At 43.2% G+C, this 57,671-nt stretch carries 50 protein-coding genes (2 of these 50 cut by a window edge); 23 read left to right on the plus strand and 27 right to left on the minus strand.

Annotation, left to right across the window (positions count from 1 at the left end; genetic code table 11):
- Window positions 1-130: the end of a uracil-xanthine permease family protein gene (locus JMX75_RS03195; RefSeq protein ID WP_011514233.1), read on the plus strand. Its footprint begins 1,277 nt before the window's first position; only the last 130 of its 1,407 coding nucleotides appear in the window; its start codon lies off the left edge, out of view; its stop codon occupies window positions 128-130.
- Between the two features lie 162 nt (window positions 131-292).
- Here the strand turns inward: JMX75_RS03195 and JMX75_RS03200 are convergent, their stop codons facing one another.
- Window positions 293-958, minus strand: coding sequence for a TetR/AcrR family transcriptional regulator (locus JMX75_RS03200; RefSeq protein WP_011514234.1), 666 nt, complete (start codon window positions 956-958; stop codon window positions 293-295).
- A 336-nt stretch (window positions 959-1,294) separates the two neighbouring features.
- On the opposite strand from JMX75_RS03200, the gene uraD reads away from it, so the two are divergent.
- The 11 genes from uraD to JMX75_RS03255 all read left to right on the plus strand — a co-directional run bounded on the left by uraD (window position 1,295) and on the right by JMX75_RS03255 (window position 12,155).
- Window positions 1,295-1,816, plus strand: coding sequence for a 2-oxo-4-hydroxy-4-carboxy-5-ureidoimidazoline decarboxylase (gene uraD / locus JMX75_RS03205; protein ID WP_265088672.1), 522 nt, complete (start codon window positions 1,295-1,297; stop codon window positions 1,814-1,816).
- Window positions 1,817-1,854: 38 nt separating this feature from the next.
- Complete coding sequence (gene uraH / locus JMX75_RS03210; protein WP_201530968.1) at window positions 1,855-2,223, plus strand: hydroxyisourate hydrolase; 369 nt, start codon at window positions 1,855-1,857, stop codon at window positions 2,221-2,223.
- A gap of 208 nt (window positions 2,224-2,431) precedes the next feature.
- Window positions 2,432-3,781: a urate hydroxylase PuuD gene (locus JMX75_RS03215; RefSeq protein ID WP_201530970.1), complete on the plus strand. Its 1,350-nt coding sequence runs from the start codon at window positions 2,432-2,434 to the stop codon at window positions 3,779-3,781.
- Between the two features lie 146 nt (window positions 3,782-3,927).
- Window positions 3,928-5,439 (plus strand): NCS1 family nucleobase:cation symporter-1, encoded by a 1,512-nt coding sequence (locus JMX75_RS03220; protein WP_201530972.1) that lies wholly within the window; start codon window positions 3,928-3,930, stop codon window positions 5,437-5,439.
- Between the two features lie 100 nt (window positions 5,440-5,539).
- Complete coding sequence (puuE, locus tag JMX75_RS03225) at window positions 5,540-6,520, plus strand: allantoinase PuuE (RefSeq protein WP_201530974.1); 981 nt, start codon at window positions 5,540-5,542, stop codon at window positions 6,518-6,520.
- Window positions 6,521-6,744: 224 nt separating this feature from the next.
- Window positions 6,745-7,287 carry an ureidoglycolate lyase gene (locus JMX75_RS03230; RefSeq protein ID WP_201530976.1) on the plus strand — a complete coding sequence of 181 codons (543 nt, stop codon included), beginning with the start codon at window positions 6,745-6,747 and terminating at the stop codon, window positions 7,285-7,287.
- Window positions 7,288-7,401: 114 nt separating this feature from the next.
- Window positions 7,402-8,238 carry a bifunctional allantoicase/(S)-ureidoglycine aminohydrolase gene (locus JMX75_RS03235; protein WP_149409246.1) on the plus strand — a complete coding sequence of 279 codons (837 nt, stop codon included), beginning with the start codon at window positions 7,402-7,404 and terminating at the stop codon, window positions 8,236-8,238.
- A 256-nt stretch (window positions 8,239-8,494) separates the two neighbouring features.
- Window positions 8,495-8,770 carry a Trp family transcriptional regulator gene (locus JMX75_RS03240; RefSeq protein ID WP_011514242.1) on the plus strand — a complete coding sequence of 92 codons (276 nt, stop codon included), beginning with the start codon at window positions 8,495-8,497 and terminating at the stop codon, window positions 8,768-8,770.
- A gap of 61 nt (window positions 8,771-8,831) precedes the next feature.
- Window positions 8,832-10,250: an anthranilate synthase component I family protein gene (locus JMX75_RS03245; RefSeq protein ID WP_201530978.1), complete on the plus strand. Its 1,419-nt coding sequence runs from the start codon at window positions 8,832-8,834 to the stop codon at window positions 10,248-10,250.
- Window positions 10,251-10,282: 32 nt separating this feature from the next.
- Window positions 10,283-10,930, plus strand: a complete 648-nt coding sequence (locus JMX75_RS03250) for an anthranilate synthase component II (RefSeq protein WP_201530980.1) — start codon at window positions 10,283-10,285, stop codon at window positions 10,928-10,930.
- 271 nt (window positions 10,931-11,201) lie between these two features.
- A complete protein-coding gene (locus tag JMX75_RS03255) occupies window positions 11,202-12,155 on the plus strand; it encodes a DMT family transporter (RefSeq protein WP_201530981.1) in 954 nt (317 codons plus the stop codon).
- A 103-nt stretch (window positions 12,156-12,258) separates the two neighbouring features.
- Here JMX75_RS03255 and JMX75_RS03260 read toward each other — a convergent pair whose 3' ends face one another.
- The 4 genes from JMX75_RS03260 to JMX75_RS03275 all read right to left on the minus strand — a co-directional run bounded on the left by JMX75_RS03260 (window position 12,259) and on the right by JMX75_RS03275 (window position 15,728).
- Entirely contained in the window at window positions 12,259-13,002 is a 744-nt protein-coding gene (locus JMX75_RS03260) for an amino acid ABC transporter ATP-binding protein (RefSeq protein ID WP_011514246.1), read from the minus strand.
- Window positions 13,003-13,075: 73 nt separating this feature from the next.
- On the minus strand, window positions 13,076-13,759 hold the full coding sequence (locus JMX75_RS03265; protein ID WP_181209871.1) for an amino acid ABC transporter permease: 684 nt from the start codon (window positions 13,757-13,759) through the stop codon (window positions 13,076-13,078).
- A 53-nt stretch (window positions 13,760-13,812) separates the two neighbouring features.
- Window positions 13,813-14,649 carry a transporter substrate-binding domain-containing protein gene (locus JMX75_RS03270; protein ID WP_201530983.1) on the minus strand — a complete coding sequence of 279 codons (837 nt, stop codon included), beginning with the start codon at window positions 14,647-14,649 and terminating at the stop codon, window positions 13,813-13,815.
- 314 nt (window positions 14,650-14,963) lie between these two features.
- Window positions 14,964-15,728, minus strand: a complete 765-nt coding sequence (locus tag JMX75_RS03275) for a UTRA domain-containing protein (RefSeq protein ID WP_201530985.1) — start codon at window positions 15,726-15,728, stop codon at window positions 14,964-14,966.
- Window positions 15,729-15,997: 269 nt separating this feature from the next.
- Between JMX75_RS03275 and hutU the strand changes: the two genes are divergently transcribed.
- The 5 genes from hutU to hutI all read left to right on the plus strand — a co-directional run bounded on the left by hutU (window position 15,998) and on the right by hutI (window position 23,316).
- Window positions 15,998-17,716, plus strand: a complete 1,719-nt coding sequence (gene hutU / locus JMX75_RS03280) for a urocanate hydratase (RefSeq protein ID WP_020444102.1) — start codon at window positions 15,998-16,000, stop codon at window positions 17,714-17,716.
- 46 nt (window positions 17,717-17,762) lie between these two features.
- A complete protein-coding gene (locus JMX75_RS03285) occupies window positions 17,763-19,145 on the plus strand; it encodes a YjiH family protein (RefSeq protein ID WP_201530987.1) in 1,383 nt (460 codons plus the stop codon).
- Between the two features lie 90 nt (window positions 19,146-19,235).
- Entirely contained in the window at window positions 19,236-20,798 is a 1,563-nt protein-coding gene (hutH, locus tag JMX75_RS03290; protein WP_201530989.1) for a histidine ammonia-lyase, read from the plus strand.
- A 23-nt stretch (window positions 20,799-20,821) separates the two neighbouring features.
- On the plus strand, window positions 20,822-21,901 hold the full coding sequence (gene hutG / locus JMX75_RS03295) for a formimidoylglutamase (protein WP_201530991.1): 1,080 nt from the start codon (window positions 20,822-20,824) through the stop codon (window positions 21,899-21,901).
- 77 nt (window positions 21,902-21,978) lie between these two features.
- Window positions 21,979-23,316: an imidazolonepropionase gene (gene hutI / locus JMX75_RS03300; protein WP_413786619.1), complete on the plus strand. Its 1,338-nt coding sequence runs from the start codon at window positions 21,979-21,981 to the stop codon at window positions 23,314-23,316.
- 275 nt (window positions 23,317-23,591) lie between these two features.
- Here hutI and gdhA read toward each other — a convergent pair whose 3' ends face one another.
- Window positions 23,592-24,938 (minus strand): NADP-specific glutamate dehydrogenase, encoded by a 1,347-nt coding sequence (gene gdhA, locus JMX75_RS03305; RefSeq protein ID WP_201530993.1) that lies wholly within the window; start codon window positions 24,936-24,938, stop codon window positions 23,592-23,594.
- Between the two features lie 724 nt (window positions 24,939-25,662).
- Window positions 25,663-26,226, minus strand: coding sequence for a GNAT family N-acetyltransferase (locus JMX75_RS03310; protein WP_201530995.1), 564 nt, complete (start codon window positions 26,224-26,226; stop codon window positions 25,663-25,665).
- Window positions 26,227-26,555: 329 nt separating this feature from the next.
- Here JMX75_RS03310 and JMX75_RS03315 point away from each other — a divergent pair, with 329 nt between their 5' ends.
- Complete coding sequence (locus tag JMX75_RS03315) at window positions 26,556-27,224, plus strand: DsbA family protein (RefSeq protein ID WP_201530997.1); 669 nt, start codon at window positions 26,556-26,558, stop codon at window positions 27,222-27,224.
- Between the two features lie 28 nt (window positions 27,225-27,252).
- Window positions 27,253-27,501 carry a DUF2164 domain-containing protein gene (locus JMX75_RS03320; RefSeq protein ID WP_201530999.1) on the plus strand — a complete coding sequence of 83 codons (249 nt, stop codon included), beginning with the start codon at window positions 27,253-27,255 and terminating at the stop codon, window positions 27,499-27,501.
- Window positions 27,502-27,590: 89 nt separating this feature from the next.
- Here JMX75_RS03320 and JMX75_RS03325 read toward each other — a convergent pair whose 3' ends face one another.
- A complete protein-coding gene (locus tag JMX75_RS03325; protein ID WP_227672988.1) occupies window positions 27,591-28,715 on the minus strand; it encodes an S-(hydroxymethyl)glutathione dehydrogenase/class III alcohol dehydrogenase in 1,125 nt (374 codons plus the stop codon).
- Between the two features lie 113 nt (window positions 28,716-28,828).
- Between JMX75_RS03325 and JMX75_RS03330 the strand changes: the two genes are divergently transcribed.
- Together JMX75_RS03330 and JMX75_RS03335 are read left to right on the plus strand one after the other, a co-directional pair.
- Entirely contained in the window at window positions 28,829-29,695 is an 867-nt protein-coding gene (locus tag JMX75_RS03330; RefSeq protein ID WP_201531001.1) for a LysR family transcriptional regulator, read from the plus strand.
- Window positions 29,696-29,833: 138 nt separating this feature from the next.
- On the plus strand, window positions 29,834-30,352 hold the full coding sequence (locus JMX75_RS03335) for a DUF302 domain-containing protein (protein ID WP_201531003.1): 519 nt from the start codon (window positions 29,834-29,836) through the stop codon (window positions 30,350-30,352).
- Window positions 30,353-30,440: 88 nt separating this feature from the next.
- On the opposite strand, the gene JMX75_RS03340 is transcribed toward JMX75_RS03335, so the two are convergent.
- The 8 genes from JMX75_RS03340 to epmB form a co-directional block, all read right to left on the minus strand.
- Window positions 30,441-30,728 carry a DUF4031 domain-containing protein gene (locus tag JMX75_RS03340; RefSeq protein ID WP_201531005.1) on the minus strand — a complete coding sequence of 96 codons (288 nt, stop codon included), beginning with the start codon at window positions 30,726-30,728 and terminating at the stop codon, window positions 30,441-30,443.
- Between the two features lie 72 nt (window positions 30,729-30,800).
- Window positions 30,801-33,104 (minus strand): transglutaminaseTgpA domain-containing protein, encoded by a 2,304-nt coding sequence (locus JMX75_RS03345; RefSeq protein ID WP_201531007.1) that lies wholly within the window; start codon window positions 33,102-33,104, stop codon window positions 30,801-30,803.
- On the minus strand, window positions 33,101-34,162 hold the full coding sequence (locus tag JMX75_RS03350) for a hypothetical protein (protein WP_201531009.1): 1,062 nt from the start codon (window positions 34,160-34,162) through the stop codon (window positions 33,101-33,103). The genes JMX75_RS03345 and JMX75_RS03350 overlap by 4 nt, the downstream gene beginning before the upstream one ends.
- A gap of 142 nt (window positions 34,163-34,304) precedes the next feature.
- Window positions 34,305-35,312, minus strand: coding sequence for an AAA family ATPase (locus tag JMX75_RS03355; RefSeq protein WP_201531011.1), 1,008 nt, complete (start codon window positions 35,310-35,312; stop codon window positions 34,305-34,307).
- Between the two features lie 65 nt (window positions 35,313-35,377).
- The gene (locus JMX75_RS03360; RefSeq protein ID WP_181209752.1) at window positions 35,378-35,833 is read right to left on the minus strand and encodes a c-type cytochrome; all 456 of its coding nucleotides are present in this window, start codon (window positions 35,831-35,833) and stop codon (window positions 35,378-35,380) included.
- A 143-nt stretch (window positions 35,834-35,976) separates the two neighbouring features.
- Entirely contained in the window at window positions 35,977-38,070 is a 2,094-nt protein-coding gene (locus tag JMX75_RS03365) for an EAL domain-containing protein (protein WP_201531013.1), read from the minus strand.
- Between the two features lie 238 nt (window positions 38,071-38,308).
- The gene (locus JMX75_RS03370; RefSeq protein WP_201531015.1) at window positions 38,309-40,015 is read right to left on the minus strand and encodes a hypothetical protein; all 1,707 of its coding nucleotides are present in this window, start codon (window positions 40,013-40,015) and stop codon (window positions 38,309-38,311) included.
- A 175-nt stretch (window positions 40,016-40,190) separates the two neighbouring features.
- On the minus strand, window positions 40,191-41,198 hold the full coding sequence (gene epmB / locus JMX75_RS03375) for an EF-P beta-lysylation protein EpmB (RefSeq protein WP_201531017.1): 1,008 nt from the start codon (window positions 41,196-41,198) through the stop codon (window positions 40,191-40,193).
- A 193-nt stretch (window positions 41,199-41,391) separates the two neighbouring features.
- Between epmB and efp the strand changes: the two genes are divergently transcribed.
- A complete protein-coding gene (efp, locus tag JMX75_RS03380) occupies window positions 41,392-41,964 on the plus strand; it encodes an elongation factor P (RefSeq protein WP_011514270.1) in 573 nt (190 codons plus the stop codon).
- Between the two features lie 126 nt (window positions 41,965-42,090).
- Here the strand turns inward: efp and JMX75_RS03385 are convergent, their stop codons facing one another.
- The 10 genes from JMX75_RS03385 to JMX75_RS03430 form a co-directional block, all read right to left on the minus strand.
- Entirely contained in the window at window positions 42,091-43,890 is a 1,800-nt protein-coding gene (locus JMX75_RS03385) for a GAF domain-containing hybrid sensor histidine kinase/response regulator (protein WP_227672987.1), read from the minus strand.
- Between the two features lie 21 nt (window positions 43,891-43,911).
- A complete protein-coding gene (locus JMX75_RS03390) occupies window positions 43,912-44,802 on the minus strand; it encodes a ThiF family adenylyltransferase (protein WP_227673131.1) in 891 nt (296 codons plus the stop codon).
- A gap of 72 nt (window positions 44,803-44,874) precedes the next feature.
- Window positions 44,875-45,885 (minus strand): TatD family hydrolase, encoded by a 1,011-nt coding sequence (locus JMX75_RS03395; RefSeq protein ID WP_201531021.1) that lies wholly within the window; start codon window positions 45,883-45,885, stop codon window positions 44,875-44,877.
- 71 nt (window positions 45,886-45,956) lie between these two features.
- Window positions 45,957-46,112: a hypothetical protein gene (locus JMX75_RS03400; protein ID WP_201531023.1), complete on the minus strand. Its 156-nt coding sequence runs from the start codon at window positions 46,110-46,112 to the stop codon at window positions 45,957-45,959.
- Window positions 46,113-46,443: 331 nt separating this feature from the next.
- Complete coding sequence (gene gspD / locus JMX75_RS03405; protein ID WP_201531025.1) at window positions 46,444-48,699, minus strand: type II secretion system secretin GspD; 2,256 nt, start codon at window positions 48,697-48,699, stop codon at window positions 46,444-46,446.
- 212 nt (window positions 48,700-48,911) lie between these two features.
- Entirely contained in the window at window positions 48,912-49,814 is a 903-nt protein-coding gene (locus JMX75_RS03410) for a type II secretion system protein N (RefSeq protein ID WP_201531027.1), read from the minus strand.
- Window positions 49,815-50,645 carry a type II secretion system protein N gene (gene gspN / locus JMX75_RS03415; protein ID WP_201531029.1) on the minus strand — a complete coding sequence of 277 codons (831 nt, stop codon included), beginning with the start codon at window positions 50,643-50,645 and terminating at the stop codon, window positions 49,815-49,817.
- Between the two features lie 216 nt (window positions 50,646-50,861).
- Window positions 50,862-51,185 carry an H-NS family nucleoid-associated regulatory protein gene (locus JMX75_RS03420; protein ID WP_201531030.1) on the minus strand — a complete coding sequence of 108 codons (324 nt, stop codon included), beginning with the start codon at window positions 51,183-51,185 and terminating at the stop codon, window positions 50,862-50,864.
- 372 nt (window positions 51,186-51,557) lie between these two features.
- Entirely contained in the window at window positions 51,558-52,217 is a 660-nt protein-coding gene (gene ssb / locus JMX75_RS03425; protein WP_020444130.1) for a single-stranded DNA-binding protein, read from the minus strand.
- Between the two features lie 108 nt (window positions 52,218-52,325).
- Entirely contained in the window at window positions 52,326-53,690 is a 1,365-nt protein-coding gene (locus JMX75_RS03430) for an MFS transporter (protein ID WP_201531032.1), read from the minus strand.
- Between the two features lie 585 nt (window positions 53,691-54,275).
- Here JMX75_RS03430 and uvrA point away from each other — a divergent pair.
- A complete protein-coding gene (gene uvrA, locus JMX75_RS03435) occupies window positions 54,276-57,182 on the plus strand; it encodes an excinuclease ABC subunit UvrA (protein ID WP_201531034.1) in 2,907 nt (968 codons plus the stop codon).
- A 101-nt stretch (window positions 57,183-57,283) separates the two neighbouring features.
- On the opposite strand, the gene JMX75_RS03440 is transcribed toward uvrA, so the two are convergent.
- Window positions 57,284-57,671, minus strand: partial view of a hypothetical protein gene (locus JMX75_RS03440; RefSeq protein WP_201531036.1) — the final stretch only. 545 nt of this gene lie beyond the right edge of the window; 388 of the gene's 933 nt are visible here — the last part of the coding sequence; its start codon lies beyond the right edge, outside the window — the gene reads right to left on this strand; the stop codon is at window positions 57,284-57,286.

The raw sequence follows: 57,671 nt of genomic DNA on the forward strand, positions 1-57,671 counted from the left end.
AGCAGTGACCGTATCGGGTATTATCGCGATTACGCTTGATATGATTTTACCAAAAAGTTTTGGTGCGGAGTTTGATACGGCTGACCAGCATGCTGAGGATGACGTGAAGCCTGCTCGTGAAGCCGCTTAAAAGTGAAGGATTAGATGATTTTTTAAGACAATGTAAAAGACTTTGCTGAGTGACAAAAGAAAAGGATTGCCTTAATGATAAAGCGCTAATTAGCGGCGATATCGTTAAAGCAATCCTTTATGCGTCAAGCCATTCATTAATAGTAGTTGTTCCAATCTACCCCTACTCGAGTCCGCAACCTCGTAGTATAAAAGGTATTAAGAAGTCAGCAGCGCGTGCCTCGTCTGTCTCATCATACGCGCTCTTTTGCATTAAGCCGACGATTTCTGTTTCAAACTCTGCATAGCGCTGCGTGGTTGCCCAAATCAAAATCAATAGCTGTAAAGGGTCAGCAATGGCGATTTTGCCTTGCTCATGCCATATCTTCATGACTTGTGTCTTATCCAGTGCCCAATCTTTCATCGCCGTCGACATAAAATCATGTAAATGCGGGGCACCGCCGATGACCTCTAACGCAAATAGCTTATGGCGATTTGGGTTTGCAAATGCTTGATGCAATTTGGTGCGGACGAACTTTTCGATAACGGTTCTCGGATCGCTGTCTACTGTCATCGTCACCAAGCCATCATTCCACTCTTGAATGATGGCACGCAAAACTACTTTGTACAGATTGGTCTTACTTTTAAAATAGTAATGCACGTTGGCTTTTGGCAGCCCTGCTCGATCGGCGATACCTTGCATGGTGGCACCGCGATAGCTTTTCAGCACAAACTCTTCTTCAGCGGCAGTCAAAATCACCGCTTGGTTTTGGGCACGAATATCATGCTGATTGCGATGAACCACGCTCTCAGAGGCGGATGAAGCTTTTGCTTTAGAAATTTGAGTCATAGGTTGCACCATTAGACATTTATATCAGTAAGTACCATATTCTAGCGTGACTTTAAGATAAACTGTGAATAAACACACCGATTATTAGCATATCTAGTAAAAAATAAAAATATTTTGCATAAAGTAGTTGACCATTTAGTCAGGTTTAAGCAGAATGGATATATATTAACCAATTATGACTCAATCGATACTACTTTCACCTGAGTTTTTCCCTGAGTTCAGTAATCAACAGACTAATATCAGCACACGATACTGTCTGTACCTTATAAATTCATATCACTCAAATGATAAATGTGTATCCGTCAACACTTTGTGTCAACAGATAAGGATATCACTGTGAGCTTATCACTACCGCAACTGAACGCCCTCTCGCAAGCCGATGCGACCTCAGAATTTCTAACTTGCTGTACCAGTAGCCAATGGGCGCAAACCTTGGCAGACGCACGTCCGTTTGCAGATATAAAAGCGCTACTGAGTGCAAGCGATGACGCGTGGCAACAAGCTAAAGCGGATGAAGCTAACTTACTAGAAGCCTTTGATGGTCATCCACAGATTGGCAATGTCGACTCATTAAAAGAGAAGTATCGCAATACGCAAGACAGTGCCGCTCATGAGCAATCAGGCGCCAATGACGCTGAAGATGCGGTACTTGAAGCGTTAGCACAAGGCAATCAAGACTATCTCGATAAATTCGGCTTTATCTTTATTGTCTTTGCAACTGGTAAAAGCGCGCAGCAAATGCTTGATCTATTGCAAGCACGCCTGCCGAATGATCGCGAGACTGAATTGCTCAATGCGGCTACTGAACAAAATAAAATCACGTGTTTACGTTTACAAAAACTGTTAGGCGACGCTTAAATCTTGCTTTGTCTCTCTCATACATAAAAGGAATTATTATGTCAGGTACTCTTTCATCACATATTTTAGACACCCATCTTGGCAAGCCTGCCGCTGACATCGCAGTGACGTTACATCGTATTAGTGCCAGTGGCGAGCCGTCATTATTGGCAAACGGTATCACCAACGCTGATGGTCGCGTGACGCCAGATAGCTGGGCATTTAACCCAGAAATTGATATTGCCGAGTATCATTTAGATATCGGTCGCTATACGCTGACCTTTGATACCCAAGCATATTTTGATACGCAAAACCTCACAGTATTTTATCCGCAAGTGGTCATCGATTTTATGATACAAGATAACGGTCACTACCATGTGCCGCTACTGCTTAGCGCACACGGCTACGGCACTTATCGCGGATCATGATTCTATAGCTTTATGACTCGAAACCTTATAAAAACAAGGCTAAACGAGTGCTGGAAACTTTAAACACCTGACAATGAGGTCAGTGATTTAAGACCAAATGAATAATGCTGGTATCGCTACGTTGTATCACAATCTTTTATAATAACGAAGGTGAGCAAAAGTCGTTACGAGTTACCAAGATATAATAATATAAAAGGACATTGACAACATGGGTGCATATCTTCTCGATTGGCTAAGCTTATTTTTCCGCTGGTTTCATGTTATCGCTGGTGTAGCATGGATTGGCGCATCATTTTATTTCGTATGGCTAGATATGAGTCTTCAGAAGCCACCAGAATGGAAAGCCAAAAAAGGCATTTCAGGCGATCTTTGGGCAGTACATGGTGGTGGTTTCTATGAAATTGCCAAATACAAGCTCGAACCTGAAGAGATGCCAAAAACGCTGCATTGGTTTAAGTGGGAAGCTTACACCACATGGCTGACTGGTATGGCGATGCTCATTATTGTCTACTACATCAATGCCACAGCTTATTTGATTGATCCGAGCAAAGTTGATTTTGGTAGTAGCATTGGTGCTATATCGACCAGTTTACTGTTCTTATTCGGTAGTTACTTTATTTATGAAGTCATTGTACGCAGCAATGTCGGCAAAAATAAACTGGCTTTCAGTATCACTATCTTTGTACTCATGATTATCGCCACTTGGGGCTCATACCAGCTGTTTAGTGATCGTGCATCCTTTATCCATGTCGGTGCCATTTTAGGTACTATCATGGCAGGTAACGTCTTCTTCGGTATTATGCCAGCTCAGCGCGCACTCGTAGATTGTGTACGCCGCGGTGTCAAACCAGGTCCAGAAGTAGCAGATTTGGCATTGATGGCCAGAAACCGCTCATTGATGAATAACTACTTTACCTTGCCGCTCATCTTTATCATGATTAGTAATCACTATCCAATGATGTATTCACATGCGCATGGTTGGTTAATATTGGTATTCATTGGTGTCATCACGGCAACAGCTCGTCATTACTTCAACGAAAAACACTTGGGTCGCCATAGACCAAAATTCTTAGTAATTCCTGCGATAGCAACCGTACTATTGATTATCTGGATGCGTCCAGCACCTATCGAGCCATTACCAGTTTCTCCAATCAAGACGCCTGCTGTCACTGAAGTAGCACCGACAGATACACCGCCTGCTGCTGTCACTCAAGATACAAATACGGTAGCACCTGCTACTGCTACAGAGGCTGATCCCAATGCGGTTGCTGGCGGAACTGCCGCTACCGACGAAGTAATACCTGTTGCTCCTTCAGCTGACGACGCTATCATTAAAGTAGTAGAAGCAAAATGTAGCGTTTGCCATGCGGCACAACCAACACAAGCTGGATTTAATGCGCCGCCAGCGGGTATTATTATCCAAACCCCTGCAGACATAAAAACTCATCAAGCTAAGATTGTGACTGCCGTACAAAGTGGCTATATGCCACTGGGTAATATCACTCAGCTAAGCGATGAAGAGCGCCAACAACTGGTTGCTTATGCTTCAGGGTTATAAATGAGCATTCTAGACAAAGAAGAGTAAACGCTGATCAAACAATTATCTTGACCAATGACCTAGACATCCTTAAAGTGTTAACAATAAACATTAATAAGTGTTAACAATGTTTATTTCGATTGATTCCAATCTAAAGGGAGAAAAGGATGTCCACTGCGAATGAGCAAGGAAGTCAGCTCAGTACTCAATCCAATAGCGCGCTCTATGATTGCAATACCTTTAATCCAGAACGCAAAAACTCAAGATTATATAATGAAGATCTTGCCCCACTACAGCCTGAACAGCGTAATTGGGGTTGGTTTGCGATATTTAATGTTTGGTCCAATGATATTCAGAGCTTATTCGGTTATACCTTAGCGGCCTCCTTATTTTTGAGTTATGGACTGAATGGGTGGTGGGTCATGGCAGCGATTATCTGCTCAGGATTCATCGTCATGCTGATGGTCAACTTAACTGGTAAACCCAGTGTCAAATATGGCATCCCTTTTCCAGTCTTGATACGTGCCAGCATGGGTATCAATGGCGCTAACTTACCTGCCATCTTACGCGCTATTATCGGTATCTTTTGGTACGGGGTGCAGACCTACTTTGCCTCAACTGCAGTTGCCATTTTGTTGACTATTGTCATAGGTAGCCCAGATACGACATTTTTAGGCTTGAATAGTACCGCTTGGATTGCCTTTGTCATCGTTTGGGTATTTCAGATTTTACTGTTTTGGGCAGGCATCGAGCCGATCAAGCACTTTTTGAATTGGGCAGGACCGCTAGTCTATGTCGTTATGGTCATCCTGATGGCCGTCATCTGGTATCAATCAGGCTCTGAGTTGTTACCTGCGATTAACTCTATCTTCGCTAGTGGCAGCGATTATAGTGGAAATTCCATACAGGCATTTACTGCTATCGTCGGTACGATGGTTGCTTATTTCGCAGCAGTCGTCATAAACTTCGGTGATTTCTCACGATTTTTGCGTAGTGAGCGCGATATGCGCTTGGGTAACTTACTCGGTTTGCCGATTAACATGGTATTTTTCTCGTTCATCGCCTTGGTCATTACCGCTGGAACCCTAGTAATATTTGGCGAAGCATTGACCAATCCATCGGATATTGTTGATCGTGTAGATTCTCTACCTTTGACCATTATTGCAGCGCTGACCTTCTTTGCCGCAACCGTCGGTATCAATATGGTTGCAAACTTTATTCCCCCTGCTTACGATTTGGCTAACTTATTTCCTAAGCATATTAACTTTCGCATGGGCGGTTTAATTACTGCTGTTATCGCCTTTTTCGTTGGTGCATTGTGGTTATCATTCATCAGTAAGATCGGTATTGTCGGTTTTGTAAATACTATTGGTGCGGTCATCGCTCCATTCTTTGGTATCTTAGTCATCGATTATTACCTGATTAAACGTCAACATATCGATATGAATGACTTATTTTCCGCTCACCCAACTGGTGCTTATTACTACTACAAAGGCTGGAACATCCGTGCGCTTATCGCCTTTGCAATCGGCGCTTTATTCTCTATCGCCACGGTATTGATACCCGCACTGACTAAGCTTGAAGGTTATGGTTTCTTATTAGGCGCGGCAATAGGTGGCATCGTGTATTGGGTATTGATGCGCCCTTATGCAGTAGATCCTGACACCATAGTAGAATAAGGCGGTGAAGTCAGAAACATGAAGTGCAAGAGTAGAATAAAAAATAGTTATTACATTTCTAATAGACCTATTACTCTGTTTTTATAAAGGATAAAACACCATGAAAAAAAAGATAACCAGCGACTTTGATCAAGCCGCTTATCTACGCGATTTAAAAGGCTATGGCGACCATCCACCCAAAGCCAATTGGCCGGGCGGCGCTAAGATTGCCGTACAGTTTGTGCTAAATATCGAAGAAGGCGCAGAGAACAGTGTCTTGCATGGTGATGGTCAGTCAGAACGTTTTTTATCAGATGTTTTAGGTACGCCAGAATTTAACAACCGCCATCAGTCGATTGAATCCGCCTTTGAATATGGTAGCCGAGTGGGTGTTTGGCGCGTACTAGATACTTTTAAAGAATATGGTTTACCTATTACTACCTTTACTTGTGCAGCCGCTGCCGAAAAAACACCGCATATTGTTGAGCGCATTCTAGAAGATGGTCATGAGATTGCCAGTCACGGACTGCGCTGGATCACCTATCAATATATGTACCGCGAGACCGAGCGTGAACATGTACGCCGCGCCACTGAAATATTTGAGCGTATGGTCGGCAATCAGCCTCTTGGCTGGTATACCGGTCGCGATAGCCCAAATACTCGCGAGCTGGTCGCAGAACAAGGCGGCTACATTTATGACTCTGACTCTTATGCTGATGAGCTGCCGTACTGGCTCAACGTTAAAGTAGAAGAAGGCAACAAAATTGCTCGCAAACCGCATCTGGTCATTCCTTATACGCTTGAGACCAATGACATGCGTTTTTCTTCAAGTCCTGGGTTCACCAATGCTGAACCTTTTTATCAATACTTAAAAGACAGCTTTGACACTCTATATGAAGAAGGTCAAGACACTCCCAAGATGCTAACCATTGGTTTGCATTGCCGCATCATTGGTCGTGCTGGTCGCATTAAAGCGCTTAAACAGTTTTTACAATATATCACCAGTAAACCCGACGTTTGGATCTGCCGCCGCGATGAAATCGCCAAGCACTGGTATGAAAATCATCCAGCCACGGCTGATAACACCGCCAACTGGATGTAGCCGTAACAACAATCATAAGACGTATAATCATATTAATAAGCACGTACGTAGTAGCAACCACGTAAGCTAACGGATGATACGCTCAAGGTAGTTGATACCTGAGTGCTGTAATTGCTTAAAAACGATATCTTATGTCCGGTATTTTCTTATCTCAAATAGATCTATCACTTAATAAGTTGCTAGAACAAATAAATAATATTGCTAATTAATCTAAAGGTGAACTTATGAAAACCACAATCATTGCTAAACCTTTAACTAAAGCTGCTTTTGTGCCTTATGGCTCAGTTATTGAGCCTTATGATGATCAAGAAAAATGTCCTGAAAACAGCTGGGATATCAATCGTGGCTTTGCCTGTCGCCATAATGCCATCTCAAAAGTCACTCATGATGGCGGAGAAGTCGGTTTTAGTATTTTCCGTACCAAAAGACGTGACTGCCCTATTACGTTATCGGTTATGGAATACCATCCATTTGGTACGCAAGCCTTCTTTTCTATGAATGGCACAGACTATATAGTTGTAGTGGCAAAAGCTGGCGAGCCACCAAAATCAGCTGATGATTTAGAGGTGTTTTATGCCCGTTCACATCAAGGTGTACAGTATGACGCCAGTGTTTGGCATCATCCGCTACTGGCACTAAAAGCGGATTGTGACTTTTTAGTTATTGATCGTATTAATGGTGATGGTAACAACTGCCATGAATTCGAGATTGATGATTGGGAAGTTTGCATTGATATCTCTGCTGAGCAAGCTAAAGATCAGGCCTAATGGCTATCGTCAACTGACGAAGAATTGTGCTAATGTCAGAGCATTAATCGCATAAAAAATCAAAGGTTCAGACACAAATTTATCGCGGCACTAAACCCCTAAGGAACACGAACCATGACAACAAAAAGTACTTATTACGCACCAACTGGCGGATTGCCTCCACAAACACAATTACTATCCGATCGCGCTATCTTCACCGAAGCTTATGCGATTATTCCTAAACGTGTACTAACCGACATCGTGATTAGTTATTTACCTTTTTGGACAGGCATGCGGATGTGGGTACTTGCCCGTCCACTGTCAGGTTTCTCTGAAACCTTCTCACAATATATCGTCGAAGTTGCGCCTAATGGCGGCTCAGAAAAGCCTGAGCTAGATGCAAATGCCGAAGGTGTCGTATTCATCGTTGAAGGTGAAATGGATATGACTATTGAAGGCGTGTCGCATCATCTTGAAGCCGGTGGTTATGCATTTTTACCACCTGGCTGCAAATGGACGCTGAAAAACAATAGCGATAAGCACGTTAAATTCCATTGGATACGTAAAGCTTATCAACATTGTGAAGGTATTGATGTGCCTGAAGCGTTTGTAACTAGCGATCACGATGTTGAAGCTATTGAGATGCCGGGTACTGATGGCGTATGGACAACCACTCGATTTACCGAGCAGTCTGATATGCGTCACGACATGCATGTAAATATCGTGACGTTTCAACCAGGTGGCGTGATTCCATTTGATGAAACGCATGTTATGGAACATGGTTTGTATGTATTAGAAGGTAAAGCCGTCTATCACTTAAACGGTGAATGGGTAGAAGTTGAAGCAGGTGACTTTATGTGGTTACGCGCATTCTGCCCACAATCTTGTTACGCTGGCGGACCGGGTCCATTTAGATACTTACTATATAAAGATGTAAATAGACATATGCCGTTTATTCGTCCAGTAAAATAAGCAATATAAAGGCATAGTCGTTCATTCGAATCTATCATTCATTGTTCTTTAGAACACCAGCAAAATTTTTAATAGTAAAGCCAGCTCATTACGATTAGCTGGCTTTTTATTTTTATGCTGAAGTTAATATTTTTAAACAGCGCTTTAATCAAGCAATGCTAAAACATTAATCACTTTACTTGTTTTTTATGTACTACTGTACTAGAATACTGAAACAAGATAGCCACTTACCTCTTTTTTATTAAGATTAAATATTATGAGCACTGACCCTTATCGTAGCTTGTTGACGCATTTAGCCCATTGCAATGACAGTAATGATATCGATGAGCTATTAACAGCGCTACTAACGACTAAAGAGCAACACGAGATTGCCAATCGTATCTGTATTTTTGATTTGCTCGAGCGTGGCATCACCCAGCGTGACATCTCCGAACAGTTGGGCGTTGGCATCGCAACGGTCTCTCGCGGCGCCAAAGCCATGCAAATTCACGATGTAAGCGCACTGCTAGCCACCCACAGACAAGACAATTAACGCCAAGAATGTTAGCTGAATTTATTTTATAAGACCTATTTGAATTACTTTGGACCTCATTATGACCTCTCCTACACTACAATATGACCAGCCTGCTACTATTGATATTCCAAGCAAGCCGCAGCGGATAAAGCTGACGCAAGATATTGATTTTTTCGCGTTATTTAAACGCATTGAACGGGTTTTCGATACTTGTTATTTGCTCGAATCCTTAGGCGAAGACAGCCATATGTCACGTCACCATGCAATTGGTTTTGATCCGGTGATGACCATTGCTGCTATCGACCGCACTACCCTTGCCATTACCGATAATAAAACCGCTGAAACCAAAAATTATCAGACTGACAATCCTTATCAGCTTCTACGTACTATTACTCCGCAGCACGTTATTGCTCGTGAGCAAAGTGGCGGTCTTGTCGGCTATCTAGGCTACGACTGTGTCAATTTCTTTGAGCCAAGTCTCAATGCCAAGCCAAGCGATGATTTTGAACCTTTCAAATTTGGTGTCTATCTAGATGGCTTGACGCTCGATAAAATGACCGGTGAGATATTCTATTTTTACTACCCAACCGCTCAGCAAGACAATCGCATCGAGCAAATCAAAGCCTTAGTTGATGTACCTATCCCAAGCTATAAACCGCCCACCGTAGAGTTCTTAGGTGATGGTATGAGTCAAGAAGAGCACGCTAAAGTCGTCATGCAAGTCAAAGAAGACATCATCTCTGGGCGTATTTTTCAATGTGAAGTCGGCTTTAAATCCAAATATCGTATTGCGGGCGATAAGATGCCAATTTATGAAAAGCTACGGGCAGTCAATCCATCACCCCATATGTATTTTATGAAATTTGCTCAGCAATGCATCATCGGTGCCTCACCTGAATTGCTATTTCGCTTGCGTCAGGGCGAGATGGAGACCTATCCGCTCGCAGGTACAGCCAAGCGCGGTGTTGATGTTGCCGAAGACCGCAAACTTGCGCGTGCCCTACTGAATGATGCCAAAGAGATTGCTGAGCACAATATGCTGGTCGATTTGCATCGCAATGATATCGGACGCGTCGCACAATTTGGTACGGTAAAAGTGCGTAATTTGATGGATATCAAACGCTTCTCACACGTACAGCATATCTCCTCTGAAATCGTCGGTATTCTGCATCCCGATGAGGATATGTTTAGCGCACTTGCCAGCAACTTCCCTGCCGGCACATTGTCAGGCGCACCAAAAGTTGAAGCGATAAAAGTCATCAACGAGCTTGAACCAGATGGTCGTGGTGCTTATGGCGGCGCATTAGGATCCTTTAACTTTAACGGTGATTGTATTTTTGCTATTCCTATTCGCAGCTTATTTATCAATGGTGAATCGGCCTATGCACAGACTTGTGGCGGCAATGTGTACGATTCCAATCCTGCTGATGAATATCTAGAAATCCAGCGTAAGCTTTCTGCTATGAAAGTGGTACTAGACAGCTTTATGAACCCATAACCACATATAATTTATCAAAGAGTTGGCTACCCATGAATGTTTTAATTATCGATAATTACGACTCATTTACTTTTAACCTTTACCAGTATATCGGTGAGATTTTGCAGACGATGGACAGTGATAAACAAGCAAATGTCATCGTCAAGCGTAATAATGAAATCACCTTAGCAGACGTACAAGCGATGAGTCTTGACCGTATTATTATCTCACCCGGTCCTGGGTCACCTGATGATCCTGCCTATTTTGGCATTTGTGCCGAAGTGATTGAAGTGATGGGCAAAACGACGCCACTATTAGGCGTTTGCTTAGGCATGCAGGGCATTGCTCATGTATTTGGCGGTGATGTGATACGCGCCAGTGTACCGATGCATGGCAAGGTTTCAGCCATTCGTCATGATGGTGCGGGCATTTATAATGATTTGCCGCAGGAGTTAGAAATCATGCGCTATCATTCATTGATGGTACAAGCAGACACACTACCGGATTGTTTGACTGTCACCGCAGTCGTCGCCAATGATGAACATAACGATTTAGAGTTGACTGAATCGGCGCTGGCTGGTGATGAGATAATGGGTGTGCAGCACAAAGACTATCCGATTCAAGGCGTGCAGTTTCACCCAGAGTCATTTGCGACCGAAGGTGCCAAGCGTTTATTGACGAATTTTTTACTTCAGGTGTAAATCACGATGCTTAAGCTGGTTTGGAGGATATGACGCTAAAGGGTAATAAGCTGAAGTGAAGCCTGCACCTAACTCAAATAAATTGCATTTTATGTCTAACTGACTTGTGTTAGTACTTAATTAACGCTTTAATGATAGACTGAAAAAACAAACAAAAGGCAGCCTTTAATCAGGTTGTCTTTTGTTATTTCAGCATATTATTAAGTAATCAGCCAGAAGGCTTGGACCGCTTATTCTTTGAACTTGGTAACAAATAAAAATAGAGAGCGATATGGCACATACCGATAGCGCAATGTCAGCACGGCAGTCATGGATAGGCACCATTCAAATCATTACAGCCGCTGTCTGCTGGGGTACTTTAGGGATATTCTCAACCTATCTCAACCAAAATGGCTTTAGTGGCTGGCAAACGACCATTTTACGTATCGTGACCGCCGCTCTTATTATCCTTGTTATGCTACCAAAACTATGGCCACAGCTAATAAAGTTGCGTCCAAAACAGTGGCTCGGACTGGCACTACAGTCGTTGATTGGTGTACTCGGTATGTCGGTTTGCTATTTTTTTGCCGTTATCTATGTCGGTGCTGGCCCTGCAGTCGCCTTGCTATATACTGCGCCCGTTTTTAGCTTATTATTTTCAGCATTCTTGCTTAATGAATCCATTACTCGGCAGTCAGCCCTACTGGCACTCATGGCAGTATTTGGTGTCGGCTTGACGATGTTAGGTGAGCAGGCGCAAGTCAACTGGGGTATAGCATTAGGTTTATTATCAGGCATATGTTATTCCCTATACGGGGTATTGGGTAAGCGCGCTATGCATGACGCGCACCCTGCTCCTTTAGTATTTTTTACCTCTATTATCATCAGTGCTGGCATACTGCTACTACTACCTGAAACCTATAAAACTTATGGACAATTACTAACCTTACCCTTATCTACTTGGGGCTATGCATTAGGATTGTCTTTGATTGGAACCGTCGTACCCTTTGCACTTTATATGAAGGCATTAGAGAAGCTACCTGCCACCCGTGCATCAGTGTTTACTATCTTTGAGCCTCTAACCGCGATTGCTTTGGCAACGCTATTACTGCATCAATCATTATCTTGGATTCAATATGTCGGCGTCATACTCATTCTGCTAGCAGCTTTATTTAACGCTGTGCTAAATGGTACTACTACTCGTGTACCACGTTGGCTAAAAAGACGGCAAAAGATTTATCGATAGCCTTTAATCATTTTAAATAGCTTTACAGCCATTTTTATCAAACAAAAAAAGTCCCAACCATGACATCATAGTTGGGACTTTTATTTAGCATCTTTCAAGCTTATTACTGTTCAATACGCTGTAAAAACGCTTGCGTACGCGGATGCTTGGAGTCCTCGAATAACTGCTTAGCACTGCCCTCTTCGACAATCTTACCATCTTCAATCAAAACCACATGATCAGCGACATCGCGGGCAAAATTTATTTCATGAGTAACAACAACCATCGTCCAACCTTCTGATGCCAGCTGTTTCATGGTTTCAAGCACATCTTGTACTAGCTCAGGATCAAGCGCAGACGTTGGCTCATCGAATAGTAGTAAAGACGGCTCAATTGCCAATGCACGAGCAATACCAATACGCTGCTGCTGACCACCCGATAGCTGAAACGGATAGAGATCTGCCTTATCAGACAAACCCACTTTATCGAGTAATGCTAATGCCTGCTCACGTGCTTGCGCTTTACTTTGCCCTTGTACCACCGTAGGTCCAAGCATTAAGTTTTCGATGGCTGTCTTATGTGGAAACAAGTTATAAGACTGAAACACCATACCTGACTTACGTTGTAGTGCCAGTAAGGTTTTTTTCTTAGGTTTAGTGGCAAAATCAACCGTCAGGCTGCCATCATCAAAAGCGATGATACCTTGATCTGGAATTTCAAGCGCATTCAAACACCGCAAAAACGTCGTCTTACCAGAACCTGATGGTCCTAATATGACCACCACTTTGCCCTTTTCGATGGTCAAGTCGATACCTTTAAGCACTTGATTGCTCCCAAAGGCTTTATGAATATTGGTGACTTGAATCATAAGACGTCCACTTGCAAATTAAAAAACACATGGGTTAAAGGGGCGAGAAATATATCATGGGTTGATAGCGATATTATTTGGCAACATAACGATCAAGACGCGTTTCAAGCCTACCTTGGATAAAGGTCAAAAACAGACAAATACCCCAATAGATAACGGCCGCTTCGATATAGACCAACATAAACTCATAGTTACGCGCGGTGATAATCTGCGCTTGTTTAAACAGCTCAGTCACCAATACGAGCGATGCTAGCGAAGTATCTTTTACCAGACTGATAAAGGTATTAGATAGCGGCGGTACAGATACGCGTAGTGCCTGCGGCAAAATAACATGGCGAAAGGTCTGCAAATACGTCAAGCCGACAGTTGAACCGGCTTCCCACTGTCCCTTTGGAATAGACAAAATGGAAGCGCGCACCGTCTCTGACGCATAAGCACCAATATTTAGCGAAAAAGCGATGATCGCTGACGGAAAAGGATCAAGCTTGACCCCAACACTCGGTAACCCATAAAAGATAATAAATAGCTGTACCAGCATCGGCGTGCCGCGAATGGCAGACACATAGATGCGAGCAAGTCTATAGACAATCTCATGAACCCAACCAGCACGCGGCACGATACGAATCAGTGCCACGGTCAGCGCAATTGCCATACCGATCGCAAACGATATCAATGCCAGCGGTATCGAATAATAGATACCGCCTTTAAGCATCGGCCAAAAAGACGAGATAACAATCTGCGCCCGATCAGGACTCATAAATGGCAATAATGCCAATAAATCTGCTAACACTGACGTTATAGAAGCTAGCATTATTTTTGTTGACTTATATCAGCACCAAAGAATTCTTGGCTCAGTTTGGTGAGCGTTCCATCAGCGGCCAATGCTGCCATGGCTTCGTCTAATTTTGCCAATACTTCATCATCACCTTTTATCAATACCAAGCCCGAACCGGTTTGCTCACTGACAGGGGCCGTCAATTTAATCTCAAGCGCCGCATCTGGGAATTTTTTTAGATAATCCAAAATGGCAAGATTGTCATTCATGGTGAAGTCAGCGCGATCTTGTTTAACCAGCTGGATCGCTTGAGCCATACCATCAACAGGGATGACTTCAGCTTGATAACGCTCTGCAAGCTCACCATAGTTGCTGGTCAATGACTGAGCGCTACGCAGACCTTTTAAAGCCTCCCACGAGCTATAACGGTTATCATCTTTTGGCGCTAAAACCACTGCGCCCGACCAGCTATACGCTTGCGCTTTATCATATTTTGCTAAACGCTCAGGCGTGGTCAAGCTGACTTGGTTGGCAACCATATCAAAACGCTTGGCGTCCAAACCTGCGAGCATTGCATCCCATTGAGTTTCTTGAAACTCAACTTTAACGCCAAGTTTGTCAGCAACGGCACGCGTCACTTCGACATCATAGCCGGTCAGTTTGCCACTCTCATCATGATAAGTGAATGGAGGATAAGTGCCTTCGGTACCGACGTTGATAGTGCCGCCGTTATTGATACGCTGTAGCAAATCAGAACCGCTGCTCGCAGCGGTATCAGTTGCCTTGGTTTCAGCATCATTGGTAGGTGATTGACCACAAGCGGCAAGCAATACGGTACTTGCGGCAAGGGCTAAAAGCGTGCGACGTTTCATAAGACGTCCTTATCATAGTGAGTAAATAAAAGTGACTGAGTCAAATAAAGCAAAATATGTCCTGCCAATAAAATCGTACTGAAGAACAAGCAGATATCATCATAAATATCTGCTTGGTATTATTTGACTGTGACTGCTCAATTTGAGGATACACAGCATATTTTTCAATGCTGGTTTTATTTTATTCTTGAAAATTTGAGGCATTTTATGACAAATACTTATTCTAAATCTGCCCATTAAACACCTGCTCACGTGTATATTAACGCAATTTAGAAAGAATAAACGTACAAAAATAGTGAATATGCGTAAGGTTGTTATAGTTCACCTGAAAACTGGTACCGCTCACCTGCATGCCACATTTTGACAAAAGTCAATACTTGACCCGCTGAGTAAGTTTGACGACAAAGTACCAATGTAGGCGACTGCGCGGTAATCTGTAGTAACGCTGCAATCTCATCGGGTGCGGCTAGTGCTCGAATAGTATAGCTACCACGCTCCAGTGGGCTTTTTGCAATAAGATAATCACTGGTATTGACCACGCTAAAATCTTGCTCGATAAACTCTGGAACCTTTAGAGCATCTACCCAACGCTCTTCAAACTGTATCGGCTGACCATCTGCAAAATGGATGATCTTAACCTCATATAAAACAGCGACTTCGCTATCAATACTTTTACCTTCTTTCGATTCAGAAGTTTCAACCACCTTCTCAAGACCAAATTTACGCCGTAGCTCATCGTTTAGCATAGCAGCAGTAATGCCGCGCTTACTGACAACTTTTGCTTGATAATCACGATTGGCAGACTTTAAATCTTGAGCGATATTACGAACTTCTACAAATGTATGATTAAACTGCTGCTGCGCAACAAACGTCCCCGACCCTTGCCGGCGCTCCAATACTCGCTCTTCGCTCAATTCCTTTAAAGCACGGTTGACCGTCATACGAGAGACACCAAACTCTTCTGCCAACGCCATTTCGGTAGAAATCGCATTGCCCGCCTGCCATTTACCTGAATGAATATTGTCCAATATCGCATTTTTAATGCGTTGATATGCCGGAATCGCCTTTATCGTATCCATTTTTAACCGTTAGTTTTACCAATAAGAATAGCGCCATAGTAACACGAGATAATCATACAAACCTTAGCAAAACCATATGGCAGCTGCATGTTTGTCTAATCACTCACAAAAATAATGCTGCAATAAAGAAAAAAAACTTGCATGAAAAAATGATTCCTGATAATTTGTATATACAACTTTACGGCAGTATTAGTAAATTTAGCAAACTGACCGTACAAGACTCACTTTGATTGCCATATTGCCTCAACAGATATCACAAGGATAGGATCATGACTACTGATAATGGATTGAACAAAACCCCTGAATATACTCGCCGTGACGAGAGTCGCAATATCGCGGCGCCAACTGGCAGTACCCTACACTGCAAGAGTTGGCTGACCGAAGCCCCTTATCGTATGTTACAAAATAACCTGCATCCTGATGTGGCTGAAAATCCAAAAAGCTTGGTCGTCTATGGCGGTATTGGACGCGCTGCCCGTAATTGGGAAAGCTATGATCAAATTTTAGAGTCACTCAAAGAATTAGAAGATGATGAAACCTTATTGGTGCAATCTGGCAAACCAGTTGGCGTTTTTCAAACCCATGAAAATGCGCCGCGCGTATTGATTGCCAACTCCAACCTTGTCCCGCGCTGGGCAACATGGGAGCATTTCAACGAGCTCGATCGTAAAGACTTGTTTATGTACGGTCAAATGACTGCGGGCAGCTGGATTTATATCGGCACTCAAGGCATAGTTCAAGGCACTTATGAAACCTTTGTCGAAGCTGGTCGTCAGCATTACGACGGTAGCTGGGCAGGTCGCTGGATTTTGACTGCTGGTCTTGGTGGTATGGGCGGCGCGCAGCCACTAGCGGCGACCTTTGCTGGCGCAACTTCTCTAAATATCGAATGCCAACAATCTAGTATTGATTTCCGTTTGCGTACGGGCTACGTCGATAAACAAGCTGACAATCTTGACCATGCCTATGAGCTCATTAAGCAACATACTGCAGCTGGTGAAGCCGTTTCTATCGCGTTACTTGGTAATGCAGCAGACATCTTGCCTGAGATGGTAAAGCGTGCCAATGCAGGCGAAATCAAACCTGATTTGGTTACTGATCAAACCTCCGCCCATGATTTGATTAATGGCTATCTACCAAGTGGCTGGACGGTTGAAGAATGGAAAGCCGCTCAAGAAAACCCAGAGCAACATGCTGATCTAACCAAAGCCGCTGCTCAGTCTTGTGCCGTACATGTACAGGCGATGCTAGACTTGCAGGCAATGGACATCCCAACGACTGATTATGGTAATAACATTCGTCAGGTGGCGTTTGATGAAGGCGTAAAAAATGCCTTTAATTTCCCAGGTTTTGTCCCTGCGTATATTCGTCCGCTGTTTTGCCAAGGCAAAGGTCCCTTCCGCTGGGTTGCATTATCAGGTGATCCAGAAGATATCTATAAGACCGATCAAAAAATCAAAGAGCTATTCCCTGAAAACCAACATATCCATCGCTGGTTAGACATGGCAAAAGAGCGCATTCAGTTCCAAGGTCTGCCAGCACGTATCTGCTGGTTAGGTCTTGGTGAGCGTGATAAAGCAGGTCTTGCCTTCAATGAGATGGTCAAAAACGGCGAGCTTAAAGGCCCTATCGTCATCGGTCGTGACCATCTGGACACCGGTTCTGTTGCCAGTCCAAACCGTGAAACAGAAAGCATGAAAGATGGCTCAGATGCGGTATCGGATTGGGCACTATTAAACGGTATGCTCAATGTCGCAGGCGGTGCTACTTGGGTATCATTACATCATGGCGGCGGTGTTGGTATGGGCTACTCGCAGCACTCTGGCATGGTTATCGTCGCTGACGGTACTGATGCCGCAGCTAAGCGTTTAGCGCGAGTACTGGTCAACGATTGTGGTTCTGGCGTTATGCGTCATGCCGATGCGGGCTATGAGTTGGCGATTAAAACTGCTAAGGATTACGGTCTAAATCTTCCTATGATTAAGTAGTTCTCCATAGACACATAGATCACATGATTTTATCAAGGAAGATAATATGACCAAGCAAGATACCCTACAATTAGAGAAAACTGAGCAGGTCGCTAACACCGTGCCCGATACGACAACGCCAGAGACATTACTGTCAAAACCCATTGCCTTACTGCAACTGATTGTCTTTAGTATGATCGGTTTGGTGATGTTTTTTGTGCCATTTACCATTGGTGAAAAAAGCACGATTTTGTTCGACCATGGCGCAACTTATCTGGTCAATCAGCAACATACTTTATCTGTAACTTTGTTATTTATGCTGATGATATTTGGGGTAAGTAAACCGTTTATTGATGGTTCATGGCGTAAAAACATCACCCATAAAATCCTAACTGTCTTTAAAGTACTGGGACTGGTATTAGCTGTGATGTATATCACTGGTAACGCTCCAGCCTTTATGATGGAAAAGGATATGCTGCCGTTTTTATTTGAAAAACTGGCGCTACCCGTTGGTATGATTGTGCCGCTTGGGGCTTTGATTCTGGCGTTTTTAGTGGGTTTTGGTTTGCTTGAGATGGTTGGCGTGCTGATGCAGCCGATTATGAAACCTATTTGGAAAACGCCAGGTGCATCAGCGATTGATGCAGTTGCTTCTTTTGTTGGCAGTTATTCGATTGGGCTGTTAATTACCAATCGTGTGTATCTGCAAAAGCAATATTCTGCGCGTGAAGCCATTATCATTGCGACCGGCTTTTCAACTGTATCAGCCGCGTTTATGGTAATTGTTGCCAAAACACTGGGATTGATGGAATTTTGGAATCTGTTTTTTTGGTCAACGCTAGTGATTACCTTTATCGTCACCGCTATCACTGCCCGTATTCCACCAATTAGTCAGTTTGATAATGAGGTTGAGCGTCCAAATTTAGACTACAAAAGAGGCACGCGTCTAAAAGCGGCATATGAGCTAGGTTTGTCCACGTCACGCCGTGCATCAGATTTTAAACAAATTCTATGGACTAATTTTCGTGATGGTTTGACAATGGCAGCCGCTATTGTGCCCTCTATTATCGCCGTTGGACTCACTGGTTTATTATTGGCCAAGTACACGCCAGTATTTGACGCTTTAGGTTTACTGCTTTACCCCTTTACCTGGTTGGGCGGTTTGCCAGAGCCGCTCGTGGCTGCCAAAGGTATGTCTGCAGGATTGGCTGAGATGTTCTTGCCCGCATTATTGCTCAGTGATGCGGATATGTTGACCCGTTATGTCGCAGGCGTCATCTCTATTAGCAGTGTGCTATTTTTTTCTGCCATGATTCCTTGTGTACTAGCAACTGAGATTCCTATCTCTGTTGGGAAAATGGTCATCGTTTGGTTCCAGCGTGTAGCACTTAGTATCTTACTGGCAGCAGCTTTTGGACATTTGGCAATGTCTTTCGGCTGGATAAGTTAGGATAGATTGCACCTATTAATACAGGCACAACATCAATACCTCACCATATTATAAATACAGCTAATAACATTTAACACTAGGATTACCATCATGACTGCTATTAAAAAATTAACACTACAGCCACGTCAGCTTAGCTTTGAGATACTACGCGATATCTATGAACAGCCCGTCATATTGACCTTACCTGATAGCGCTTATGAGGCAATAGACGCCTCACACGAAGATGTACAAACGATCATCCGCCGTGATAAAAGCGCTTATGGTATCAATACCGGTTTTGGTCTGTTGGCAAAAACCCGTATCAGCGATGATCAATTAGAATTACTACAGCGCAATCTTATCGTGTCTCACTCGGTGGGTACTGGTGAAGCATTACCAGCCAACGTGGTTCGACTGATTATGGTGATGAAGGTGACCAGCTTGGCACAAGGTGTTTCTGGCGTCCGCCGCGCCGTGGTCGACAGCTTACTGGGCTTAATTAATAACCAAATTACCCCAAACATCCCTGCCAAAGGCTCAGTAGGTGCTTCAGGAGACCTCGCGCCTTTATCGCATATGACACTGGCGATGATGGGCGAAGGTCATGTTTATGTTGATGGTAAAAAAGTACTGGCCGCTGATGCACTAGCACAGCATGGTCTTGAGCCAATCACCCTTGCGGCAAAAGAAGGTCTTGCCCTGATTAATGGCACTCAAGTATCCACCGCACTGGCATTGCGTGGTTATTTCTTAGCACGTGATTTGCTTGAGACGGCAACCATCGTCGGCTCACTGTCTATCGATGCGGCTAAAGGCTCAGATGCGCCATTTGACGCGCGTATTCACGCAGTACGTGGTCATCATGGTCAAATCGAAATCGCCAAAGCACACCGTCAGCTCATTAAAGGCAGTGCCATTCGCGCCTCACACGATGGCGAGCAAGACGACAGAGTACAAGATCCTTACTGCTTGCGTTGCCAGCCACAAGTGATGGGTGCTTGCCTTGATATCATCAATCAAGCAGGCAAGACGCTATTGATTGAATCAAATGCCGTCACGGACAATCCACTGATCTTTAACAATGAAGACGGTCCAGTTGCCATCTCTGGAGGTAACTTCCATGCTGAGCCAGTGGCTTTTGCTGCTGATATTTTAGCATTGGCAATTGCTGAGATTGGTTCTATGTCTGAGCGCCGTATCGCTTTGCTAATCGATGCTACTTTATCAGGTGGTTTGCCGCCATTCTTAGTTGATAATGCTGGGGTCAACTCAGGCTTTATGATTGCTCATGTGACGGCAGCGGCTCTGGCATCAGAGAATAAATCTATCGCCCATCCAGGTAGTGTCGATAGTATTCCAACTTCTGCCAATCAAGAAGACCATGTGTCGATGGCAACTTATTGCGCCCGTCGCTTATATGAGATGGCGCAAAATACCGCCACCATTATCGGTATTGAGCTCTTGGCTGCTGGTCAAGGTATCGACTTCCATCGTGGGTTAGAGACCTCAGAGCCTTTGACTGTGGCGCATCAGAAACTACGTGAACAAGTGACTTTCTATGATAAAGATCGCTATCTAGCCCCTGATATCGAAGCGGCCAAGCAGTTAGTATTAGACGGTACGCTTGCCGAACATTGGCAGTCACTACGCAGCGACTGGTACGAGTCTAAATAAATATTGATGGGCGGAGAACAGCGATGACAATAGCGAGAACAACAGCAACGACTACCACTCACATTAGCCATACACCTGCTGATATGACCCAGTGGACAGGACGTGCAGAGCCATTTGAGACAGCTCGCGCTCGTTACTGGTATCAGTTGGCTCAGCCTTATGCCTTTGATAGCACCAGTCAGCAAAACGGCCAGCGTATTGGGCTGGTCGGTTTCGCTTGTGACCAAGGTGTCAGGCGCAATCAAGGACGTGTGGGCGCAAGAGCCGCACCGCCATTGATTCGTCAGGCGTTTGCTGCACTGCCAGTCATCGCTGAACTACAGCAGCGCTTTGACAATCAACTGCCAACCTTACTGGGTGATGCAGGTGATATTCACTGCCATGATCATGATGACTTTGCCGCAAACATGCTAGAACAAGCACAACTTAATTATGCCGATAAGGTAAACCAGATTATCAAGCAAGGCGGCTTACCCATTGGGCTTGGCGGTGGTCATGCTATTGCTTATGGTAGCTTTTTAGGATTGTGGCAAGCGCTGCAGCAGACAGACGCTAATAGTGATACAGATGCGCCACCGCGTATTGGCATTATTAACTTTGATGCTCATCTTGATCTTCGTCAGTCTGATGTCGCTACCTCGGGTACGCCATTTCGACAAATTGCCGAGCATCTTGATGAGCAAGGTCAGCCATTTAATTATTGTTGTATAGGCGTCAGTCGGTTTTCCAATACGGCAGCGCTCTTTGATCGTGCTGATCAATTGGGCGTGCATATCATCAGTGATGAAGAGTGTACCAATAAAAAATGGAAAAAAATTGCTGCTCAAATAACCAGTTTCATCGAGAGCGTCGATATTATTTATTTAACCATTGATATGGATTGCTTACCATCTAGCGTCGTACCTGGTGTCAGTGCACCTGCTGCCTATGGTATTGAGCTCAGTTTCGTTGAGCGCGCGGTCAAACTTATCTTGTCCTCTGGTAAGGTAAAAGTAGCCGATATTGCTGAGATCAACCCTACTTTTGATATTGATTCGCGTAGCTGTAAAGTTGCTGCTCGTCTTTTGGCGACTATTATCGAGCAGCATTTACTGAATTTATAGATAAAGGCTTATAAGTTTAACTTTAGAAATGAATTTTATATATTTACCTGATTATCAGTATTAAGCAGGAGCTTATTATGAACAACTCTAGCGAACAGATACTTGACGACTCTATCAATACTACCGATGCTATGGATGCCTTAACAACGTTTGACCATATTATTATCAATGCCAATCTTGCGACTTTTTCAGCGCAATATGGTTTCGATACTTATGCTGACAATAAAGACAGTATATCCGCAGCCGCAAAAAGCACGCCTTATGGTCAATTAGAAAACGCTGCTATCGGCATTAAAGACCGCAAAATTGCATGGATTGGGGCGCATACGCAAATAACGCCCTATTTCACCCATTATCAGCGTCAGCAAATCACAGACGCTGATGGTCATTGGATAACGCCTGGATTGATAGATTGCCATACTCATATCGTCTATGGCGGCAACCGCAGCAATGAGTTTGAAGCGCGTCTACACGGTGCCAACTATCAAGATATTGCTGCCCAAGGTGGCGGTATTGTCTCAACAGTTCGTTCCACTCGCGAAGCCAATATCGAAGAATTGTTTGCACAAAGTGAAAAACGCCTGCTGGCGCTTATCAAAGAAGGTGTGACCAGTATCGAGATTAAATCTGGTTATGGCTTAGATTTAAACACTGAACGCAAAATGCTGATTGTGGCGCGCAAGCTTGGCGAAAAGTACGATATTCATGTTAGCACCACTTATTTAGCCGCTCATGCCCTACCACCTGAATACAAAAATCGTGCCGATGACTATATCGAGCAAGTCTGCGAGTGGCTACCGATTTTACATAGCGAGGGCTTAGTTGATGCAGTCGATGGATTTTGTGAAAACATTGCCTTTAATGCTGAGCAGATTAAGCGCGTCTTTGAAGTCGCACGCTCATTAAACTTACCGGTGAAACTGCATTCTGAACAACTATCAAATATAGGCGCTAGCGCCTTAGTTGCTGAATATCAAGGATTATCAAGTGACCATCTTGAGCACTTAGTAGAAGACGATATCCAAAAAATGGCAGCAAGTAATACGGTGGCTGTGCTGTTGCCAGGCGCGTTTTATACCTTACGTGATACCAAGTTGCCACCGATCGAAGAACTGCGTAAACATCAAGTACCAATGGCAGTTTCGACTGACTGTAATCCAGGTACCTCACCGCTGACCTCACTGCTATTAGCGATGAATATGGGCTGTACGCTATTTTATATGACCCCTGAAGAAGTATTAGCAGGGGCAACGGTTCATGCTGCTCAAGCATTAGGTCTAGCTCATAAAGGACGTATAGAAGTTGGCTGTGATGCGGATTTGGCGCTGTGGGATATCACTCGCCCTGCTGATTTAGCCTATCAAATGGGGCTAAATCCTATTGAAGGTATTATGATCAAAGGTGCATGGCGTTAAACCTTATAGCCTCACCATTTTCTTTTAAATCGTAAAAAGCCCCAATCAATGAACGATTGAGGCTTTTTGGTTTATGAAAAGAATTTATGACATTAACAACTTATGTCTTATAGTGAGTTCAATATAAAAGAGTTACATTCAGAATAGCATTATGCTGGGATAAATTTCTCTCGCTTGCTGTGTGCTTCGCACTCCAGAGGCTTCGCAAAATTTATCCCAACAGTACTGTATTCTTTTTAAATTGAATCGACTGTACTATGATCTATAAACCGCTCTTAGTTCAAGATACCATAAGCAACTAAGGCATCGGCAACACGTTTAAAGCCGACGATATTAGCGCCAGTCATATAATCGATATAACCTTTATCAGTTTGATGGTATTTTTCTGAGGCTTCAGCAGCGCCGTCATGAATATTTTTCATAATAACTTTTAAACGTGCATCAATCTCTTCAAAAGTTTTGTACTGACGTACTGAGTTCTGTGACATCTCAAGACCAGATACTGCCACGCCGCCTGCATTTGCCGCTTTACCTGGAGCATAGTGCACACGATGCAAGCGAATATGATCAATTGCGTCTGCAGTCAATGGCATATTAGCGCCTTCAACCACATACTTAATGCCGTTCTCAACCATCAGCTTGGCGTCCTCTTCATTCACTTCGTTTTGCGTGGCTGATGGAATAGCGATATCGCCTTTGATATGCCAAGGTTTTTGACCAGCGAACCATTCACCACCATAGACCGCAACGTAATCTGCTAATGGTTGGCTTTTTGCTTTTTGCGCTTTTAACCAGTTGATTTTTTCTTGATTTAGACCCGCCCCATCATACAAGGTACCTTGCGAATCAGATACGGTGACCACAACACCGCCCAGCATATGAGCTTTTTCAGCAGCATGTAGAGAGACGTTACCCGCGCCTGAAACCAGTACTCGCTTACCATCTATGCGCTCATTTTGAGCCGTTAGCATATTTTCTAAGAAGTAAACCGCGCCATAGCCCGTCGCTTCCGTACGCATCAAACTGCCACCAAACCCTACGCCTTTACCAGTCAATACACCGCCGTATTCGCGGGTCAGGTTTTTATACATGGCAAACATATAGCTGATTTCGCGTCCGCTAACGCCGATATCACCTGCCGGTACGTCCGTATCTTTATTGATATAGGGATGCAGCTCACGCATGAAAGCATAGCAAAAACGACGGATTTCATTGTCTGACTTGCCCTTTGGATCAAAATCAGAACCGCCTTTAGCGCCTCCCATTGGCAAACCAGTCAAGGCATTTTTAAAAATTTGCTCAAAACCTAAGAACTTTAAGACCGATTGATTAACGGTTGGGTGAAATCTAATACCACCTTTATAAGGACCTAACGCGTTACTAAATTGGACACGCCAGCCGCGATTGACCTGTACTACACCTTTATCATTTTCCCAGTTGATACGGAAACCCATCACGCGGTCAGGCTCAACCAAGCGCTCAAAAACTTTGAAAGCATCATATTCAGGATGAGAGTCATATAGTGGCGCAATCGTGATTGCAACTTCTTTTACTGCCTGAATAAACTCAGGTTGATGGGCGTAACGTGCTTCGATTTTTTCGATTGCCTGACTGATACTCATATAGGTTCCTTAGGGTAGAAATTGTAATCGTGCTGATTTACACCGGCGCACTATCGCATACCCGAAAATGATAGGATGGTGAACACAGATGTAGGATTGATGTCGCTGCTATACGCTATCTGGTATGACAACTGGTGGGATTAGAATCCAACGGTTTGGGTCGCTAAATTATGATAAAGAAGCCCAGACTATTTTTATCTCATAACTGTATATCATTTTTTTGATGTATACGTCTAGTAAATATCAGCATCATCAAAAGTTATGGATAAGTTTTTATCATTAAAATATCTGAAAATAGTGCGTAGTAAAAACTTAATAATTAAAAAAAGGTGATTAGTTTAGAAAGCTTTAGACAACTAAAGCAAATATTGAAGCATTTGTCTTTAACAATGAATAATGATTTCATTAGCACTATCAAAAGACGTCGATGAAGAGCGCATTCGAGCTATGCAGCTTTTATTGTCACTGGCAAAACTGATGCGATAAATGCTATTAAAGAACCATCAATGCTGTTTGATACCTCATCTAGCTATCAATCGCTTTATCAATAACACTTTAAATGAAAATAGTTACCTTGTCTTATAAAAATTATTTAAGGCATTGCACACTGTTTATATGCAATGCGTCATTAGCACATTTAAGTAATGGAAATAGCCATCCACAATGAGATGGTAATACATTAAGGCATTCTCTTCTGATGTGGTAACGCTCATTCTAAAGCTACTTAAACTGCCTGCCACTGCTGCCGAGTGATCTTATATAGCACGTGTTCAGCGAGTAGATGATTTGACTCAAGTGCAGGATGATAAAAATTGTTTTGCGTATCAGTCATCTTGATACGCTTCATAAGCAGTTGAGAGCGCTTATTAATCACAGCAGTAAATGCAACCACCTCATCAAGCTCTAGCTCGCTGAAAGCAAAATCTAAAGACGCACGAGCAGCTTCAGTTGCATAGCCTTGTCCCCAAAACTCCTTACGCAGTCGCCAAGCAATCTCGACACAAGGAGCAAAAGACATATCAGCATGCGTCTGATTTAAGCCAACAAAACCAATAAAGGCATCATTTTTGTTTGAACCCTTTTTTAGACTGAGCGCCCAAAATCCCCAACCATTATCTTCAATCAGCTGCTGGCATTTACTCGCAATAATATCGCTCACTTTAGCTGATAAAAGCTTGGGGAAATACTTCATAACCTCTGGATCGGCATTCATAGCAGCAAATATTGCAAAATCGCTTGCTTGCCACTGTCTAAGATACAGACGCTCTGTTTCTATATAAGGTTTCATTGGGTACTCTATAAAGCTCATTAAATTGCCTATTTACATAATTTCTCAAGCCATTCTTATGATGGCTACCCAGTTTAAGCCGCCATAATCAATAGTCGGCTTATGATTATGGCTGGTAGTTATCATTAGTAACTTATCCGCCATTGTAATCACCTAGCCTTTCTCTTAGTATCGTTTGATAAGTATCGTTTGATAAGTATCGTTTGATAAGTATCGTTTGATAAGTATCGCTTAATAAGCATATTGATTACAGTCAGCTTCAGGTAAGAAAGCTTACTTCAAATGGTACTTCATTAGATAAAAAACAGACAATAAATTAGGTAAAACATATGGAAAACTCAAAGCAGTTAACATCAGAGCAGCCACTACGCATCGATATCGTATCAGACGTGGTCTGCCCTTGGTGTGTCGTCGGCTATCGCCAACTAGCAGCAGCACTAGAGAAAACCAATACTGATCATGAGATACATTGGCATCCGTTTGAGCTAAATCCTAATATGCCAAGCGAGGGTCAAAACATGCGTGAGCATATCATGGAGAAATATGGCTCAAGCAAAGCCGAGTCAGATACTAGCCGCGCCAGAATAGCCGAGGCAGGTTCTGAGGTCGGCTTTCAGTTTAACTTTACTGATGACCTGCGTATGCACAACACCTTTAATCTGCATCAGCTTTTGCATTGGGCTGAGCAGCAAGGGCGTATGCATGAGTTAAAGCAGGCATTATTTATCGCGCACTTTACCGATAATAGAAACCTCTCTGATATCAAGGTACTTGCCGATATTGCTGCAGAGATTGGGTTAGATGGTAAAGAAGCGTTGACGGTTTTAGAAGACCAGCGGTTTGCCAATGACGTGCGTGAGGTAGAGCAGCATTGGCAAAGGCAAGGTATTCAAAGCGTGCCTGCTATTATTTTTAATGAGCAGCACTTGGTTAGCGGCGCGCAAGGCGTAGACAATTATGTCAATATTTTAGAGCAGCTAGCCAATATGAAAGAGTAAATTAAGATTTTTTAGTAGGGCCATTTGTATGAATAAAGATAAACTAATCACCCTATCAGATGAAACTGAGATCCTTATCTTAGAGCAACTACGGGTTTATATGAATGAGGAATTCGATATCGATATTGGTAATTTGCCCGCTAAGTTCTTATTGGATTTTATCATCGAAACCGTAGGTCCGCATTTTTATAATCAAGTAGTCGATGATATGGAGCCATGGCTATACGAGAGGTTTACGGGGATGTTAGAAGATATGCATAGCTTTAAAAAGGACTAAAAGATAGACAGAAAAAAGCCGCTCCTATGATACCTATGATAGGAGCGGCTTTTTTCTGTCTATAGTACTAATTTTATAACTGCTACAAGTTAAAAATGAATAACCGTACGAATACTCTCGCCTTTATGCATCAAATCAAACGCTTCGTTGATGTTTTCTAATGGCATCGTATGAGTGATAAAGTCATTTAATGGAATATCACCTTGCATATAACGATCGACATAGCCGGGCAGCTCTGAACGGCCTTTAACACCGCCAAATGCTGAACCTTTCCAGACTCGACCAGTTACTAGCTGGAATGGACGGGTTGAGATTTCTTTGCCGGCACCAGCGACACCGATGATGACCGACTCACCCCAACCTTTATGACAGCACTCAAGCGCTGAACGCATCACATCGACATTACCGATACACTCAAATGAGTAGTCTACGCCGCCATCGGTCATCTCAACGATGACCTCTTGGATAGGCTTGTCATAATCTTTAGAATTGATACAATCAGTTGCGCCTAGCTTTTTAGCCAACTCAAATTTATCTTCGTTAATATCAATACCGATAATACGACTGGCTTTTGCCATTTTTGCACCGATAATAGCCGCTAAGCCAATACCCCCAAGGCCGAAAACAGCAACGGTCGCGCCTTCTTCAACCTTAGCGGTATTCATGACTGCGCCCAGACCAGTGGTCACACCACAACCAAGTAAGCAAACTTTTTCTAATGGTGCATTGGCGTCAACTTTGGCTAAAGATATCTCTGGCAATACCGTATATTCAGAAAAGGTTGAGCAACCCATATAATGGTAGATTGGCTGACCGTCTTTATAAAAACGGGTGGTGCCATCTGGCATTAAGCCTTTACCTTGAGTCTCACGTACCGCTGAGCATAAGTTGGTTTTACCTGAAGTACAGAACTTACATTCGCCACATTCTGCGGTATATAAGGGAATGACATGGTCACCCACTTGGACGCTAGTCACGCCTTCGCCGATTTGCTCAACGATACCGCCACCTTCATGACCTAAAATGGCTGGGAATACACCTTCTGGGTCTTCACCAGATAAAGTAAAAGCATCGGTATGGCAGACGCCACTGGCGATGATTTTGACCAATACTTCGCCTTTACGTGGCAACATGACATCCACTTCTTCAATCGATAATGGCTGATTAGGGCCCCAAGCAATGGCGGCTTTTGATTTGATAAATTTGTCTGACATAAAAGTCTCTCTTTTTAATGGTTGAATTTTAATAGTGTGATTATTTTATATTACTTCCCTGCTAATGATAATATAGCATATTTGCAAATATCTTTTACACAGTGGTAATAATCATGAAGTGGGATGGTATCAGTGAGTTTGTATACGTGGCAGAATTTGAGAGCTTTACTAAAGCGGCGGCAAAGCTTGCCATCTCGACAGCGCAAGTGAGTCGGCAGGTTACTGCACTGGAGAAGCGGCTCAATACCAAGCTGCTGTATCGAACCACGCGCAAAGTGTCGCTAACAGAAGAAGGGCGGGTGTTTTATCAGCATTGCCGCAGCATCCTTGATGGACTCGATGCCGCAGAGCAAGCGGTCAGTAATTTGCAGTCCAAACCGCAAGGTCGAATCAATCTGACAGCTCCTGTCACCTATGGAGAGCAGCAGCTATTGCCACTGATAAATAATTTTATGGTGCAATATAGTGACATCGAAGTGACGGCTTTTTTGAGCAATCAGAAGATTGATTTGATTGAAGGTGGTTATGATTTGGCAATACGTATCGGTAAGCTGAGCGACTCTACGATGATGGCAAAAAAACTCAGTCACCGTACCAACTTTGTCTGTGCATCGCCCGCTTATTTTGAGAAATATGGTCGCCCAAAAACCTTGGATGAACTCAGTCAACACAGCTGCCTATTAGGTACACTGGATTATTGGCATTTTAAAGAAGCAGATACAGAGCGCAATATACGCGTGAGTGGTAAGATACGGTATAACAGCGGTTATAGCTTGGTTGATGCAGCGCTAAAGGGGCTTGGCATCGTACAATTGCCAGATTATTATGTACAAAAACATCTAGCAACCGGCCGTTTAATGACGGTATTGGACGAATATAGAGAGCAAGAAGAAGGGATATGGGCAGTCTACCCGCACAATCGTCATTTATCGCCAAAAATTAGGCTGTTGGTAGACTATCTAGCAGATCATTTGGCTTAATAGTTCGTTAAGGCATGTTGCAAAGCGACTCTTTACTATGCACCGTTTATTACGCACAATGTAAAGATGCACTATAAGGACTCGATGTTGCCAACCATCACTCACTGAATAAATGACCACCATAAAAAAGGAATTTTTATGCTTAAGATTATCTCTATTGCTGCTCTAGCTTTGGCTGTATCCTCTTGTGCCAGTGTTGAAAATATTTTAAATGCACCTGATAAGATGCCATCAACGCCAGACACGATGACTGCTATCAATGCTAAAAAAGGTTTGGTTACGATGCAAAGTCCTCATTCCGTGCAAGATACCGCTGATAAGCTGGCAGCGATTATTGAAAGCAAAGGTATGAAGGTGTTCGCACGCGTCGATCATCAAAAAAATGCACAAAGTGTCGATTTAACATTAAGACCAACACAAGTCATTATGTTTGGTAATCCAAAAGCGGGTACACCATTGATGCAATGCGAGCAAAGCGTCGCCATCGACTTACCGCAAAAAATTCTCATCAGCGAAGATGCCGATAAAAAGGTATGGCTGTCATATAATAATCCTGAGTATTTAAAAAATCGTCATAACATTAAAGGTTGCGATACCGAGATTGCTAACATCTCAAAAGCGCTCAACAGTGTTAGTAAAGCAGCTATTGCCAAGTAAATTTCTAGCAAAAAATTTACTAAATAAAAAGGTGGGTAGCCAAATCGCAACCCACCTTTTTTCTATCTCTAGAATATTAACTTATTTATTAGCAATGCTCAGAGCATGCTATTTGCTCATGCAACTCTACTTTTAATTTCTTTGCACATTCTATAATCTTTTTTCGATCGGCAGGGATAGCACCATACTCAATGGCAATTTCGCGCATTTGTACGGTGACATCGTAGTGCGGGTAACTGGCATGACGATGGAATAAGCGCGCATCCACTTCAATCAGCGCAGCAAAATCATGCAGCTCTTTCAAGGTATCTGCCAGCAGATGGCACCACTTATAGCCTTTAAACTCTATCTGCATAAAATCGACGTATATCGCCATAGAGCTATCCCTTTATTTATTGCTTTAAAATAATCTAAGTACTTTTACTCTAATGGATCTACCACACACAAATCAGTATAACCTTGGTAATTCCCTTACGTTTTTCTTTAGCTGCTTAAGTACTTGCTGGTACTCATTATTACTCACATCTATCGTGCTCAAACGCCCATAACGCAGCTGACGATAATCCTTTTTAATCTGCTCGATTTTCATTTGAGCCACTGTTAAAGCATTGCTGTCTACCAACTGACTAGGACTACTACTCTGAGTATTTTTCCCTGTGTTTGCTTCAGGTTTTGGACGAGCACTTGTATCAAGTGACATTGCCAAGCGTTCAAGCCATGCCAATTGCCCTTCACTCTCAAACCTAGCCAACGTTTTATTATTCTTGCCAATACGTTTTGATAGCTGTGCAAGTGGCAGATCTGCTGGATGCCAGCGCTTGCGGCGGCGTTGCCAAATGACAAAAACGAGAATTACCATGACGGTAATAGCACTTGCTGCCAACCAAATAATTTGCTGCATCACTGAGCGGATGTTGAACCATTTGAGTAGCGAGTCCGCTTGCTTGTCCTGATCGTAACCGACGACGTCTTTTTGCCAATAGTAGCTGGCTTGGTCTGACAGGCGGCGCAAGGTTTGTAGCATCTGATACTGCTGATAGCTGATTTGCGCGCTAGCCCCATCGCCAAACATCGTAGCCCCTTGTGACTGCGTCAGCGCATCCATGCCTTGCTCGACGCGCTCAGGCGCTACAAACGCAGTCGGATCGACACGTACCCAGCCTTGACCCTCAAGCCAAACTTCCGTCCAAGCGTGCGCATCCTTTTGTCGCACCTCCCAAACATTCCCACTGCGGCTTAGCTCGCCACCTTGATAGCCTGCCACGACCCGTGCAGGTATGCCAGCGGCGCGCATCATAAAGGTAAAGCTGGAAGAATAGTGCTCACAAAACCCCGCTTTGGTCTCAAATAAAAACTCATCAATACGATTATTATTCAGCCGTGGCGGAGATAGTGTATAACGAAAGTCTGTTTTATGAATCCAGCGCTCAATAGCTGCCATATAGCGTAGAGGATCTGAGCCTGACTGGGCAAAAAGCTGCTGGGCTAATGCTCGTGCTTGTGGGTTGCCTTTATTAGGCAAGGCAAGATTTAGTCGTCGTGCCTCGTCAGTGAGTATAGGGTCAATCTGCATCGGCGTAAACTGTGCTACATCGTAGCGTAATTGCTGAGTAACAGGCTGGTCTTTTAACAGGGTAAAGTCTGAGGTGACACTGACATCTTGCTGCTGGGTAAACGGATAATCGAGTCCAAATAACCAGTTTTGTTGTGTGGGTTCTAAAATAACCTCATAGCTGGTAGGCGCAACTTTCACTTCATCGGGGATAGTAGCAAAGGCGTTCTCAATCCAAACAGGCATTTGCGGTCCAGGTCGCCATTGTTGTTGCTGAGGGCTTTGACGCCAAGTAATGCCATCAAAATCGCTAAATACCAAGCCTCGCCAATACAACTCCTGCTGCGGGGGTCTATTGTCTGTAAACTCTACGCGGAAAGCCAATTCGGTTGACTGACCTAAATTAGCAAAATCACCTGGCGACATACTATCAGAGACGCCTGTGGTCGCTTGCTGACCTGATAACTGTACTGACCATAGTGGGGGCAAACGCGGAAAGAATAGGAATAGCACCACCAATAATGGCAATGCTCCAATACCCAATACACCCAAGGTGCGCAGACGACCATCACCGCGACTATTCCCATCATCATTTAGCGCGATAAATGCCAGCAACACAACAATCGTGCCAACAATCACTTCTAACGTCGTTATTAACCCTTGATCCATCAAAAACAACGCTGCAAGTACAAACAGTGAAAGATTCAACACCACATAAGCATCGCGCCGCTTGTAAAGCTCCCACAGTTTACTGATAAGGCAGAGCACTAAAAATGCCACGCCCATATCCAGTCCAAATGCAGTATTGTAGGTCAGCCATAGACCGACAAGACCCAGCAAGAAACCGAGCATTTGCATGCCTTGATAGACGCGTTTTAAATATGCTATTTTTTTAAAACGCACTTTGATGCGTGGCAATTGGGCAATAATACTGACGACAGCAAAACCCATTAGCCATAATGGTAAGTGTGCCGCATGAGGTAAGATAACAATGACTTGGGCAATTAATACCCAATAATAGGCTGGTAGCGCTAAAAAATTGCGATACCATTTTCTAGCGTAACCGTGGTCAACACTAGCGCGGGTGCTTTGACCCGTTGCCAATTGCTCAAAAATGGCTGTCTCTGTAGAATTTTTAGTAAGAAAATCGATCGATACATTTTCAATGTCATTTGAGGAAGATCGTTTAGAATTGTTCATGGCGCTTTTGCCAATCTTAGTAAGCACGCTTGTGCAAAGCTGTCGCCCTCGCCCGTCATTACCGCAGAGGAAAATTCAGACGGTGCCTCATTTGGTAAACACATATTAAACGGCACACCCAATTTCCCTAGTGTGAGCGCCCCGTGAGCCAGTTGTGCCAGCTTCTGTTCATGCTGCGCAGCTGGCATATCGGCATAATCCAAGGTTTGCTCGTGACCAACAGGATCGGCAAAATGCTTGGTAAGCATACCCTGACCGCGTGCCACATGTCCCCAAGAAACTCGTGCCAGTGACTCTCCTTCGATATAGACATCTAGCCGCTCAAAGTCATCTTGACCTTGCCGATATTGCCCGCCTATAGGTAAATCCTCCAAACTGGCAACTGCATACTGCGCTTGCCAATCGAATACTTCAGGTTTTGGATAGACCCAAGCAGTACGGGCAAAATAAACATAGGACCATGCCCGCATGATACCCAAAGGGTAAACCGTTTTTATTTTTAACCGTGGTAATTCAAACTGCCCACGATTCTGCGTCGGTACAGGCAAGCGAATAATTTGCTCGTTTTGCAGTCGTGCCACCAGTATTGACTGTTTATTATCAGCGTTATGTTTAATTTTTTTGCTGATGTTTTTATCTTTCTTGCTATTAGCCCTGTCATCAGTCTGCTCAAAGCTAAATAACAACTGCCGTCTTGGTTGACGGCTCTCACTGCGCAGCTGCAAAGTTACCCAAACAGGCGCACCCGCTTCTGCCATAGTCACTTCAAGCAAACGTACTTGCAAACCTGAAATGTGCGCAAAGGTTACATGAAAGCTGATCAGCCAAACGCTAATCAAATAAAAACATAAACCTAACACCAAGTTATTGCCATAGTTAATACCGGCAATAAAAGTAATGATCAGCAGCACCGCAAATAGCATGCCTTCCCGGCTAAAAAATATATAGACATTACGCAAATTGAGGGTGGCGCTGTCACTTTTGGGCGCACGCGAAGCGAACCATCGATTGGCTGCTGAGGCAGCTGTTACGGTGAAAGCTTTTGGCAAAAGGCTCATGGCTACCCTATCGTTACCATAAAATTGACAATATCATTGATATTCAGAGAAAGCGTTCGATACCAATATGTTGAATAACCACTTAGAGAATCGCCTTCAGTGTTAAATGATTTTAGATGAGCATTTATCGAATCATAAACATTTAAACAATAACTGCTACTTCTGCCAAAATACGTTGAGAAATGGTCGGGGTAGCTTGCCCGCCAGTGACATGGGCTGGCACAAAACGCTGACCCAAACGATGGTCAGTGACTGCAGCAAATACCGCTTGAATATCTTCAGGCGTGACCTCCATATGTCCTGATACATAGGCGTAAGCCTGCGCGGCGCGCTGTAGCGACAATAAACCGCGCGGCGACAGCCCATGATACTCTTGGCTTGCTCGCGTCTTTGCGACCAGACGCTGAAGATAATCCAAGACCACATCTGCGATGTATACCTGCTTAACCCCTTGCTGCGCCAATAACACCGCTTCCGTATCAAGCACCGCACCCAAACTGTTTAAAAGCTCGCGGCGATCTTGACCTTTTAACAATGCCCGCTCTGCTGCAGCTGATGGATAACCAAGCGATAAGCACAATAAAAATCGATCTAGCTGCGACTCAGGAAGTGGGTAAACACCTGCTTGCTGCAAAGGGTTTTGAGTGGCTATCACAAAAAATGGCCTGGGTAAGGGATAACTTTGCCCATCTTGTGTCACTTGCCGCTCCTCCATCGCTTCAAGTAAAGCGCTCTGGGTTTTGGGACTTGAGCGATTGATCTCATCAGCGAGCAGCAGCTGGGTAAAGATAGGACCTGCTCGAAACTCAAATTGGCGCTTATTTTGATCATAGATACTCATGCCCAATATATCGGCAGGCAGCATATCATTGGTGAACTGCACACGGCTAAAGCTTAAGCCTAATAACTGGGCTAAACCTTGTGCCAAGGTCGTCTTACCCATACCCGGCAAGTCTTGTAGCAATAAATGACCGCCTGCTAAAATACCACTAAGCGCAAGCTTAACTACTTGCGATTTATCCAATACGATTTGATTCAATTGCGCCATTAACTGAGCAATTTTTTGCTGATTATGGCTATAATCAGCAGCACTAGGCACCGTTTGAGGACGCGTTTCTGATATCAGCTGATGTTTCGATGAAAGGGGCATATTAGTGGCTGCGTTAAGGCGATTATGGGTTTAATTTGTGAGGAAAAAAAGGTATCAGGTAAGGGTTATTTATCATTTTCAACACTTGGGGCAGCTGCGCGAAGGGTAGACAAGTAAGCGATCACATCAGCGCGCTCTTTAGAATCTGGCATCGGGTCTGACAGCATTTTAGAATCTGGCATGGCTTTTTCAGCATCCGCAATATAAGTATCAAGCGTTTGAGCATCCCATACCCAACCCGAGGCTTTAAGTCCTTCACTATAAGTATAATCTGCAAGTTCCGCTGCCGGCGCGCCATAAATATTCATCAGCTGCGGGCCTTTTTTATTGAGACCGGGGTTTAACTGATGACACTGACCACAAGCATCTTGATATATGAGTGCACCATTATCGGCATCGCCTTCAATATAAAGCGGTAGCGTGACAGTAGGACGATAATCAGGCGGCGTTTTCTCACAAGCACTTAGTAGCAAAGCGGCAACAAGCATACCGACCAGTTGATATTTATTGACTATAGACATGGTGTCATCTTTAATTAATAGGTATTGATGTCGATGAGTCTACATCAAACATTCTATAATGCAAAGGTTGATAGACATCGATAGCCGTCTGTAGACCATAAATGCAGAGTATCTATATAGTATTTATGAATATAAAATAAGACTTAACTCTCATTAGAGACTTTGATACTGTTACTCGGCATTTCTAAATAATTGCCTTGTAGGTAGCGTGCGCCGACACTCCATGCAACAGACATGGTTGCAGCATCTTCAATATAAGGTATCAATACATCAACATTAATCTCATTGGTACGTACGATAATTGATTTGACCGTTTCTAAATTGTCAGAGGCATCAATCCCTTCGACATAATTATGGGCTAAACGCACCATATTAGGATGAACAAAATTGGCAAGCTCCACAGATTTTATGGATGAGCCAAAATTATTGATGCTAAGCTGGCAGTTTACCTGACTGAGCGCGGTGAATTGAGATTTCGCTACCGTTAAGTAATCTGAGATGTCTTTTTCATTGAACTGCAGTGTCAACGCCCCAGCTTTACCACCGATGGCATTGATAAGCTGGCTTGCAACACTGGGCAGTTTTTTATCGATTAAGGACGCACTGGTTAGCTGTACCAGTAACCGCGCCTCTGGATGAGTTTTACGTACTTCATTGATTCTCTTACAGGCATTAATTAATACCCAGCGGTCTATTTTTTCTAATAATTGATGAGATTTTGCAACCGCCATAAACTGTTCTGGAGTCAATACGGTATTCTCAGCATCTGCTAGCGGTAGCCGCAGGAATACTTCAAAGAAATCACTACGGTCATTATTGATGTCATATATGGGCTGGAACAATAACTCAAAGCGATTATTGGTAATGGCATCAACCAGAGATTCTGCTAGCGCATGATCGTCACTATTGGCGTGTTCACTTGCATCATATAAATGATAGCGGCCGCCATGATTGGAGGTCTCTATCATGATTTGATTGATGGCATCCATGGCGCGCTCAAGCAGCACTCTAGGCTCAGGCGTATTTTTTTCAATTTTAACAATAGCAGTACTTGCTGTCGTATTGGTTGTGCGCTTATCCACTTCAATAAGCATCTTACTGATACTCATACCAATCTGTTCAGCCAGCTTTTCAAGCGCAGCTGTCGTCTGATTTTCGACCAAAATAGTGAATGCTGTATCACTAAAGCGGCTGACATGACCATCGACTACCAGCTCATCTAAGGTATTAGCGACTTGTTTCACCGTGCTATCAATACCTTGCAGACCTAAACTGCTTCTAATTTTTCCGACATTATCGAGTTGCACATACAAAAGTGCCGCCGTCAAAGCCCCTTTTCTTGCCTGCTCATATGCTGCCGCCAGCTGCTCTTCAAAGCTGTGGCGATTATCAATGCCCGTTAAGCTGTCTTTACGCTCAGCTTCAGCCAAACGTTTGGCGACCTCAATGCTATTGCTATTATTTTGTTGAATAATAATCTGGGTGACCGGCTCACCATCTAGTGTCGCTATTGCCAACTGTAGTTTTGCTTCAAACGTACTGCCATCCTTACGTCTACTCTCAAAATTAAACTCAACGTCTTTACGGTTCCCTTTATCGAACTGACGTAAAAACTGTTTAACAGCCTTAACATTATCACCGCCTGCAATCAAATCAATCACAGGTATACCGATAATATCGTTCATCGCCTCAAAACCAAATAACTGCAGATACGGATCATTGGCAAAGATATGAATCCCTTGATCAATGTATGCAACTGCACTTTTTGAGTTTTTAATCAATACGTTTGCGCGCTGTTCTGCCTCAGAGAGCACAGACTGCAATGTCTTAAGCTGTTGGCGACTGTGCAAGTTTTCGTGCAATAAGCGAATAGCCATGATGACTGCCGTTTCTTGCTCTACATAGAGTGCCTTAACCATCGTACCATTCATAATAGACGGTAAGCCTTCGTCATTGTGAGCGTTGGCTACCGTGTTTTTACTTATCAAACAAACCGATGGTAAGTCAATATCTTGCTCTTGAATAATAGCAACCACGTCGGTAAAACTCATATCATACGCTTGACCAAAAACCAACACATCCCATGATTGACGCAATGATTTTAGCAACTCATCTTTATCGTCCAAAAAACCTAAATTCACACTGTCATAGTATGAACCGAGCAAGTCTACAAGGCGCTCAGCATAAAGCTGATCAGCATCGATAACCAATAAGTTCAAGAGAGACTGAGTACGCATAGAAAGCCTTTTTAATCTTAAAAAATAATATGAATCGCCGCTGAGCTGTCGTCAAATATATAAAAGATAGCAGAATATTAAGAAACAGCGTCGTAGTTATTGTTGTCATTATAAACAATAATTTAGCCGACTGTTGCTTAACTTATCATGGTAATTGTTAAATAATTCGACATAGCAATTTTATATGACACGAGTAACTAGGTCTTTAGAGGTCCGGCTTTTATGTAGATTAACGTCATTAACCCTGCACCCCTTCATATTGGCTAAATTCATCAGTCACCATTAGACTACGACCCAAGCGCAAAGATTTCTGTTGGTCATTAATACGCATGATAACCTTATCATCTGTTTGAAAATGAGAGGTTGGTAACAATAGACTATAAGACGTTTGTAAGTGTTCATCTGCTCCGATGACAAACGCTGGCACAAAATGCTGACTGCGATTCTGTCTATCTTGTAGACAAATTCCACAGGCGATTATCTTATGACCAAGGATTTGCCATTCAAGCTCGAGTTTTGCGCTATCCAAATTAAGCCAACGCACTACTCCCATGGACCATTTAGGCGCGGTAGCCTTATCTTTGCGACACAATAAAAAAAGGCTCATTATTTGTAAAGGTGGTGCGATGGAAGTGAGATCATCAATTTTATCAATTGGCTCAGATGAATCTAGAAATAAGCGTAGGGTACGAAAGTGTGACAACTGATTATCACCCTCAGATGTATCCGCCCTTAATTCTTTATGGGTAGCAAAATTTTTTGGTAAGGTATCATAACGCGGCTGCTGATACTCTGGCAGGTTTTTAGATGCTATTAAATTGCTGAAAGCTTCACCGTTACTGATACGATAATGCATCTCATTAAAACCCGCTATTATCGTTACCGTCTGCTTTGTATTCTGATCAATAGGAGGCATGCGCTTTGGTTGAATATAACGATATCTTATCGCCATTGAAACGGTATTAATCAGAAAATATTCAACCCCTCTTCGATCAGTATCAGTTAAGGTTTTCATACGCGATTGTAAATACGTCACTAAAGGTTCAAGCTCTATAAATAAGCAGGTGTGATGAGCATCATATGGGTTGATAGTAGATAATGCAGTTAAATAAGTAGGCGGCTCTTTACTCTGTAGATTGACGAACACTCGCGTTGCTGTGCGCGGCTCTATGGTAGCAATTATATGTGCACTCCACGCTGGCAGCAGACGCTGTAGCAGTAAGATATGAGGTCGACGCAGTGCTCGTACATTTAGCAACTCATGCAAGCATATTTGGCAATATAAATGATGGATAGTATCACCTTGCAGCGCTGGAATGTAAGCACTCAGTACAATATGTGAGACTCGCTGCTGGCATGCGTTAAGATATAAGTTATTTACATTGGCCCATATATAGGCTGGCGACTTTTGATAACAAAAGCCATCTTCAAATAGCAGTTTTTGATACATCAGTAGCGTTTGGTAAGTGGCAATCGCCAAGGTAACAGGAGATGATTTTTCACTGGTAAAATAGCGCTGCAACAGATTACTTGAAGGTGCTTGCTGCTTATCCTTTAAAAGGGTAATTTCGCGGCGTATCACGCCGTCATAGGTCATAATCAATGAATAGTACAGCGACTTCACCTGAGCAACATAGCCAAGCTGAGCCTCATTGAGCGCCCCTGTCTCATAAATGTACTGTTGGCGTAGCGCCGCAATTAGCTGACTGGCGGCATTAGTGACAATCTTAATCAATCTTAAACGCTGCCTATCATCAGTAGGAATCAGGCGCAATTCTGTTAATACTTTTTCTATTTGTTCGACTTGCTGGGCCTCTGTTTGCGCTGGCAATAGTGCCGCCCATTTATGCAAGTGCGGCTCATTGCTACTCTTAAACTTATTGCAAGCTTCTAAAAAAGGGGGTTCAGCCGCTAAATACGCTTGAAACGTCGATAAATTTACCATTACCATCCTTAGTAATTGCGTAAGTTATCCATGAGTGTAGAAGGATATATTCTTAAAAAAGAATATTGCTATCATACCTAACCATTCTTCTATATATGTTGCTTATTTATAATTTTCTCAAATCTATTTCTTGTTATGTATTTGCCAAAATAAAAACCCTATCATAGTGCACAATTTACCTATTATTGTAAACATTAATTGGCACCTTGAAAGGTTCGTTTGGCAATTCTCTGACCAGTTTGGGTACTAGGTAGCCCGGTAATTTAGCCAATAGCGACCAATAAAGCTCAATGGCAAATTTCTCATCACTGTCAAAATGAGCCGCGCCCGCCACTTTATCTAGTACATGTAGATAATAGGGCAACACGCCCGCTGCAAATAAACGCTGACTCAATGCCGTTTGCGCACTAACGCTGTCATTGATACCTTTTAAAAGTACCGCTTGATTTAATAAAGTAATTCCTGCGGCACGAGCGCGCTGCAAATACTCTGCGGTCAACGCATCAATCTCATTGGCATGATTACCATGAATGACCATAACGATTTGACAACGGCTTTGTGCCAAACGCTCTAATAACGCATCATCAAGCCTTGCTGGAATCACGAGCGGTAGACGGGTATGTATACGAATGGTTGTCAGTTGCCCAATCGCCTCTAAAGTATCTAGCCAAGCAAATAGACGTCTATTGGTCACATTTAATGGATCACCGCCACTTAAGATAACTTCATTAATCTCAGGATGGGCGCTGATATAATCGATAATATCCTGTTTTGCGCTGGCAGTTGGCATATTGGCACTATAGTCAAAATGCTGACGAAAGCAGTAACGACAATGAATCGCGCAAGCACCAGTAATGGTTAATAGCAGTCTTGATTGATATTTATGCAGTACGCCTTTGACAGGATTATGCGCATTTTCGGCTAGTGGGTCAGCCACATAGCCCGCTACTGCCATTTGCTCTTTATGATTGGGTAACACCTGCCTTAATAAAGGATCATCATGATCACCAACGGTCATTTTTGCCACAAAGGCACGCGGTACTCGCAGCTCAAAATGCTTAGGCACGTAGACTTCTGAGCGCAGAGATTGTAGCTCTAATATCTCAAGCAGCTCATCAATAGAGGTAATGGCTTCGGATAATTGCGTTTGCCAGTTTTTTTGTGTGATTAAATGGTTTATCATGACAACCTAATACCTGTGCCCAAAAGCCGATATTATACGCTGTTAGGGCGTCGCCTATCAAAGCAAACGTCCTATCGTTTATGTAGCAGAATGGCTCATATCTTTTAGCACGGTAAATCTGGCACTCCATTTTCACTAAAAATATTTACCATCCTTTTTTTCAACCCTTTTTCTAAACCCTTAGGAGTCTTCCGTGGCAAGTTTTTCTACCAATGAATTTAAATCTGGTCTCAAAGTCATGCTCGATGGCAACCCTTGTGCCATTCTTGAAAACGAGTTTGTCAAACCAGGTAAAGGACAGGCCTTTAACCGTGTTAAATTGCGCAATCTTCGTAGTGGTAAAGTATTAGAACAAACCTTTAAGTCAGGCGATAGCTTAGAAGCTGCTGATGTCATGGACACTGAAATGAACTATCTCTATAACGATGGTGAATTTTGGCATTTCATGCATCCTGAGAGTTTTGAGCAGATTCAAGCGGACAAAACAGCGATGAGCGATTCAATAAAGTGGTTAAAAGAAAACAGCAATGCACTATGTACCATCACTTTATTCAACGGTGCTCCTCTTTCAGTAACACCGCCAAACTTCGTTGAATTGCAAATCACTGAAACCGATCCGGGTGTACGTGGTGATACCTCAGGCGGCGGCGGCAAGCCTGCAACGTTAGAGACTGGCGCTGTGGTACGTGTACCATTATTTGTGCAGCAAGGTGAAGTAGTACGTGTAGATACTCGTACTGGCGATTATCAAACGCGCGTTAGCTAAAGCTATTAATAGATAGCTCTAGTCTGTCTGTAAAAACAAAAAAGCTTAACCGCTCAGAGAGAGGTTAAGCTTTTTAATGGCTAGCAAATAAGTCATGAATAATAAAGGGTGGAATTAAACTGCCAGTTATTGTTCTAATGATTGCTTATGCATCAACCAATATTGCACCAACGCATTCAGCTGCTCTTGTTTGAAAGGCTTTGTACAATAATCCTGCATACCCACATCAAGGTATTTTTTACGCTCGCCATCCATTGCATTGGCAGTCAACGCAATAATAGGCGGCAAGTCTTGAGGAGCATAGAGCTCGTGAAGTTTGATGGTTGCCTGTACCCCATCCATAATCGGCATGTGATGATCCATCAAAATCACATCATAGCGCTCAGGATATAAGGCAAATATCTCGATAGCTTGTTGCCCGTCATTGACGTGAGTGACCGTATGACCACCATTATTAAGGGCTTTTTTGGCAATCATCGCGTTCACACTATCATCTTCAACCAACAAGATATGACCGACCAGCTCATCACTCGGCAACGTTATTGTAAAGTCATTGTCCGCTTGCCATATCTCATAATCTTCTGTAGCAATACACGGTAGCGGCAATAATACTCTAAAGGTCGTGCCAATACCGACTACGCTATCTACTTCAATATAGCCACCCATTAGCTCCACTAGAGACTTACAAACAGACAATCCAAGTCCGGTACCACCATAAAGCCTATGGGTATATTTATTTGCTTGATCATAAGCATCGAATATTGCCTCTAATGATTCAGACTTAATACCGACGCCCGTATCCGTAACCTCAATACATAAAGTCATTTCTTGATGAATCGTTGTGTCATTTTTATCATCAATGGCAAAATCTAAACGACTATCATTACTGCCTTTAGTCTGATCGCAATCCTTATTATCTAGACAAGGATTGTCTTGCATATGTTTAACATCAATCGTTACACGCCCGCCTTCACGGGTAAATTTAATCGCATTATTGACCAAATTTACCATGACCTGCTTAAGACGTACGGGATCCCCTTTAACATAAGGCGATAGTGACTCGGTATAGTGATAGTCTAAAACCAAGCCACGTTGGCGAGCTTTGATAGCAAATAAGCTAACGACCTCATTACAGAGACTAGATAGATTCATCGGGATAGAATCGATAGTCATTTTACCGGCTTCGACTTTTGATAAGTCTAAAATACCATTGATAATCGCGAGCAAATGCTCATTTGATACTTTTATATTCTCGATATACTCTCTTTGTTCAACGCTCAGCATGGTGTCACTGAGCATCTCAACCATACCGATGATACCGTTCATCGGTGTGCGTATCTCATGACTCATATTGGCCAAAAACGCTGACTTCATCTCATTGGCATATTTAGCATTACGCTGCTGCTCTTGTAGCTTTAAAGCGTCGGCTGCCATCGTCGCAAATTGGGATAAGACATCGGCTTTTTCATCACTAAAATCATGATGAGGCTCTATATCCATCAGACATAAAGAGCCAAAACGGTACTGTTTGCCATCTTCATGCATAATGATAGGAGCGCCAGCATAAAAGCGTAGGTTAGGCCATTGGGCGACAAATGGATTTGTATTGAAGCGCTCATCGTTTGCCAAATCAGCTACCACAAAAATGCTATCAGACAATATAGTATAATTACAAATAGCCACATTACGTGTCGTGGTACATACCTCGTCAAGACCAATACCAGATTTTAGGTACTGAGTTTCTTCATCTATAAAAGTAATCGCCACCATCGGCACATTAAAAAACAGTTTCGCAAGCTCAGTCAAACGTGCAAAAGAAGACTCTTGATTGGTATTAAATACCTGATATTTTTTGAGCCTATTGATACGCTCCGCATCATCTTCTGCGATAGGGTAATCAAAGTCTGGTACGTTGGATATAGACAAGGTGGACTCCATAAATTCATATCAGAGGCTTGGTTTAACAGCCGCCTGCTTAAGCAATAATTGTAATGCCTCACTCACCATAAGCATGGCAACCACTGAGGTGACGACGACCGCCGAACCATAACCACCACAGTGCAAACCACCTGTTTGACAGCTCTTGTCTACGCGCGGTGGTTCTGTAGAATAAACACACTTGATACCGAATTTCTCTTTTAGGGCACTATTGATGCCCTTTTCATGGCGCAATTTATTACGTAATTTGGCCAATAATGGATCTTGATAGGTGTCTCGTAAATCGCCGACTCTAATCTGACTGGGGTCTATTTTACCACCTGCCCCGCCAGCACAGACCAATTTTAGTTTATTAAAGCGGCAATGCAAAGCAATGGCAAGCTTGGCATCCATATCATCGATACAGTCTAAAATCACAATCGGAGCGGTTTGTGCCGCCGTTTTTGCTTCTTCACGACTGGGCAGCAATGTTGCGACATTTTCAGTGGTCAAAAAATCATCAACCAAATGCAACGTAGCTTTTGGATTGATTTCACGAATACGTGCTGCCATCGCCTCAATTTTACTTTGCCCAAAGGTACTATCTAAAGCGGGCAGCTGCCGATTGACATTGGATGCTACCAATATATCTAAATCAATTAATGTAATAGTACCAACAGCCGTACGCGCCAAAGCCTCTGCTGCCCAGGAACCGACACCGCCTACCCCAATAACATAAACATGCGCAGCAGAAAATGTATCTACCGCAGCATTACCATACAGTGTCTGAGTACCTTTAAAACGGCGCTCATACTGCTCGGCATCTCTATCAGGTGTCTCTAATATTTCAGATACAAACATTTGCTCTTCGATAGGCTCTGGCTGGATAATATCTGACTGCATCTGTGTGTCTTCATTCATAACGATGTAGAAACTCTTTTAAAAATTTTATTGTTAAACCATCTATATATTAATTAGTATGCGCTAAAAACTTCAAAGCGTATAAGACCACTTAGTTTGCAAAGCATTACAACTGTTGAGCCACAATTGCTGAGCGAGAATAGCCGCAGAAACATTTAGTAATTCGCTCAAGCTATGTAATACGTAAAGCAAATTAGCAGGAACATTCCTACTATGCATAGATGTATCACCCCGTTCGCTATTTTTATCTCGTCCAAGCACAGACGCGTTATTAGATGACGCACCTTCTAAATTATTATCTAGCGTCTGGCCTAGGATAGGCATCATATCGGGGCAATCTGTCTCGATAACCAAACAGTCAATACCATAACTCTCAACCGCAGCTTGAATGGCAAGGCGCAGTTTTTTCGCATTGGGATTGGTTATTTGCCCAGTCACGCCAAGCTTAAACCCTAATTTCGCAAAGGCTTTGGCTTCTTGTACACCGCCACTAAAACTATGGGCAATGCCGCCAAGCTTATGCGCGTCATAATTATGCGCTTTTAGTAAAGCCAGTGCTTCGGCATGTGCTTTACGAATATGCAGCATAACAGGTAGCTGATGTGCCACTGCCATATCTAACTGCGCAATAAAAAACCGCTGTTGTTTGGCAAACGTTTCAGGCTGCTTCATGGCATCGGTAAAAGTATCTAAACCTATTTCACCAATGGCCAATGGACGTTGTTCATTTAGCATTTGCGCCATTTCTTCCAAATGGGCTTCTGTATGCTGCTCAATATAAAAAGGATGTAAACCTAGTGCAATATGTACTTTAGGAAAACGTTTTTTTTGGTTCAAACAATTTTTTTTATCCAATTGACAAAGATTATTTATCTGCTGCTGATTCTCATAAAGCCGTGAAAAATATCGGTGCAAGTAGCCAACCAAAACTAAATGGCGCACACCTTTATCATAGGCAAATTGCGCCTGCTCACCTCTATCCTCATCAAACACAGGAGCATCAAAATGCGTATGAGTATCAATTAAAGGAAAAATCTTCGTTCTTACTTTATTATTGATAGCTGATGTATCAATCTCTGTCATCAAGAAACTCCAAAATTCATCATTGCTATGATAAGTCAGCTTTCCCATTAACTACTTTCTAAAGAATCATTTTACTCACTATCTGTACTTTTAGCTTTTTTTATAGGGTCATAATTTTCAGGCACTGGTTTGTGCGCCTTTTGACTACTGCGTCTTGGTATCAGTACCAATGCAATACCCACTACGCTTAATGCCAGCCACTTTTTTTTATTATTAGTGCTTGCCATTATAGTTACCTTTTAAAATTAACTGACGAATAGTACTTAGCTGATATCTGATGAATACGGCTTTATAGATGACCTTTATTTATCTTAACAAATATATCGTACTATCAGCAAAAGCGTGACATACCTATGTTATCTGTTTTTATTATACGCGTATAGCCAAGGCATATGTTTATCTATTATATGAATACGCAAACTAAAGTACGGTGTATGTAATACACCGTACTTTTAAGTATAGTAAAACTTTGAGAGAGATATGAAAGCAGAGTTTGGTAAGCGCTAAAATCCTAGCTAGATTATTAGCAGACTTATTAGCAAACAGCCATAAAAGCGCTTAACGATTTAAGGGATAAGTTGTGATACCTGTGCTTGGACTATCAACACGAGTAAAACCTTTGGAAGTTGTTTTTGGCTTTTGATCCCGTTTAGGAATCAAAGGATTGAGTGGCATGAGCTCGTAATCGGCACTAATATCACCATTCCAACCTTCGGTACCGCTTAATGGCAGCTGTTTAATCGTACCGTTTTTATCAATAACCAGCTGAAGAACGCGCATCTGATTGTATTTACGCTCTGTCACGCTTGCTACTGCGCCGCCATCACGGAGGATAGTCGGCTGTAAAAATATGATTAAATTGCTTTTTTGGCTATTGTCATTATCCGAGCGGAACAGTCGACCGATAAGGGGTACATTACCCAAACCTGGCACTTTTTGTTGGCGCGTAGTGGAGTTGTCGCGCATCAAGCCACCTAAAGCAATGGTCTGCTGATCATCTGCCAAAATCGTGGTATTAATCAGGCTTTTATTGGTGATAAGACCGCTGGCATTCCCAGCACTACCCGGTACGACTGAAGAAACTTCCTGTGATACCTCTAAACGTACGGTGCCGTTTGCACCAATATGCGGGATGACGTTTAGATTGATACCAATATCTTGGCGATCGATGGTTTGAAAGGGGTTCGTCGAAGAGTCACTACCCGTGGTGTAGGAGCCTGTCACAAACGGCACGTTTTGACCCACTAAGATACTGGCTTTTTCATTGTCCAAGGTCAAAATCGATGGCATAGATAGCAGATTGGCGCTGGTAGAAGAATCAAGCGCTTGCAAGATAGCACCATAGAATTGCGCATTGCCTTTGCTGTCTTTACTACTACTGCCAATACCTAACAAAGCACCAGCAATGGAGCCTGCTGCCGCGCTTATCCCTGTACCACCTGACAAAGCAGCAGCGGCAAGTGAAACCGCACTTGCGCCCACGTTATTAAAGTTCACCACGCCATAACCGCTATTGGCATTACCCAGCGCCCACTGAACCCCAAGCTGCGTTGCATCATCGCCTGATACTTCAACAATAGCTGCTTGAATCAATACTTGCGAGCGGCGGCTGTCTAACTGATTGACAGCATCTTCAATCTCAAACATCAGCTCAGGTGCTGCATTAACAATGACGGCGTTTTGAGTTTCATCAGCGATAATACTAAAAGGTCGACCACCGATACCGATACTTGTACCCGCGGAACTATTATTCGGTAAAGGCGTAGCAGCAGTACCACCGATACTATTGCTACCTACCTTACTATTAGCGCCACCAGTTAGCGACGACCCTGTAGCAGCGGCATCATTCAATGATGCTGACTCTAATGTTGAAGAACCACCAGAGCTATTGATGGATTGGCTGGCAAGGAGACCGCGCAGCATCTCAGCAATATGACCGGCACTGGCATATTTTAGGCGGAAAACACGCAGACCACTTAAGCGCCTTGATGGCGTTGTGTCCAATTGATTGACCATCTCTTGAACTTTGGCAATCATCTCAGGACTGCCTTTAACCAACAGTCTATCGCTCGCCGTGTCGGCGATAACCTTTAGCTGATTGTTGCCACCTTGCGCTTGCCCGCTACCAGCACTCGCCACCAGTGCGCTAATCAACTCCATCATACGTTCGGCATCGACATGACGTAGTGGTATGACTTGTAAGCTGTCATTCACATTACTGTCTAAATCACGGATAAGCGCTGTCAGCTGATTTAGGCTATCAGCACGATCGGACAGCACTAAGGCATTGACTCCAGACACAGCAGCGGCATGTGCAGACGGTGGCATGAGCGGACGGATAACGCCCAAGACTTCTGCTGCTTGGGTATTGGTCAGATAAATCACCCGCGTTGCCAAGGTTTCACCGACGCTCTCACCACGTAAATCAACAGCAACACCGGTTTGTTTGGCAACGTTATCTGGCACCAGTTTAATCGTTGTTCCTGAATCAATAGCAGCGATACCGTTGACTTGCATCACACTCAAAAATAGCTGATAAATCTCATCACGCGATAAAGGCTTGTTGGAGATCACAGTCACATTACCGTTGATGCGCGGATCAAGGACGAAGTTTTGATTGGTAATCGTCGCCACTTCATTGATAAAGGCTTTGATATCAGCATCTTGCAAATTGACCTTCCAGCTTTCAGCACTCACCAGCCCAGTACTAGCCGCCCATAGTGGTATGGCCAAGCAGAGAGGACGGCACAATCGCATCAAACGCTGCAAAATATGATGCAAAGGTGTGACTGAAAAATTATAAGAACTGACCATATTGATGATTACCTACAGTGATGGCGCTTGGTATGTACTGAATTCAATGACTATTGAATTTAATGGTTACTGGATTTGATAAGTCCTGATTCTTTAATTCTTTTGATAAGTCATAATTTTAATTGATACTAAGTTATGTTGGCCATCATATCGCCAATCATATCAACCAACAAATATTTATTTTGAAGAATCCTTTTTGTCACTTATATATGCTAAAACTGCTGCCGAATCGTAATAACTTGATCGCCACGTTGTACTTCTATCTGTGCTTCCCCTGATTGCTTCACTTGTTGTAATACGCGAGCATCCTGAGCAGGATTACTACCGACGCTTTGCCCGTTGACTTTCAGCACTCGATCACCAGATTCAAGTCCCAAGCGATTGCGTATATTAGCAGGCATCGCTGCTGTGACTTGATAGTTATCGCCTCCCGCCATTACACCCATTCTACTTAAATAACTGGCAGGGTTTTCTTGTAATTCAGTCACTGCTTCGTCAATTGCAGATTTGGGCGCGCTGTCGCTAGGTGCTTCGGCAGCCGGTTGATTACCAGTATTGCTTAGGTCAGGCACAGGCGCATTAGGTAGCATATTGCCATCTTGCAAGCGCTGATTACTGACCCCGCCTGCGATCATCGCACTTTGATCAAGTGGCATGGCTTCTGGCATACGAATCACCGTTTCCTTGTCAATAGTATCAGCTATAATAATCTCGTTCCAAGCAACCGCAACCAACGTGTAATCGCTGTCTTTTAAGGTGTCACCAATTCGGTAGTTTTTGACTTCACCGTTGACCTCTAAAAGTGCCGAAGACAAACTCTCTGGAATGGCCAGCAATACACCCTTTAGCACAATATTAGGCGGCGGCTGCACTACAGCAGCGATAGGATCAGGGTCAGCAAAAATAGCAAATAGACTACTATAATCTGGAGCGGATAAGGCGTTATCCTGTAAAGGTACCAGTGGTAATGCCGGCGCTAACGGTGGCGCAAGCAGCAGCCATAGGAGTCGCGCTGCCGTCCAGCTTAACCAAGTGATTGCCAATAATAGCAGCCAAACGGCAAAGCGGTTAAAAGTATTTAGCACAGGTTTTAAACTTGTAGGGAGCGTCATCATCTAGCGTGCCCCTAGCCCATTTAACAGTGGTTGACGCACACTAACCACAGGCGTATCTTGCGGCGCTTTCCCCTTGTATTCAGGCATACTCTCGAGCAGACGCTGGGTCAAGCTGACATCCAACATATTATCGCCATCAAGATACAAGTCGCCTAAACGCTTGTCTTGATTGTTGACAAGATTGATATGCAGCAGATTTTTGTTATTTTTTTGCTCGGTGCTCAGCTCAGCACGCAGCGCAGGTATGGTGAGATAAAATATTTTGCCGCCGCTAGGATAGCCAAGCTCGCCGCCAATCCATGTCAGCTGACCTGACGCTTGACGAAAGCCCGACGTGTTTCTATTAGAGTCACTGTTTGAGTCACCATCGTTTGAACCAGACTGACGTTTGAGCGAGATATTATTGACCTGAATTGGCGTATTTGGTAATTGCCAATCGACAACCCGAGTCAGAGTCTCAGGCGCAATTTTACCGCTCATGTCTTTTACTTCCCAAGAATTTGCGCCTATTTTTACCTGACCATTGAGGCGAGTTTGCTCTGATAAAATATCAATCTTCGCACCAAACTTACCCAATAATAAATGCCACGGCTGCCATGACCATTCAGCCGCCCCGATCAATGGCGTCGCTGACAGAGGTATCTGCCAAATTGCAGCGCCCTGCCATACATTACCGGACACGTGCTGTATATAAGGCGTCTCTGGTGCATATTTTTCAAGTAGCCATGCTGCGGGCATTTGCAAAACAGCAAATAGCGCGAACAAGACAAGCCCAATCAACCACCACAGCTTACGGGGATGCTTATGAGACGAGGCAGATACTTGGGGCACGATGGCATAACTCTTATATCAGGTAAAAACGTCATTATCATAGCAAACAATAGCATACAGATGACAGCAAAAAAGCCAGTATCTTTTTACCACTATTTTGGTAAAAAGATACTGGCTTTTATCTGCCTATAAAGGTTCGATCTACTTGTTAATCAAACAGAACTTTACAGACAGAGCGTTCGTTGCTAAATATAACAGCGACTATCCATTAGAAAATTAAATAGCAAAATCTTCAAGACGACGACCTCCAGCTAAGGCCTCTACTAACCATGTTGGTTTACGTCCGCGACCAGTCCATGTTTCTTCGTCATTGTCGGTATTACGGTATTTAATGCTACGCTTCTTTTCTAGTTTTTCGCCCGCTTGTAAAATCTCCTCGATACTGGCGTTGCTTTCTTCAGCGATTTTTTCAAACTGCGTATAAGCATCATACAAGCGCTGGTGTTGCTTTTGAGCAATAAGCTGCTGTGCATTTTCAGTAATAGCACGTAGCTCATCAACATTTAAGCTGTTTAAATCAATAACATTACTTTTGTTCATAGTATTTTCCACATTAAAATAAAGGGTATAAATAAATAGCATTTATACTAAAAATAGATTTATCAAGAACTACTAAATACAGTAATTATTAAATAATAAATCTTTCGCATATTGATAAAAATTTGATTGTCTATTGATAAATATGGTGTGAATGCTTAAAATTATAAGCAACGCTAATATAAACAAAAATACTGACAATAACAATGACTTATCATTATTTTCTACTAAAATCAGTAAATGACAGTTAATTCGATGACAATCAATGATATTAAATAAATAGCTTTATTTATTAATCTTTCTTTAAATATAAAAAAAGGGTCTATTTATATAGACCCCATCTGATTTAATCAACAGTTACTAGTTATGTATTCCTCAGAACGGAATGTCATCGTCTACAGGGCCATCTGGCATCGCTGTAGGCTTCGACTGCGCTGGTGCTTGAGTCGGTTTATTAAATTGATTCTGCTGAGCGGGCGCATTCTGATTGTTAAAGCTATTTTGATGACCACCCTGTGACGCACTGCCGCCTTGATTATAACCGCCTTGTTGAGCGGGCTGATTACCTCCTTGCTGACCATAGTCATTCTGGCCACCTTGGTTACTAAACCCGCCGCCCTGATTACCATAGCTACCTTGGTTGCTTTGACCACCTTGGTTATTGCTACCAAAGCCACCACCAGCATCATTACTACCACCTGTCGAGCCATCTAGCATTTGCATTTGTTCAGCACGAATTTCAGTGATATAACGGTCTTGTCCGTTAGGATCTTGATATTTACGGGTACGTAAGCTGCCTTCGATATATACCTTACTGCCTTTACGAAGATACTGCGCAGCGATTTCGCCCAAGCGATTGAATAGTGAGATACGATGCCATTCCGTTGCTTCTCTTTTTTCACCGCTTTGCTTGTCTGTCCACTGCTCTGACGTCGCAACCGAAATATTGGTCACGCTACCGCCGTTATTGAATTGACGTGCCTCAGGGTCTGCACCGAGGTTACCGATGATGATAACTTTATTAACACCGCGCATGATATCGTCCTTTTACTTATGAATAATTTTATTACCAGCTTTAATCGAGTCTTTAATATAAAGCCTCAATCTTAGCAGTAATATACTTTTACTTTAACCATTTTTCTGTTAAATATCTAGAGTGCTTTGTGCCAAATGCGACAGCTCCTGTCGCGAAGTATCTGTGAGCTGCGTCTTGTCCAATTTTAAATAAGCGACCTGTTCTTTTGCCATGACCACCAGCTCATCAACACCATCTACTGCCAGCATTTGCCGTGACCAGTCCTGAATATCGATATTCTTTGGTATCGTCACAGTCGTACTTGACAAATATGGTGGATCAGCAATAGGAATAATCAGCAATAAAGAGGCGGCCATTATAATTGCCAATATGCCCCATGCCAACAAATTAGGCTGACTTAATAACAACCCGCCCATTGCGCCACCAACAAAAGCACCAAAGAACTGACTGGATGAATTTAACCCCATCGCAGTGGCTTTATTGGCGACTGGTGCGCGCTTGGATATCCATGAAGGAATCGTTGCTTCAAGTAGATTAAAGCCCATAAAGTAGAGCAATAAACCTAATATAATACCGACGCCAACCTGACCACCGAGCGCCAATAATGCTAAGGCAACCGTCATCAGTGCAATCGCGGCTAAAAATACTTGGCGCATTTTGCGTTTCTTTTCGGCGATGATAATAAAAGGTATCGCGACGGCAAAGCCAATAAATAATAACGGCAAATAGACCAAGCCTTGCTGACGTACCGACAATCCTAGTACGTCATTAAGCTGATGCGGTAGAATAACAAAGATAGCGGTCATGGTCAGATGCAGAGCAAATATGCCAATGTGCAAGCGATTTAGATCACCAATTTTTAGAACTGTTGCCAACTGCTGACCAATCGATTTATTGTCTAAATTGTGCTTAAGTACCCGTAGCGGTGTCGGGACGAACAGTAACAATAACATCGCCAAAACTGCAAAGCCTGCAGTCAACCAAAACAATCCTGAGATGCCAAGCGAGCCTACTAATAGAGGCCCAAAGGCAAAAGCAAGCATGATAGAGGTCGCAATCGTCAAACCCATCGTCGCCATCGCTTTGGTGCGCATCTCCTCACGAGTTACATCGGCAAGTAACGCCATCAATACCGCAGAGACCGCGCCACTACCTGCCAGCGCCCGACCAATAATGACCTCATAAATATCCGTGGCATTGGCAGCAATAATACCGCCGATGGCAAACAAGACAAGACCTAAAAATATAATTGGCTTACGCGGGAACTTATCCGCGGCAAGGCTCATTGGAATCTGAAATATCGCTTGTCCTAGCCCATAAATACCGACTGCCAAACCAATCAGAAACGGCGTCGCATGCGCGTAATTATCACCATATACAGAAAATACTGGCACAATCATAAACAAACCAATCATCCGCAAGGCAAAGATACCACCGACCCCGAGGATTGCCCGTTTTTCTACGCTATTCATACTTGCCTCACTGGTTCATCATTGCTGGTTTATCACGGCAGCTCTGCTTGTATTATTACGACTGTATCAAGGCTTTAGCCTACAAATTAAGCTCACTAGTATAAGACATTCGCCGTTTGCTTGCCGAGACTTTTGCCCTCCTACTTCAGCATCATAGCGGACACCGACTTAAGCCATTCATTTTACGCGTTAATTTTGTTACCAAGTGCATCTGATGGGTCATTGCACCTTGAATAATGCAGCTATCATGACAATAAAGTAAGACGTTGAGAACGTTGTTGTCTGAAAAAACTTATGATAAATCTTTTTACAAAACGACGTTATTCTGCCAAATCTATAACAAACCACTCATATTAGTTAATCTTTATTTAGATTACCTTTATCCATTTCAAGTATTAAAAGCATATTCTAATATAGACAGCCATTACTATCGCTTTGTGAAAACTGCATATTTTTATAAAGCCGTATTAATTTGAATAGCATTTTTAAACTCATCTATGCTTTCAATGAATCACTTAACTCATATTGATTGCTCCTTTTAATTTTTTTGAAAATATCATTTAGCAAATAGGAAACCTATCACCGATGGCACACGAGTATATTAAGGTTCGCGGCGCACGCACTCACAATCTAAAAAATATCGACTTAGACATTCCACGAGATAAATTTGTGGTCATTACGGGTTTATCAGGCTCTGGTAAATCTTCATTGGCATTCGATACGCTGTATGCTGAAGGGCAACGTCGTTATGTCGAGAGCTTGTCAGCGTATGCACGTCAGTTCCTCTCGCAAATGGAAAAGCCAGACGTTGATAGTATCGAAGGCTTGTCACCGGCGATTGCTATCGAGCAAAAATCGACTAACCATAATCCGCGCTCAACCGTCGGTACGATTACCGAGATTTATGACTATCTGCGTCTGCTTTATGCGCGTATTGGTACGCCGTTTTGCCCTGAGCATGGTGAGCCAATGGTGGCGCAGTCGGTCACCGAAATGGTCGATCAAGTTATGGCATTGCCAGATGACACCAAAATCATGATTTTGGCACCTGTCATTCGTGAGCGTAAAGGTGAGCATACGGTCTTACTTGAGCAATTAATTGGTCAAGGATTTGTACGTGTGCGCGTCGATGGCGATGTCTACGATACTGATGAGCTACCAACACTCGATAAAAAGAAAAAACATACCATTGAAGTCGTCGTTGACCGCTTTAAAGTTCGTGATGACTTAGGTAACCGCGTCGCTGAAAGTTTGGAGACTGCTCTACGTCTAGGCCAAGGTTTAGTGACGCTACACTTTATGGATGGCAATCCAAAAGAAGGCGGCGATGACAACCAAGTGATGTCAGCCAAGCACTCCTGCCCTGTCTGTGATCGCGCGGTCTCTGAGCTTGAGCCGCGTATGTTCAGTTTTAACAATCCGTACGGTGCTTGCCCAAGCTGTGACGGTCTTGGTAAACGTCAGTATTTCTCTGCCGAAAAACTGATTACCCATCATGAAAAATCGCTCAATCAAGGCGCGATTAATGGTTGGGATAAACGTCACGCCTATTACTTTGGTTTGCTATCAACTGTTTGCAATCATTTCAAAATTGACATGGATGCACCGTGGCAAGATTTACCAAAAGAACAGCAAGACCTTATTATGCAAGGCTCTGGTAAAGAGAAGCTGACGTTTAACTTTACTGATGAGCGCGGTCGTAAAACCAACAAGACCGTACCATTTGAAGGTGTGCTGCCTTATCTAGAACGCCGTTATGCCAAAACCCAAAGCAACCTAGTCCGTGACGAGTTGGCCAAATACTTGGCTGATACCACTTGTAATGTCTGCGATGGTGCGCGTCTCAATGAAATTTCACGCAACGTCCGCGTTGACGATCAAACCATCGCTCAAATCGTGAAGCTGTCTATCGGTGATGCGGCTGAATATTACAAGACCATTAAAATTGGCGGTCATAAAGGTGAAGTTGCGGAAAAAATCTTTAAAGAGATTAATGAGCGCCTCAACTTCCTCGTCAGTGTCGGGCTTGATTACCTATCACTTGCACGCTCTGCTGAAACGCTATCGGGCGGTGAAGCACAGCGTATTCGTTTGGCTAGCCAAATCGGCGCAGGTCTGATGGGTGTGATGTATGTACTCGATGAACCATCGATTGGTTTGCATCAACGTGATAATGATCGCTTGCTCAAGACCTTAACGCGCTTGCGTGATTTGGGTAATACGGTATTGGTCGTTGAGCATGATGAAGATGCGATTCGTCAAGCGGATCACGTTATCGATATCGGAGTGGGCGCTGGCATACATGGTGGTCATATCATCGCTCAAGGTACGGTCGATGACATCATGGCAAACAAAGAATCGCTGACTGGACAATATATGTCTGGTAAGAAAAGAATCGAGATTCCAAGCATACGCCATAAAGCCAAAACGATCGATATGGAAGTCAAAGGGAAAGCCAAGCCTAAACAAGTCCCGATGACGATTGAGCTGAAAGGCGCGTCAGGCAACAACTTACACGACGTGGATTTGACGATACCTATTGGCATCATGACTTGTATCACTGGCGTGTCTGGCTCTGGTAAATCGACGCTGATTAACCGTACTTTGATGCCACTTGCCGCAACACAGCTAAATAATGCCTCAACGCTCATTGCGGATAAGCATGACAGCATTAGTGGTCTTGAGCATTTGGATAAAATGGTCGATATCGATCAAAGCCCGATTGGTCGTACGCCGCGCTCAAACCCAGCGACGTATACCGGCGTGTTTACACCAGTTCGTGAAATGTTTGCACAAACGCAAGAAGCGCGCGCCCGTGGTTATAAAGCCGGTCGCTTTAGCTTTAACGTCAAAGGCGGACGCTGTGAGATGTGTCAAGGTGATGGTCTCATTAAAGTTGAGATGCATTTCTTACCTGATATGTATGTGCCGTGTGATACCTGTGAAGGCAAGCGCTATAACCGCGAGACTTTAGAGATTCACTATAAAGGTAAAAACATCGCCGACGTGCTCGATATGACCGTTGAAGATGCCACTGAGTTCTTCTCAGCTATTCCAGCGATTTACCGTCGTTTGCAAGCATTAATGGATGTTGGTCTTAGCTATATCCGCTTGGGTCAGTCTGCACCGACGTTATCAGGTGGTGAAGCGCAGCGGGTTAAATTAGCACGTGAGCTTGCCAAACGTGATACCGGACAGACGCTCTATATCTTGGATGAGCCCACCACTGGTTTGCATTTCCATGATATCGATAAGCTGCTCAATATCTTGCATACCCTACGCGATAAAGGTAATACCATCGTGGTCATCGAGCACAATCTTGACGTTATCAAAACGGCGGATTGGGTGATTGACCTTGGCCCTGAAGGCGGTAAAGGTGGCGGACTTATTATCGCGGAAGGTACACCTGAAGAAGTGGCGGAAGTGAAAGGCTCGTATACTGGTGAGTTCTTAAAGCCAATGCTTAAGCAGGCTATGAAAGAAATAAGTTAGTAGAAATTAGTTAATTATTAATAAAAGGCTACTCTTTACGGAGTGGCCTTTTTTGTTGTCTGAAACTTGGTTGTCGTACTTAATCTACTCTATACTGCTAATTATCCATCTTCACAATGCCTACTTACTACGACATTGACACTTATTATGCTTGGGTCTTCAAAAATAGCTAAATCTTGAGTAAGCTTCATAGTTGTCGTACAAAAAATAGCAAAGTCATCCTCTACAGCCTCGGTTACTTCACATGTTTGTTCTAAGCTAGGGGGTCTACTAGCACTCATTACACAGATTATATCTTTGATGTCAGTCAGATTAATTCCAGCTTTATTTAACCCTTCTAAATAATTACTCTTGAAATTAGCTTTGTTATCTTCGCTTGCATAAATTGTTGGAAGTATATTTAGTAGTCTATTGCCGCTGAATACATGTTTCCAATCATTAAAGTCATAGCCAATCATAGAGTCATCCTGCCTATAAACGCTACAAACT

The sequence above is a fragment of the Psychrobacter sp. LFX-11D genome (assembly GCF_904846475.1).
Classification (GTDB): Bacteria; Pseudomonadota; Gammaproteobacteria; order Pseudomonadales; family Moraxellaceae; genus Psychrobacter; species Psychrobacter cryohalolentis.

Excerpts from the sequence above, each read along its gene's own strand:
- JMX75_RS03245 (WP_201530978.1), top strand. The coding sequence starts at position 8,832 with ATGACCTCTCCTACACTACAATATGACCAGCCTGCTACTATTGATATT.
- JMX75_RS03255 (WP_201530981.1), top strand. The coding sequence starts at position 11,202 with ATGGCACATACCGATAGCGCAATGTCAGCACGGCAGTCATGGATAGGC.
- JMX75_RS03310 (WP_201530995.1), bottom strand. The coding sequence starts at position 26,226 with ATGAAACCTTATATAGAAACAGAGCGTCTGTATCTTAGACAGTGGCAA.
- hutH (WP_201530989.1), top strand. The coding sequence starts at position 19,236 with ATGACTGCTATTAAAAAATTAACACTACAGCCACGTCAGCTTAGCTTT.
- JMX75_RS03215 (WP_201530970.1), top strand. The coding sequence starts at position 2,432 with ATGGGTGCATATCTTCTCGATTGGCTAAGCTTATTTTTCCGCTGGTTT.
- JMX75_RS03335 (WP_201531003.1), top strand. The coding sequence starts at position 29,834 with ATGCTTAAGATTATCTCTATTGCTGCTCTAGCTTTGGCTGTATCCTCT.
- JMX75_RS03230 (WP_201530976.1), top strand. The coding sequence starts at position 6,745 with ATGAAAACCACAATCATTGCTAAACCTTTAACTAAAGCTGCTTTTGTG.
- JMX75_RS03355 (WP_201531011.1), bottom strand. The coding sequence starts at position 35,312 with ATGCCCCTTTCATCGAAACATCAGCTGATATCAGAAACGCGTCCTCAA.
- JMX75_RS03330 (WP_201531001.1), top strand. The coding sequence starts at position 28,829 with ATGAAGTGGGATGGTATCAGTGAGTTTGTATACGTGGCAGAATTTGAG.
- JMX75_RS03235 (WP_149409246.1), top strand. The coding sequence starts at position 7,402 with ATGACAACAAAAAGTACTTATTACGCACCAACTGGCGGATTGCCTCCA.
- JMX75_RS03240 (WP_011514242.1), top strand. The coding sequence starts at position 8,495 with ATGAGCACTGACCCTTATCGTAGCTTGTTGACGCATTTAGCCCATTGC.
- JMX75_RS03270 (WP_201530983.1), bottom strand. The coding sequence starts at position 14,649 with ATGAAACGTCGCACGCTTTTAGCCCTTGCCGCAAGTACCGTATTGCTT.
- JMX75_RS03275 (WP_201530985.1), bottom strand. The coding sequence starts at position 15,728 with ATGGATACGATAAAGGCGATTCCGGCATATCAACGCATTAAAAATGCG.
- JMX75_RS03360 (WP_181209752.1), bottom strand. The coding sequence starts at position 35,833 with ATGTCTATAGTCAATAAATATCAACTGGTCGGTATGCTTGTTGCCGCT.
- hutU (WP_020444102.1), top strand. The coding sequence starts at position 15,998 with ATGACTACTGATAATGGATTGAACAAAACCCCTGAATATACTCGCCGT.
- JMX75_RS03325 (WP_227672988.1), bottom strand. The coding sequence starts at position 28,715 with ATGTCAGACAAATTTATCAAATCAAAAGCCGCCATTGCTTGGGGCCCT.
- puuE (WP_201530974.1), top strand. The coding sequence starts at position 5,540 with ATGAAAAAAAAGATAACCAGCGACTTTGATCAAGCCGCTTATCTACGC.
- JMX75_RS03340 (WP_201531005.1), bottom strand. The coding sequence starts at position 30,728 with ATGGCGATATACGTCGATTTTATGCAGATAGAGTTTAAAGGCTATAAG.
- uvrA (WP_201531034.1), top strand. The coding sequence starts at position 54,276 with ATGGCACACGAGTATATTAAGGTTCGCGGCGCACGCACTCACAATCTA.
- JMX75_RS03350 (WP_201531009.1), bottom strand. The coding sequence starts at position 34,162 with ATGAGCCTTTTGCCAAAAGCTTTCACCGTAACAGCTGCCTCAGCAGCC.
- JMX75_RS03370 (WP_201531015.1), bottom strand. The coding sequence starts at position 40,015 with ATGGTAAATTTATCGACGTTTCAAGCGTATTTAGCGGCTGAACCCCCT.
- JMX75_RS03265 (WP_181209871.1), bottom strand. The coding sequence starts at position 13,759 with ATGAGTCCTGATCGGGCGCAGATTGTTATCTCGTCTTTTTGGCCGATG.
- JMX75_RS03200 (WP_011514234.1), bottom strand. The coding sequence starts at position 958 with ATGACTCAAATTTCTAAAGCAAAAGCTTCATCCGCCTCTGAGAGCGTG.
- hutI (WP_413786619.1), top strand. The coding sequence starts at position 21,979 with ATGAACAACTCTAGCGAACAGATACTTGACGACTCTATCAATACTACC.
- JMX75_RS03220 (WP_201530972.1), top strand. The coding sequence starts at position 3,928 with ATGTCCACTGCGAATGAGCAAGGAAGTCAGCTCAGTACTCAATCCAAT.
- gspD (WP_201531025.1), bottom strand. The coding sequence starts at position 48,699 with ATGGTCAGTTCTTATAATTTTTCAGTCACACCTTTGCATCATATTTTG.
- JMX75_RS03430 (WP_201531032.1), bottom strand. The coding sequence starts at position 53,690 with ATGAATAGCGTAGAAAAACGGGCAATCCTCGGGGTCGGTGGTATCTTT.
- JMX75_RS03285 (WP_201530987.1), top strand. The coding sequence starts at position 17,763 with ATGACCAAGCAAGATACCCTACAATTAGAGAAAACTGAGCAGGTCGCT.
- hutG (WP_201530991.1), top strand. The coding sequence starts at position 20,822 with ATGACAATAGCGAGAACAACAGCAACGACTACCACTCACATTAGCCAT.
- JMX75_RS03400 (WP_201531023.1), bottom strand. The coding sequence starts at position 46,112 with ATGGCAAGCACTAATAATAAAAAAAAGTGGCTGGCATTAAGCGTAGTG.
- JMX75_RS03345 (WP_201531007.1), bottom strand. The coding sequence starts at position 33,104 with ATGAACAATTCTAAACGATCTTCCTCAAATGACATTGAAAATGTATCG.
- JMX75_RS03410 (WP_201531027.1), bottom strand. The coding sequence starts at position 49,814 with ATGATGACGCTCCCTACAAGTTTAAAACCTGTGCTAAATACTTTTAAC.
- JMX75_RS03390 (WP_227673131.1), bottom strand. The coding sequence starts at position 44,802 with ATGAATGAAGACACACAGATGCAGTCAGATATTATCCAGCCAGAGCCT.
- JMX75_RS03420 (WP_201531030.1), bottom strand. The coding sequence starts at position 51,185 with ATGAACAAAAGTAATGTTATTGATTTAAACAGCTTAAATGTTGATGAG.
- JMX75_RS03315 (WP_201530997.1), top strand. The coding sequence starts at position 26,556 with ATGGAAAACTCAAAGCAGTTAACATCAGAGCAGCCACTACGCATCGAT.
- ssb (WP_020444130.1), bottom strand. The coding sequence starts at position 52,217 with ATGCGCGGTGTTAATAAAGTTATCATCATCGGTAACCTCGGTGCAGAC.
- epmB (WP_201531017.1), bottom strand. The coding sequence starts at position 41,198 with ATGATAAACCATTTAATCACACAAAAAAACTGGCAAACGCAATTATCC.
- JMX75_RS03365 (WP_201531013.1), bottom strand. The coding sequence starts at position 38,070 with ATGCGTACTCAGTCTCTCTTGAACTTATTGGTTATCGATGCTGATCAG.
- JMX75_RS03320 (WP_201530999.1), top strand. The coding sequence starts at position 27,253 with ATGAATAAAGATAAACTAATCACCCTATCAGATGAAACTGAGATCCTT.
- JMX75_RS03395 (WP_201531021.1), bottom strand. The coding sequence starts at position 45,885 with ATGACAGAGATTGATACATCAGCTATCAATAATAAAGTAAGAACGAAG.
- JMX75_RS03250 (WP_201530980.1), top strand. The coding sequence starts at position 10,283 with ATGAATGTTTTAATTATCGATAATTACGACTCATTTACTTTTAACCTT.
- JMX75_RS03260 (WP_011514246.1), bottom strand. The coding sequence starts at position 13,002 with ATGATTCAAGTCACCAATATTCATAAAGCCTTTGGGAGCAATCAAGTG.
- uraH (WP_201530968.1), top strand. The coding sequence starts at position 1,855 with ATGTCAGGTACTCTTTCATCACATATTTTAGACACCCATCTTGGCAAG.
- gdhA (WP_201530993.1), bottom strand. The coding sequence starts at position 24,938 with ATGAGTATCAGTCAGGCAATCGAAAAAATCGAAGCACGTTACGCCCAT.